The organism is Noviherbaspirillum sp. (genome assembly GCF_035627455.1).
Taxonomy (GTDB): domain Bacteria; phylum Pseudomonadota; class Gammaproteobacteria; order Burkholderiales; family Burkholderiaceae_D; genus Noviherbaspirillum.
In genome coordinates this window covers 1-53,181 of the sequence record NZ_DASPLS010000045.1, presented here as the reverse complement: position 1 = coordinate 53,181, position 53,181 = coordinate 1, and the positions used below count along the sequence as shown (strand labels likewise).

The window sequence follows — 53,181 nt, the reverse complement described above, 5'->3', positions numbered from 1 at the left end:
CGCCCGATCCGATGTACTTGACATTCTCTTTGCGAAAAAATTCTGTGGCGGTACCGTCAATCTGTAACGGGCGCAAAGAAATTGCACCGATTCACCCGGCCCGCTCACCCTTGTGCGTTTTGCGCGGCTTCGCGGATTGCTTGCAAAGTGGCATTGGGTGTGATCAGATCGGCATCGTAGCGCAGCTCGATCAGCGCGGGCAGGCCGGTTTCGGCGATATGCGACTGCGCGCGCTGCATGGCGGCCGGAAAGGCATCGGTCGCTTCCAGGGCCTCGCCGTACGCGCCATATGCGCGGGCCAGTGCGGCGAAGTCGGGATTGCGCAGTTGTGTACCCGACACCCGCGCCGGGTAGGTCCGCTCCTGGTGCATGCGTATCGTGCCGTACGCGCCGTTGTTGAAGACGATAAACAGTACGCCGGCGCCGTATTGCATCGCCGTCGCCAGCTCCTGGCCATTCATCATGAAGTCGCCGTCGCCCGCAAAGTTGAGCACGGTGCGGTGCGGCGCCGTGATTTTTGCGGCGACCGCCGCCGGCACGCCGTAACCCATCGCGCCGGATGTCGGCGCCAGCTGCGTGCGGAATCCGGCGTAATGCCAGAAGCGATGCGCCCAGGTGGCGAAGTTGCCGGCGCCGTTGGTGACGATGGTGTCGGCAGGGAGAGTCCGCTTCAGTTCCTGCACGACCTTCCACAGGTTGAGTTTCGCCGTGCCGTTCCGGAAGACCGGCGGTTCCGCCTGCCAGTCGGCAAGCTCGGCCCGCGCCTGCGCCACGCTGGCTTTCCACGGCGCCGGGTCCACCGGGCGCATGCCGGCCAAGGCCGCAGCGACGGCGGGCATGCCGCTATTGATCAACAGGTCGGCCTGGTAGACGCGGCCGAGTTCCTCCGCCGATGCATGTACATGGATCAGCTTCTGGCGCGGACAGGGCGCTTCCAGCAGCGTATAGCCGCCGGTCGTCATCTCGCCCAGGCGCGGGCCGATCGCCAGCACCAGGTCGGCCTCGCGGATGCGCTGCGCGAGTTTCGGATTGATGCCAATGCCGACGTCGCCGATGTAGTGCGGATGGCGGTTGTCGAACAGGTCCTGGAAGCGGAAGGCGCAGGCGACCGGAAGGCTGCTGGCTTCCGCAAAACGCCGGATGTCGTCGCACGCCGCGGCATCCCAGCCGGCGCCGCCAAGGATCGCCACCGGCCGCCGGCTGGCGGCGAGCATCGCGCGCAGCTGCTCGATCTGCGCCGCCGACGGCGCTGCCTGCACCGGCTGGTAGCGGCGCGCCTCGGCCACGTCCGCCTGCGCGCTCAGCATGTCTTCCGGCAGCGCCAGCACCACCGGACCCGGCCGGCCGCTGGTGGCGACCTGGAACGCGCGAGCGACGTATTCCGGTATGCGGTCGGCACGGTCGATCTGCGCGACCCACTTGGCCATGGTGCCGAACATGCGGCGGTAGTCGATTTCCTGGAAGGCTTCGCGCTCGACGAAGTCGCTGCCCACCTGGCCGATGAACAGGATCATCGGCGTCGAATCCTGGTGTGCGGTGTGCACGCCGATCGACGCATTGGTCGCGCCCGGGCCGCGGGTGACGAAGCAGATGCCCGGCCGGCCGGTGAGCTTGCCGTAGGCTTCCGCCATGAAGGCTGCGCCGCCTTCCTGGCGGTTGACGATGAAACGGATCGGCGCGTCATGCAGCGCATCGAGCACCGCGAGGTAGCTTTCGCCGGGAACGCCGAATGCGATGTCGGCGCCTTGCGTCTTGAGGGAATCAACCAGGATCTGTCCGCCGTTGCGTCGTGTCATGGGATGGAAAACATTGAAAAGACAATAAGACGGATGATACCAGCGCCGGCGTCGGCTACAATGGCGGCTGAAGCAGGCCAGACAGCCGCTGGCCGTCGCAAGACGGCGGGAGGAAGGTCCGGACTCCACAGAGCAGGGTGACGGCTAACGGCCGTACGCTGAAAGCCTGTCCGGCGCAAGCCGGAGGGTATAAGGCGAGGAACAGGGCCACAGAGACGAGTCTTTGGGACCGGGGAGGGCGAAAGCCGCTCCCTGCGTCACAAAGGGTGAAACGCGGTAACCTCCACCCGGAGCAATTCCAAATAGGCACGCATTGAGGCTGCTCGCGGAGCGTGCGGGTAGGAAGCTTGAGCCGTGGAGCAATTCACGGCCTAGAGGAATGGCTGTCATAGCGGGCGGGATCGCTCCCGTCCGCCGTAACAGAATCCGGCCTATCGGCCTGCTTCAATTTCTTCTTCAGCAGCGGGCGGCGTCGCCCGGGGCTGTCTTACAGCGTGATCTGGTCCGCGCCGGCGGTCACGGACGTGACGCCGATCAGCACGATGCCGGATGTGGCGGCAGAGCCGCCGGCGTCGCTGTCGAACAGCACCAGCGTGTCGGTGCCGGCCGTCGTGTTGACCGTAAAGATGCCGGTGCCGCTGGCCCAGGTTCCGCGGATCGTCATGTATTCGCCGTCCACCACCGTGGCTGCCGCCGTGGCCTGGTTCGCCAGCGTCTGCGCGCCGCTGAAACTGAAGACGTCGCCCGTGCTCATGCCAACCGTCGCCAGGCTGATTGTTGCGGTGGCCGCAATGGCAAAGGTGTCGCCATTGTTCAGCGCTCCGCTTGTATCGGCGTCGACATAGCCGACCGCGCTGTCTCCCGCGCTATCGGCGACCTGCGCGGTCACCGTAGCGCCGGACGACAGGCCGCTCGCGCCGCGCACGTTTGCAAAGGTATCGGTGACCGTGGTGTAGGTCAGGCTTCCGGTCGTGTTCGCCGTATCGATCGTCGTCAGTTCCGAAACCGTGGCGGCGCCCGAAACCGTCACGTTGACGCCAGCCTTGACGTAACCGCCGGTATTGGCGGCCAGGTTCGATCCGGTATCGGTGATGCTGCTGCAGGTCACGGTGCCGCTCGTGTTCGTCGTGTCGATCGTCGTCAGGTCCGCAATGGAGGCGGCGCCGGTGACGGTGACGTTCACTCCGGCCTTCACGTAGCCGCCGGTGTTGGTAATCAGGTTGGAGGTGGTGTCGGCCACGCCGGCGGAATAGCTGAGCGTGCCCGAGGTGTTGGCGGCATCGATCGTGGTCAGCTCGGTGATGCTCGCCGCGGTGGTGACCGTGACATTGATGCCCGCTTTGACGTAGCCGCCGGTATTGGTGTACAGGTTCGCTGCGGTATCGCTGACCGCGGTGTAAGTCAGCGTGTTGCTGGTCACCGCGTCGACGGCGGTAAGCTGTGCGATCGTCGCCGCGTCGGTGAACGTGACATCGTGGTTGTTGACGTAGCCGGCGCCGGAGACATCCGCAAAAAGGTTGGCGGACGTGTCCGTCACACCGAACACATAAGTAAGCGTGCCGCCAGTGGCTGCGTCCACCGCGGCGAGCTGCGCAATGGTGGCGGCATCGGTGAACACCACGTTGTGTCCGGTCACGTACTTGCCGGCGCCGCTGTTCTGGATGGCGTCGGCGCGCAGGTTGGCGGCAGTATCGGTGACCGCCGATGCATAGGTCAGGGTGCCGGTGGTGTTGGCAGTGTCGATTGCCGTCAGCTGCGCGATGGTGGGCGCGTCGGTGACCGTCACATTGGTCAGCGCCCTTACATAGCCGCCGGCATTGGTGTACAGGTTCGCTGCGGTATCGGCGACACCGGAGGCGTAGGTCACGGTGCCGCTGCCGTTCGCGGTGTCGATGGCGGCAAGCTCCGCGATCGATGCGGTATTGCTGACAGTGACGTTGATGCCGGCTTTCACGTACCCGCCGGTGTTCGCGGTCAGGTTCGATACCGTATCGGTGACGGAATAGGACAGCGTGCCTGTCGTGTAGCCGTCAATTGTGGTCAGCTGGGCGATCGAGGCGGCGCCGGTGACGGTCACATTGACCGCGCCGCTGATGTAGCCGCCCGCGTTCGTCACCAGGTTTGTCGCCGTGTCCGAGATCGCCGTGTAGGCCAGCGTGCCGTTCGTTGCGGCGTCGACCGCGGCAAGCTGGGCAATGGTCGGCGCATCGGTGAAACTGACGTTGTGCGCGGTGACATAGGTGCCGGCCCCGGCGTTGGTGGACGCATCGGTGTAAAGGTTGGCCGAGGTATCCGATACGCCAAGGGCATAAGTCAGCGTACCGGTCGTCGCCGCATCCACCGCAGCCAGTTGCGCAATGCTCGGCGCATCGGTGAACGTGACATTATGTCCGGTGACGAATCTGCCGGCGCCGCTGTTGAGAAGGGCGTCGGCCCTGAGGTTGGCGGCGGTATCGGTGACCGCCGATGCATAGGTCAGGGTGCCGGTGGTGTTGGCGTTGTCGATCGCGGTCAGTTGCGCAATCGTCGGCGCGTCGGTGACCGTCACGTTGGTCAGCGCCTTGACATAGCCGCCGGAATTCGTTGCAAGATTGGCTGCAGTATCGCTGACGCCGCCGGCATAGGTCACGGTGCCGTTGCCGTTCGCCGCATCGATGGCGGCCAACTGCGAAATTGCTGCGGATCCGGTGACGGTAACGTTGATCCCGCCCTTCACATAGCCGCCGGTGTTCGTGGCCAGGGTGGCAGCGGCGTCGCTGATCGCCGTATAGGTCAGCGTGCCCGTCGTTGCCGCGTCGACTGCGGTCAGTTGCGCAATCGTCGGGGCCGACGTGAATACCACGTTGCGTCCGGTCGAATAGGTGCCGGCGCCGCTGTTGGTCGCCGCATCGGCGGCAAGATTGGCAGCGGTGTCGCTCAACGTGTACAGGACCGCCGGGTCTGCCGCCACGGCGGCAGTCGCCTGTGCCACCGTGTAGGTGGGCAGCGCGGATGTCGTAAAGTTCAGGGTCGTCGCATTGCTGATGCCCGCATACGCATTGCCGGCGACATCAGTGATCACGCCGCTTGCCATCTGGATGTTGTATCCGGTGCTCGCCAGCAGCGGCAGGGTTGGCTTGATGGTGACGGTTTTTCCTGAGACCGTGACTTGCGTGGAATCCGTCACGGCGATCGTGCGGGTGTCGCCCGCACCGTTGGTGATGACGATGTTGCCCGAACCCGCGGCGACGTTCTCGCTGAAGGTCAGCACGATGTTCCCGGCAAGCCCGGCGTTTGCCGAGTTGTCCGCCGGTGTGCTGCTCGCCAGGGTCGGCGCGGCCGAATCGAGCGTGACCGCGAGTGCGGCGCCTGCCGCACCCGCGTTGCCGGCGGCATCGGTGATTCTTGCAGTCAGCGACTTGCTGCCGTCCGTTCCCCAGGTGACGTTGCTGCCGATGGTCAGGGTGGCCGAACCGGCGGCAATGTCGGCAGCGGTCAGCACGCGCGTGACCGGAGTCGAGAATGACGCGCCGCCCAGCAGGAGCTGCACCGTGTCGCCGGCAGCGGCGCCGGTGCCGGCAAGGCTGACCAGCACCGAGATGCCGGCCGCCTTCTGCGCCGCATTAATGCCGTTGGTGGCGATCGATGCGGGAGAGGTAGTGGGTGCTCCCGGCGCGCCGGGAGCGGTGGAATCCATGATGAAGGTCAGGTGCCCGCCCGCGCCGCTGATATGACCGGTCGGCACGTTGGCAAGCTTCACGCTCAGCACCTTGGTGCCGTCCGCGCCCCAGTTTGCCGTCGTCGGCAGCTTGACCGTCACCTTGCCGGCCTTGATGTCGGTCGCGGTCAGGATATAGGTGATCGAGGTGGGGAACAGCGCATCGTTGAGCAGGAACAGTACCGTGTTGCCCGCCACCGCATTCGTGCCGGCGAGGTCGATGACGGCCGACAGGCCCGCGCTCTTGGCGGCGTTGTTGACATAGCCGCCGGTTGCGCCGGTCAGGGAAATGGGATTCAGGGGGCCGTCCAGGCCGCCGGTGTTGATGGCGTTGATCAGCTTGTTGGCGGTCTGGACCGAGGCCGGGTCGTCGGTGACCGTCGCCATCGCGGACTTCAGCGTATTGACGTTGTAGGAAGCCTTCTGGTCGAGCTGCACGTTTACCGCGTATTGCGCCGCCGCGAACCGGTTCGCAATGAATGCCTTGCCAGGCGTCCCATCCGGGACGCCCAGCCCGGCGTTGATCATGTCCATCACCAGCTGCGCGCGCTGCGCGCCAAGCTCGAGCCGGCCCGTCCAGTAGGCCAGGCCATCCTTGTCGGGCAGCTTGTTAAAGATGTTGATATAGATTTGCGTCAGGAACGCGTCATCCGGCAGCACGTCCGGATAGATTGCCTTGACCACGTCCAGGCTGAACACCGTCGACACGATGGATGAAAAGGGCTTTCCTGCCGCGAGCTGGGTCGACCAGTAATCGAGTCCGTTCTTTTCGGGGGCGCGATTGAAACTCGCCAGATAAAGCTTGATCAGGGAAAGTTGGGTGTTGGTCAAGGCCATACAGCTACCTGTCTGCAAAAAAAGGTGTTGCTACCACGGTGCGGGATGCGAGGGATTGCGATTATTGAAATACGGATGCGCAGGCGCTCCGGATACATCGACCCATCCAAAGTTATCGGCACCGGAGCGCCTAAAGTTAAGGTTGCGCCGGCACCACAGTTGTCTCGTTCCGCGCCGTTACAAAAACCGCATCTTGTCGATTTTGCACCCGTGGCGTTTTCGCCGATCCACAGAGAAGCCCGTGGAAACGCCGCGAATTCCCGGTTTCACGCTGGCGAACCGGGCGCGGGCGCCGTGCCCGGTTCCCCGGACCTTTGCAACTTGAGCAAGCTCAACGCGACGCGGGGTGATTGCGGTAAAGTTCGTCCATCACATCAGCAGAGCCTGTTGGCCGTGGGATGGATAACAGGGAATAGTGGAGGATCGCGATGTCGGTTGTCCTCCTAAACAGCGGCCGCTGAGCAGTACCAGACAGGTGCAGCCGCCATTGCCATCCCGCTTCCTAAACTTCCTCCCACGACCAGCAGGCTTTCCTCCGCGAGCCATCCTTATTCCAATAACATGCGCAACTGGCTGGCTGTATTTATCCTTGCGGTTGCGATGACGTCGCGATTGCATGCGGCGCCCGTCTCCCTGCAGAATTTCAATGTCGACATTGCACAGACCTCCGTCTCGGGCCTGTCTTCCGGCGGCTTCATGGCGGTACAGTTCAGCGTCGCTTATTCGAGCATCATCCGCGGCGCGGGCATCGTCGCCGGCGGGCCGTATTACTGCGCCCAGGGCGACACGGAAACCGCGACCCGGCGCTGCAGCTGCTCCGGTTTCAACCTGACGTCGAGCTGCGAAGTCGCGCCCGGCAGCACCAATGTCGACAAGCTGGTCGAGATCACCGGGCGGCGCGCGCAGGGCGGCGCGATCGACGCCACCGCCTACCTCGCGAACCAGCGCATCTGGCTGTTCTCCGGCCAGCAGGACAGCATCGTGCCGCCGCCCGTGATGCAGGATCTGTACAACTACTACCGCAACTATGTCGGCGAAGCGGCGATCCGCTTCAGGAAGGACATCAATGCCGAGCATGCCTTTCCGACGGAATCCTACGGCAATCCCTGCACCGCCTTGGGCAAGCCCTACATCAACAACTGCGGATTCGACGCGGCCGGCGAACTGCTGAAATGGATCTACGGGGACAACCTGCGCACGAGGAACACGAACGGCCTTGGTGGACGCCTTGTCGAATTCGATCAGACCGAGTTTTTCCCGGATCGCAGACCGCGCCGCCACGGCATGGCCGATATCGGTTACGCCTACATCCCGGCCAGTTGCGACAAGAGCATGAACCAGCCGTGCCGGGTGCATGTCGCCTTCCATGGCTGCCGGCAGAACGCCGACAGCATCGACGACGTCTTCATCCGCAATGCGGGTTACAACCCCTGGGCCGACACCAACAACATCATCGTGCTCTACCCGCAGACGGCGTCGACCTTCGGCCGCAATCCGAACGCCTGCTGGAACTGGTTCGACTTCAATCGCGACGATCCCGATTACGCGAACAAGAACGGACGCCAGATGGCGGCAATCAAGGCAATGATCGACCGCGTCGCCGGACTCACCACGCCGCCCGACCCCGCCCCGCGCTGCTTCACCGCTTCCAACGCGGAGCATGTATTCGCCGGCCGTGCGCATGACTGGTTCTTTCTTGCGCTGGCCAACGGGTCGAACAAATTCATGGGACTGAACAACTTCTTCACCCTGACCACGCTGAAGCAGACCGGGCCGAACTACTATGTCGTCGGCAATTGCCTGTGAGCGGGAGGCCGAGGTTCGGCTCGCCGGGCCGGCCGTGATGGTGTTGCCGGCGGAAGGTGGTACGACCGCCTGGGGGAACGCGGCCGGAGTGGAGGGATGCATGCACCCCGTGCCGGTCATGGGCTCGCCGTGCAGCGAGACCGGCCGCCGTCTTCCGGGGGCTTTGGGGAACGGAGGGTATCTCCGCCGGACGGGAGCCCGGCGGAGACCGACCCGGTTTAGAAGGTCGTCGACAGCGTCAGGCGCGCGTTGCGCGGCGCGCCCGGGCTGATGTTGTTGTCGCCGTTGGCGGTCGGATAGTACTTCTTGTCGAACAGGTTTTCGACATTGAGCGCCAGGCGTGTCTTGCCGTCGGCGAAGTCATAGTAGACGGCGCCGTCGGTGCGGGTGAAGGCCGGCAGCTTTACGTTGTTGGTGAAGGAGGTGTAGGACTCTCCCTGGTAGACCACGCCCAGGCCCGCGCCCCAGCCTCCGCCCAGCGTCACCTTGTTCCACAGCGACAGCGAGTGCTCCGGCACGAGGCCGATCCTTGCACCTGCCGGCCCGTTCGAGGTCGCCTTCGTGATGCGCCCGTCCAGGTAAGCGTAACCGGCGAATACCTGCCAGTTGCGCGTCACGTCGCCCTGCAGGCCGAGTTCCAGCCCTTCGGTGCGCTGCTGTCCGGTCTTTACGAAAAAGCCGGCGCGCAGCGGGTCGGCCACGCGCACATCGTCGCGGTCGAGGCGGAACAGGGCTGCCGACAGGGTCAGCGCGCGGCTCAGGTCCCAGCGTGCGCCGATTTCGTAATTGCGTGCCTTTTCCGGCGCAAGGTCCGCGGTGTTCGCCGCCAGGCTCAGTTGTTCGCCGGACGGCAGCACGGCGAAGCTGTAGCTGGCGTAGTACGTGGACCAGTCGTTCGGCGTCCAGATCAGGCCGAGGCGCGGGCTGAAGGCATTGTCGGTGCGCGACAGGTCGACCGGCGCCGTCGTGGTGCGCAAGTCGTCGAAGTTGACCTTGAAATGATCGTAACGCAAGCCGGCCAGAAGCTTCCACTGCTTCGACAGGGCAAGCTGGTCCTGCACGTAGACGCCGGCGATGTCGGCCTTGACGCGGTTGTTCGCGTCGGTGCCGGCGCTCTGGAAACGCGTGGCCGCGGCAAACGGATTGGCCGCGGACACCGTCGTGGTGGTCGCATTGCCGAAGAAGCCGGTCATGCGCACGCCGGTGCTGTCCTGGTGGCCGAGTTCCACGCCGGCCAGCAAGGTGTGCTCGAAGCCGCCGATCACGGTCTTCATCGTCACATCGGTCTGGTTGAAGATGTTGGTGCGCTTGGTGCCGTGGTTGTAGGCAGCCAGCGTCAGGTTGCCGGCCGCATTGACCGGGCTGGATGCAAACACGTTCTGGTAGAACTTGTCGTAACGGGTGGCGCGGAAGTTGTTCTTCATCTGCACGCCGCCGCCCAGGTCGTGCTCCAGCACGGCGGAGAAGCCATCCACCGTGGAGTCCGACAGGCTCTGGTCGGCATTGCCGAAAAAGGTCGAGGGATCCGCATTGAACGGCCTGCCGCTGATCGACGGGAAGCCGCGGTCCGCGGTGCGCTCGTCGCGCAGGTGTTCGTAGCCGAGCGTCAGCACGGTGCCGGCGCCGGGGACCAGGGTCACGGTCGGATTGATCGCCCAGCGCTTCAGTTCGACGCCGTCGCGGAAACTGTCGGCGTTCTCGGCCATCGCATTCAGCCGCCATGCCGCCGCGTCGTTGATCTTGTTGCCGACGTCGACCGCGCCGCGCACCTGGCTGTGGCTGCCGGCGGTCACCTGCGCCGAGCCGACATGCCCGAACACCGGGCGCTTGGTCACCCGGTTGATCACGCCGCCGGCGCCGCCGCGGCCGAACACCATGCCGGCCGGGCCCTTCAGCACTTCCACGCGCTCCAGGTTGTAGAGGTCACGGAAAGTCTGCGCATCATCGCGGATGCCGTCGACAAAGAAGTCGGCAGTTGTCGCATTCCCGCGCAGGACCACCTGGTCGCGGTTGCCTTCGCCCTGGTGGGCCGTGGCGCCGGGGACATAGCGGATCACGTCGGCGATGCTTCCCATCGCCTGGTCGCGCATGACTTCGCCGGGTACCACGGTCAGGGATGCCGGCACTTCCTTCAGCGGCGTGTCGGTGCGGGTAAAGGTGGCGGAGCGCTCCGCACGATAGCCGTTGACCGGCCCGTCCGCACGTTCGGCAGCCGCGCGCACCGTTACGGACGGCAAGGTGGTGTCTTCGGCGGCGCCGGCGATGCCGGGAAGGGCGAATTGCGCGACCGCGGCCAGCGTGAGCGCGACCGAGGGACGAAGACGGAAAACGGAAGCCGTGCGCGCGCGAGCGGCGTGCCGTGCAGGCAGCTTGTTCATACGAACTCTCCAGAGAAGGAAAATGGCTGGCTGGCGGACGAACCGGTGGCTGGCGGGGTGAATGGGAAGCTATGTGTAAATGAGAAGCATTATCATTCACTATGTTATTGCAAGTCAATGACCGCTGTGAAGAGGTGGCGCCACTCCTGCTATTGCCACGCCTCCCTGTTGTCTAGCGGTCACTCTCAACGCTTGATAACCGGCTGGAATTTTCCGTATGGAACTTGCGACCGCTTTCGAAGCCCAAGTTTTTACCGGCAACTAGCTGCGAGTTGCCAGATTCACGACGTTTGGCGGCATTTTTCTCATGAATGCCGGCAACATCGAGGCTTTTCTGCGTTTTCGCAAACACATGTATAAAGCTCAGACGTCACCTTCAGTGTCTTTGATAAGTGCTTCATTTTCTTGAAGATTCGTTCAAGACGTTGCTTGAATGAAACGCGCTAAGTCATTGACTTCATTAGAAAAAATCGCATTTTTGTTTCCGAATATTACTTGACCGCAAATAAACCATCCTCTAAAGTGGGCGGCAGTGTGAAAAAGTGTATTTTTGTGGGGCGTTCGTCCAAAACTTACCCGAAAACACTTTTCACTAACGCAATTCAAAACGACAACCACGAGGGTAATCAGGGTGTTTCAAGGCGCGTCAGCGTTGAGTCTCGATGCGAAAGGACGGATGACCATTCCGGCCCGGCATCGCGACGCCTTGTCGCTTCAGTGCGAAGGGCGGATCACGCTCACGCGCCATCCTCATGGTTGCCTGCTGCTCTTTCCGCGCCCGGTCTGGGAAAACCACCGCGAGCAGATCGCCTCGTGGCCGATGTCGGCGCGCGCCTGGCAGCGCATCTTCCTCGGCAATGCCTCGGATGTCGAAATGGACACCGCCGGCCGCATCCTGATCGCGCCGGAGCTGCGTTCGGCCGTCGCCATGACGCGCGACGTCATGTTGCTCGGCATGGGCAGCCATTTCGAGATCTGGGACGCGGAAAAACTTGCGCAGGACGAGGCGCAGGCCGTGGCGAACGGCATGCCCGACGTATTGAGCAATTTTTCGTTCTGACGGCCGGCGATGAGTAGTGATAACCCGGTGCCGGAACTGCAGCACCGCACGGTACTGCTGGAAGAGGCGGTCGATGCGCTGGCGATTGACGGCGCGCGCGTCGACGGCGTCTATGTCGACGGCACCTTCGGCCGCGGCGGCCACAGTCGCCGGATCCTGGAGAAGCTCGGCGCCCGCGGGCGCCTGATCGCGTTCGACAAGGATCCGCAGGCGATCGCGGCCGCGGAAGCGGTTTCGGACACGCGGTTCGAAATCGTGCATGACAGCTTCGCGACGCTGGCGCAGGCCTTGGCGGCGCGCGGCGTGGCGCAGGTGGATGGAATTTTGCTGGACCTGGGAATCTCGTCGCCGCAGGTGGATGAAGCGGCGCGCGGTTTCAGTTTTCGACTGGACGGTCCGCTGGACATGCGCATGGATACGACGCGCGGGATGTCGGCGGCAGAGTGGCTCGCGACCGAGTCAGAACAGACGATAGGAAAGGTAATACGCGATTATGGGGAAGAACGGTTTGCTTTTCAGATTGCAAAGGCGATTGTTGCTCGCCGGGCAGTCGAGCCAATTTCAGGCACACGACAGCTTGCCGAGATCGTGGCACACGCCGTCAAAACCCGCGAGAAGGGCAAAGACCCGGCCACTCGCACATTTCAGGCTATCCGGATTCACATCAATCAAGAGCTTGAGGAACTTGAAGTAGCACTGGACGCCGCATTCGAAAAACTGGCCCCGCACGGGAGACTGGCTGTGATCAGCTTTCATTCACTGGAAGATCGCATCGTCAAGCGCTTCATGGCTGCCAAAGCCAACGCGCCGCAGCCCGACCGCCGTCTGCCGATCCGCGCGGCCGACCTGCCGCGTCCCGCGCTGAAGCTCATCGCCAAGATCAAACCCTCCGACGCCGAAGTCGCCGCCAACCCCCGCGCGCGTTCGGCGATCCTGCGCGTGGCCGCACGCCTCCCCCAGGGAGGTGCGCAATGAGCGGCAAGATCAGCGCCCTTCTTGCCGCCGCGCTCGTTACATGCGCGCTGCTGGTGGTTAACTCCCAATACCAGGCGCGGCGCCTGTTCATCGAACTCGAGCGCGCGCAGGCCGCGGCCAAGCAGCTTGAAATCGAATGGGCGCAGCTGCAGCTTGACCAGTCGACCCTGGCAAAGCATGCTCGGATCGAGGCAAACGCGCGTCGCGACCTGGGCATGGTGCCGGTCACGCCGGACCGCACGCAGTACCTGAGCCTGGGAGGCCAGTAATGCGCCCGGCCTCACGCACGGCGGCGGGAAAAGGCGTCCAGTTCAGCGCCAGCCCGGTGCTCGCGCTCAAGCTGCCCGTCTGGCGTTCGCGCGCGGTGCTGTTCGCGCTGTTTGCCGGTTTTGCCACGCTTGCCGGCCGCGCGCTCTGGCTGCAAGGCATTTCAACGGAGTTCCTCCAGAAGCAAGGCGCGTCGCGCTACGCGCGCACCGTAGAACTGCCCGCCACTCGCGGCAAGATCACCGATCGAAACGGCCAGGTGCTGGCATCGTCGATGCCGGTCAAGGCGGTGTGGGCGATCCCGGAAGATGTGCTTGAGGCGCCGGCAGAAAAGATCCGGGAGCTCGCGGCGCTGCTCGACATGAGCGAGAAGGAATTACGCAAGAAGCTCGACTCGGACCGCACCTTCGTCTACCTGAAGCGTCAGGTTGAGCAGGACGTGACGGACAAGGTCGCCGCTTTGAACGTGCCCGGCATCGGCATGCGGCGCGAGTACAAGCGCTACTACCCGGACGGCGAAGTGATGGCGCACGTGGTCGGCTTCACCAACGTCGAAGACATCGGCCAGGAAGGCATGGAACTGGCGTTCCAGAAAAACCTCGCCGGCGTCAACGGCAGCCGCCGCGTGATCAAGGACCGCCTCGGGCGCATCGTCGAGGATATCGAGTCGGTGCGCCTGCCGCACGACGGCAAGGACCTGGCGCTGTCGATCGACCGCAAGCTGCAGTACATCGCCTATTCCAATCTGAAAGAAGCCCTCGAGAAGCACAAGGCCAAGGCGGCCGCGATGGTCATCCTCGACGTGAAGACCGGCGAGGTGCTGGCGCTGGTGAACCTGCCGACCTACAATCCGAACGACCGCTCCAAGCTGACCGGCGCGCAGTTGCGCAACCGGGTCATGACGGATACCTTCGAACCGGGGTCGACGCTGAAGCCCTTTCCGATCGCGCTGGCGCTGGAAAACCGTCTGGTCACGCCGAATACCAATATCCAGACGGCGCCGGGACGTCTCACCATCGGCAAGGCAACCATCGGCGACGCGCATCCGCACGGCATGCTGACGGTGCAGGGCGTGCTGCAAAAGTCTTCCAACGTGGGCACCGCCAAGCTGGCGCTGCAACTGCAGCCGCAACAGATGTGGGAAATGTTCACCACCGTCGGCTTCGGGCAGCAGCCGAAGCTGGGGTTCCCGGGCGCCGTCGCCGGCCGCGTCCGTCCCTACAAATCCTGGAAGCCGATCGAACAGGCGACCATGAGCTACGGCCACGGCATCTCGACCTCGCTGATCCAGGTTGCGCAGTCGTACATGATCTTCGCGCGCGACGGCGACATCATCCCGCTGACGCTGCAGAAGGCCGGCGACCAGCCGATCGGCCAGCGCGTGATTTCGGAAAAGACGGCGCGCGACGTGCGCGTGATGCTTGAAATGGCCGCCGGGCCCGAGGGCACCGCGCCGAAAGCCCAGGTCCCCGGCTACCGGGTGGCGGGCAAGACGGGTACCGCGCACAAGCTCGTCGGCGGCCAATACGCGAACAAGTACGTATCCTCCTTCGTCGGTTTTGCGCCGGTCTCGGACCCGCGCATCATCGTCGCCGTCATGGTCGACGAGCCGTCGAACGGATTCCATTACGGCGGCCAGGTCGCCGCGCCGGTGTTCTCCGCGGTGACCGCCAGCGCGCTGCGCGCGCTCAACGTGCCGCCGGATTCGGCGGTGACCGACATCATCATTCCGACCAACCCTGTCGAGGAGAGCATGTGATGCCCGCAACTCCGACAGTAGCTGAAATACTCGCCTGGCTGCAGGCGACGGCGCCCGAGGCGCAGTTGTCGAGCGATTCCAGGAGCGTCTCGTTGGGAGACGTGTTTTTTGCCTATCCGGGCGACGCCGCCGATGGCCGCAACTTCATCGGGGGCGCCATCGAGGCCGGCGCGCGCGCCGTCGTGCATGAGGCGCAAGGCTTTGCCTGGGACGATGCGTGGGCCGTGCCGCACCTGGCGGTGCCGGGCCTGAAGCAAATCGCCGGCCAGATCGGCAGCGCCTACTACGACCAGCCGGACGCGGCGATGTTTACGGTGGCCGTCACCGGCACCAACGGCAAGACCTCCTGCTCGCAATGGCTGGGACGGGCGCTTTCCCGGCTCGGCCAGCCGACTGGGGTGATCGGCACTCTGGGCGTCGCGCTCTATCGCGCCGGCGAGCACGGCGGGTTCAACAGCACCGGCTATACCACCCCGGACGCGATCCAGCTGCAGCGCCGGCTCGCACAGTTGCGCACCGCGGGCGCGCAGGCTCTCGCGATCGAGGCGTCCTCGATCGGGCTCGACCAGGGGCGCCTGAACGGGATGCATTTCAATGTCGCGCTGTTTACCAACTTCACCCGCGACCATCTCGACTATCACGGCAGCATGGAAGCTTACGAGGCGGCCAAGCGCATGCTGTTCGACTGGCCCGGACTGGAGCATGCGGTGATCAACCTGGACGACGAGATGGGGCGCAGGCTGGTCAGCCACCTGCAATCGACCCGGCCGGCACTGCCGATCACCGGCTATACCGTCGCCGGCGCCGCCGCTTCCGGCGTCGATGTGCTCGGCGCAAGCGATATCCGCAGCAGCCACGGCGGCACTACCTTCCGCCTCGACGCGCGCGGCGGCCAGGCCACGGTCAAGACCCGCCTGGTGGGGCAGTTCAACGTCAGCAACGTGCTCGGCGTAATGGGCGTGCTGCTGGCCAGGGGCATCGATTTCAAGGCCGCGCTGGACGCCGTCGAGAGCCTGACGCCCGTGCCCGGGCGCATGCAGCAGCTTGGCGGCCAGGAGGCGCCGCTGGTCGTGATCGATTATGCGCATACCCCGGACGCGCTGGAAAAGACATTGGCAAGCCTGCGCCAGGTCGCGCAGCAGCGCAGCGGGCAGCTGTGGTGCGTATTCGGCTGCGGCGGCGACCGCGACCCGGGCAAGCGCCCGCAGATGGGCCGGGTATCGCAGGCGGCCGACCATATCGTCGTCACCAGCGACAACCCGCGCAGCGAGGAACCGGCCGCGATTCTCGGACAGATCGTCGCCGGCATCGACAGCGCGCGCATGGCCAAGGATGCGCCGCACGTGGTCGAGGACCGCGCGGCGGCGATCCTGTGGGCGGTGCGCCACGCAGCGAAGAACGATGTGGTGCTGCTCGCCGGGAAGGGGCATGAGCCGTATCAGGAGATCAAGGGCAAGAAATTGCCGTTTTTGGATGCAGACCACGCCGCACTCGCGCTTGCTGCAAGGGCAACAATGAAGGGAACGAATTGATGAAATCGTCATTGGCTGCGGTTCAGCCAGGGATTTCGCGTGCCGTGCTGACGGCAGATGCAGCATTCGACGGCGTCTCAACCGACAGCCGTCAGGTATCTATTGGCAATTTGTTCGTCGCATTGCGCGGCGAGCGTTTCGATGCGCACGATTTTTTGAACGAGGTGGCGGCCAAGGGCGTGGCCGCGGTGGTGGTGGAACGCCTTCCCGCCGGGCTCGCGGTGCCGGCGCTGGTGGTGCCCGATACACGCCTGGCGCTGCGCGAGCTCGGCGCGTACTGGCGCCGCCGTTTCGACATCCCGGTGATCGGCGTCACCGGCAGCAACGGCAAGACGACGGTCAAGGAAATGATCGCGTCTATCCTCGGCGCCGCCTTCGGCCCGGACCATATCCTTGCCACCCGTGGCAACCTGAACAACGACATCGGCGTGCCGCTGACGGTATTCCGGCTCGCGAACGCCTGCAAGGCGGCGGTGGTCGAGCTCGGCATGAACCATCCGGGCGAAATCGCCGACATTACGGCGGTCGCGCAGCCGACCGTCGGGCTGGTGAACAATGCACAACGCGAGCACCAGGAATTCATGGAAAGCGTGGAAGCCGTCGCCAGGGAAAACGGCGCGGTGATCCAGGGCCTGCCGGTGGACGGCGTCGCCGTCTTCCCGGCCGATGATACTTACACAAACCTGTGGCGGTCCTATGCCGGCCAGCGCAAGGTGATGACCTTCGGGCTGGCGCCGGACGCCGATGTGACCTGCACATTTCAGGTGAACGATTTCGGCAGCAACCTGTCCATTACTGCCGGTGGGAAACAGTTCCAGGTAGCACTTTCTGCAGCAGGCGTGCACAACGTACGCAATGCGCTGGCAGCCACGGCGTGCACGCTCGCCGTCGGCGTGCCCGAAGAAGCGGTCATCCGCGGCCTCGAGGCATTCGCGCCGGTCAACGGCCGCCTGCAGCGCAAGACGGCAGAAAGTGGCGCCCTGGTGATCGACGATACCTACAACGCGAACCCGGATTCGGTGCGCGCTGCGATCGACGTACTGTCGCATGCGGCCGCGCCGCGCGTGCTGGTGCTGGGCGACATGGGAGAAGTGGGCGAGGAAGGCCCGCAGTTCCACGTCGAGATCGGCAATTATGCGCGCGACAAGGGCATCGAACGCCTGCTCACGCTGGGCCGGCTGGCCCGCCACGCGAGCGAAGCGTTCGGTCAGGGAGCGCAGCATTTCGAGGATATCGCAGCGATCAACCAGGCTGCCGAGGAACTGGTCACCGCCGGCACGACGGCGTTGGTGAAGGGGTCGCGTTTCATGAAGATGGAGCGCGTGGTCCAGCACCTCGTCAATTTACAAGATCAAGGACAGGGATCACACTGACATGCTGCTCTGGCTAGCGCAATACTTCCAACAAGACCTCGGCCCGCTGCGGGTTTTCAACTTCATCACCTTCCGGGCGGTGTTCGCGACGCTGACGGCCCTCTTGATCGGCCTGATCTCCGGGCCGGCCGTGATCCGCATGCTGACCCGCCTGAAGGTCGGCCAGGCGGTCCGTACCGACGGTCCGCAGACGCACCTTGTCAAGAGCGGCACGCCCACCATGGGCGGCGCGCTGATCCTGCTCGCGATCGGCATCTCGACCCTGCTCTGGTCCGACTGGAGCAACCGCTTCGTCTGGGTGGTGCTGGTCGTGACCCTCGGCTACGGCGCGATCGGCTGGGTGGACGACTACCGCAAGGTGGTCTACAAGAACCCGGAAGGCATGTCCTCGCGCGAAAAGTACTTCTGGCAGTCGCTGATCGGCATCGCGGCCGCGGTCTATCTCGCGTTTTCGGTGTCGGCGCCCACCAACACCAAGGTGCTGGAACTGTTCATGGAATGGGTGCAGTCCGGTTTCAACCTCGACCTGCCGCCGAAGGCCGACCTGATCGTCCCCTTCTTCAAGACCATCAGCTATCCGCTCGGCGTCTGGGGCTTCATCGCGCTGACCTATTTCGTCATCGTCGGCACCAGCAACGCGGTCAACCTGACCGATGGCCTGGACGGCCTGGCGATCATGCCGACGGTGATGGTCGGATCGGCTCTGGGACTCTTCGCCTACCTCACAGGCAGCGTGGTGTACTCGAAATACCTCTTTATTCCTCACATACCCGGGGCTGCGGAACTGCTAATCTTTTGTGGGGCGATGGCAGGTGCGGGGCTGGCCTTCCTCTGGTTTAACGCGCATCCGGCCCAGGTGTTCATGGGCGACGTGGGCGCGCTGGCACTGGGCGGCGCCCTCGGCACCATCGCCGTGATCGTGCGCCAGGAGATCGTGCTGTTCATCATGGGCGGCATCTTCGTGGTGGAGACGCTGTCGGTGATGCTGCAGGTCGGCTACTTCAAGTACACGAAGAAGCGCTACGGCGTCGGCCGCCGGATCCTGCTGATGGCGCCGCTGCACCACCACTTTGAACAGAAGGGGTGGAAGGAAACCAAGGTGGTGGTCCGCTTCTGGATCATCACGATGATGCTGGTGTTGTTCGGACTCTCGACATTGAAACTGCGGTAATGGAAGAAGGCGTGGAAAACAAGGTGAACGAGGAACTGGAAAACGACGTGCAGGACGGCGCCGCGGGCGACGCCGGCGCACCTGTCGCCGCCGGTGCCGTCGCGCCTGCCGAACCCGCGCCGCCGCTCATGAATACTTCGCAGTCCGACGAGGCTGCGGATGCTCCGTCCGAAGACGCGGCAGGGACGCCGGATGAAGTGCCGGCTGCGGAACGGCCTGACGAAGCGGCCGAAGCGCCGCCGGAAGCCGCCGGAGAGCCGGAAATCGCACTTGAAAATGCGCCCGGCCCGGACGGCGACGCGTCGGCGGCGGAGCCGGTGGTCAGCATGGAAGAGTGCCTTGCCTACCAGGGCAAGCGCGTGCTGGTGCTCGGCCTCGGAGAGTCCGGCCTGGCGATGGCGCAGTGGCTGGCGCGCTGGGGCGTGGCGCTGCGCGTGGCCGATACCCGCGCCGAACCGGAGCGCCTGCCCGTCCTGCGCGAAGCCGTGCCGGGCGCCGAATTCATTGGCGGCCCGTTCACGGCCGCCCTGCTGGACGACATCGATTTCGTCGCGCTCAGCCCAGGCCTCGCTCCGGGTCGCGAGCTCGCGGAAATCGTTCCGGCAGCCCGCGAACGGAACATTCCGATGTGGGGCGAAATCGAACTGTTCGCGCAGGCGCTCGCCGCGCTGCGCGCCGCCCGCAAATATGCGCCGAAGGTGATCGCGATTACCGGCACCAATGGCAAGACCACGGTGACCAGCCTGACCGGCATGCTGTGCCGACGCGCCGGCCTGAGTACGGTCGTGGCCGGCAACATCAGCCCGGCCGCGCTCGACGTGCTGCGCACGGCGCTCGACGGCGACGACCTGCCGCAAGCCTGGGTGCTGGAACTGTCCAGCTTCCAGCTGCACGCCACCTTCAGCCTGCAAGCCGACGTCGCCACCGTGCTGAATGTCACACAGGACCATCTGGACTGGCACGGCGACATGGATTCCTACGCGGCCGACAAGGCGCGCATCTTCGGCGCGCACACGATCCGCCTGCTCAACCGCGACGATGCGCGCGTGATGCAGATGGCGTCGCCGCTGGCGACCTGCATCAGCTTCGGGACCGACGAGCCGGACCAGCCCAACTGCTTCGGCCTGGTCGACGACAACGGCATGCAGTGGTTGTCCGCTGCAGTCGCTTCGGAAGAGGGCGAAAAGCGCCGCCGCAAGAAGGACAATATCGAGCTGCCGGTCATCCTGAACCGGCTGATGCCGGCCGACGCGCTCAAGATCCGCGGGCAGCACAATGCCGCCAATGCGCTTGCCGCGCTCGCGCTGTGCCGCGCGATCGGATTGCCGCTGGCGCCGCTGCTGTACGGCCTGCGCGAATACCGCGGCGAGCCGCACCGGGTGGAACTGGTCGCCGACGTCGGCGGCGTGGACTACTACGACGACAGCAAGGGCACCAATGTCGGCGCGACGGTGGCGGCGCTGAACGGGCTCGGCATCGAACAGCATGGCGCGGCGCGCCTGGTGCTGATCGCCGGCGGCGACGGCAAGGGCCAGGATTTCGGCCCGCTGGCCGAACCGGTTGCCAAGTACGTCCGGGCGGTTCTGCTGATCGGCAAGGATGCGCCGGCAATTCGCGCCGTACTGGAAGGCGCGGGCGTCGACATCACGGATTGCGCGACGCTGGAAGCCGCGGTGCAGAAGGCCGCCGAACTGGCGCAGACCGGCGACGCCGTGCTGCTGTCGCCGGCCTGCGCCAGCCTCGACATGTTCCGCAATTATGCGCACCGCGCGCAGGTGTTCGTGGACGCGGTACGCGAAGTCGCCCTTGCGCGCGGCGAGGTGATCGCATGAAGTTCGCACTGCCATCCTTCTCGTCTTCCGCCGCGCCGGCGCCGCTGCCCGGCGTCGTGCAGCGTTCGAAGATGATGGAGTACGACCAGCCGCTGGTGTGGGTGGTCGTGCTGCTGATGCTGCTGGGGATGGTGATGGTGTACTCGGCATCGATCGCGCTGCCGGATTCTCCGAAGTACGCGAATTACAAGAATACGCATTTCCTGGTGAGGCAGGCGACCTTCATCGCCGCCGCGCTGGTCGCCGGCCTGCTCGCGTTCCGCGTGCCGGTATCCGCCTGGCAGCGCTGGGCGCCGTATCTGTTCGTCGCCACCATGGTGTTGCTGATCCTGGTGCTGGTGCCGGGTCTCGGCAAGGGCGTCAACGGCGCGCGCCGCTGGCTGTCGTTCAAGGTATTCAACCTGCAGCCGTCCGAACTGATGAAGCTGTTCGTGGTGCTGTATGCCGCCGATTACACCGTGCGCAAGCAGGAATTCATGCACAAGCTGACCAAGGGCTTCATGCCGATGGCGGCGGCGGTCGGCATCGTCGGCCTGCTGCTGCTGCTGGAGCCAGACCTCGGCGCCTTCGGCGTGATCGTCTGCATCGCGATGGGCATCCTGTTCCTCGGCGGCATCAACGGCATCTGGTTCGGCGGCATCGGCGCGGTGCTGGTCGGCATCTTCACCATGGTCATCGTGCTCTCCCCGTGGCGCCGGGAGCGCATCTTCGCCTACCTCAATCCCTGGGTGGAAGAGAACGCGCTCGGCAAGGCCTACCAGCTGTCGCATTCTCTGATTGCGTTCGGACGCGGCGAGCTGTTCGGGGTCGGCCTCGGCGGCAGCGTCGAGAAGCTGCACTACCTGCCGGAAGCGCACACCGATTTCCTGCTCGCGGTGATCGGCGAGGAGCTCGGCTTTGTCGGCGTGTTCGTGGTGGTCGCGCTGTTCTACTGGATCGTCAAGCGCGCGTTCGAGATCGGACGCCAGGCGATCGCGATGGATCTCACCTTCGCCGGCCTGGCCGCGAAGGGCATCGGCATCTGGATCGGGGTGCAGGCGTTCATCAACATGGGCGTGAACCTTGGGCTGCTGCCGACCAAAGGCCTGACCCTGCCGCTGATGAGCTATGGCGGGTCGGGGGTACTGATTAACTGTGTAGGGTTGGCGATCTTGTTGCGGATCGACTATGAGAACCGGGTGCTGATGCGGGGAGGGCGGGTATGAAGCGCCTGCTGATCATGGCGGCCGGTACCGGCGGCCACATCTTCCCCGGCCTGGCGATCGCGCAGACGATGCAGGCGCGCGGCTGGCAGGTGTCCTGGCTCGGGACCATGCATGGCATGGAGCGCGACATCGTGCCGAAGCACAAGATCGAAATGGATACGATCGACTTCGCGGGCCTGCGCGGCAAGGGCATGATGCACACGGTGCGCGGCGTGTTCAAGATGGCCGCCGGCTTTGCGTCCTGCTTCCGCATCATCGGACGGCGCAGGCCGAGCGTGGTGCTCGGCATGGGCGGCTATGTGACTGTGCCGGGCGGGATGATGGCCAGGGCGCGCGGCGTGCCGCTGGTGCTGGTCAATGCCGACGCCGCCCTGCTGTTGTCGAACAAGACGCTGGCGCCGATGGCGCAGCGGGTGCTGTTCGGCTTTCCGGCGGATTTCGGCAGCGCGGCGGACAAGGCGCTGGTGACCGGCAATCCGGTGCGCAAGGAAATCATCGAGGTGGCGCCGCCCGCGCAGCGTTATGCGGCGCGCAGCGGCCCGCTGCGCCTGCTGGTGGTCGGCGGCAGCCTGGGCGCGAAGGTATTGAATGAAGCCCTGCCGGCGGCGCTGGCGCGCATTCCCGCGCAACAGCGCCCGGTGGTGACGCACCAGTCGGGCAGGCAGCATATCGATGCATTGCGCAAGGCATACGGCGACGCGCAGGTGCAGGCGGAAGTGGTGGATTTCATCGACGACATGCCGCGCCGCTACGCGGGAGCCGACCTGGTGATCTGCCGCGCCGGTGCGATCACGGTGTCGGAGCTGACCGCTGCCGGCGTGGCGAGCGTGCTGGTGCCGCTGGTCGCATCGACCACCTCGCACCAGCGCGACAACGCGCAGTGGATGGCGAAGCAGAAGGCGGCGCTGCACCTGCCGCAGGGGGAACTGAATCCGGAGCGCCTGGCGCAGCTGCTGCAGACGCTCACACGGGAGGAATGCAGGACGATGGCTGAGGCCGCGCATGGCATCGGGAGGCGCCAGGCGAACGAAGCGATCGCGAACGTACTGGAAGAACTGGCCGGGAAAACATGAAACATAAAGTCAAGAATATTCATTTCGTGGGCATCGGCGGATCCGGCATGAGCGGCATCGCGGAAGTGCTGCTCAACCTCGGTTACACGATTTCCGGCTCCGACCTGTCGGCCAACCCGGCAACCCAGCGTCTTGCAGAAAGCGGCGCGAAAATCACGCTCGGCCACGCGGCGGAAAACATCCAGGACGCGGACGCGATCGTCACGTCAACCGCGGTCAGGGGCGACAACCCGGAAGTGATCGCCGCCCGCGCCAAGCGCATTCCCATCGTGCCGCGCGCGATCATGCTGGGAGAACTGATGCGCCTGAAGCAGGGCATCGCGATCGCCGGCACGCACGGCAAGACCACGACCACCAGCCTCGTCGCCAGCGTGCTGGCGGAAGGCGGGCTCGATCCGACCTTCGTGATCGGCGGCCGCCTGAACAGCGCCGGCGCCAACGCGAAGCTCGGGGCCGGCGACTTCATCGTCGCCGAGGCGGACGAATCGGACGCCTCCTTCCTGAACCTGTCGCCGTGCATCGAAGTGATTACCAACATCGATGCCGACCACATGGAGACCTACGATCACAGCTTTGCCAAGCTGAAGCAGGCCTTCGTGGAATTCACGCAGCGCCTGCCGTTCTACGGCGTCGTGATGCTGTGCATCGACGATCCGAACGTGCGCGAAATCATGCCGTTCATCTCCAAGCCGGTCCTGACCTACGGTTTCCACGAGAGCGCGCAGGTGCGCGCGGTCGATGCGAAGGCGGTGGACAGCCACATGGAATTCACCGTGCTGCAGGCCGATTATGCTCCGCTGACCGTGCACCTGAACCAGCCCGGCATGCATAACGTGCAGAACGCCTGCGCGGCGATCGCGATCGCGCGCGAACTCGGCGTTCCCGACGAGGCGACGCAGAAGGCGCTGCGCGAGTTCCACGGCGTCGGCCGCCGCTTCACCCGCTACGGCGACATCAAGCTGCCGGCCGGCGGCGCGTTCACCCTGGTGGACGACTACGGCCACCATCCGGTGGAAATGGCGGCCACGGTGGCCGCCGCCCGCGGCGCCTATCCCGGCCGCCGCATCGTGCTGGCCTTCCAGCCACACCGATTCACGCGTACGCGCGACCTGTTCGAGGACTTCGTGAAAGTGATGTCCACGGTCGACGCGCTGGTGCTGGCCGACGTCTATCCGGCCGGCGAACAACCCATCGTCGCCGCCGACGGCCGCGCGCTCGCCCATGCGCTGCGCGTGATCGGCAAGGTGGAGCCGATATTTGTAGAGGACATTGCCGACATGCCGGCGACGATCGTGAACATGGCGAAGGATGGGGATGTGGTCATCACCATGGGCGCCGGGTCGATCAGCGGCGTGCCGGGGAAGTTGAAGGACGCATCATGAGCAACACGGATCTGAAAAAAGAGTTTGGAAAAGTCGGCGTGCTGTACGGTGGCCGTTCCGCCGAACGCGAGGTATCGCTGATGTCCGGCGCCGGCGTGCTGAAGGCATTGCAGGGCAAGGGCGTGGACGCACACGGCTTCGACCCGGCCGAACGCAGCCTGGCTGATCTCGCGGCGGAAAAGTTCGACCGCGTCTTCATCGCGCTGCACGGCCGCTACGGCGAAGACGGCACGCTGCAGGGCGTGCTCGAGCAGCTCGGCATTCCGTACACCGGCTCCGGCGTGATGGCTTCGTCGATCGGCATGGACAAGGTGATGACCAAGCGCATCTGGCTGAACCACGGCTTGCCGACGCCGCGCTTCCTCGTGCTCGATTCGAAGGAGGCGACGCAGGAAGAACTGCGCAAGGTGCCGGACGAACTCGGCCTGCCGCTGATGCTGAAGGCGCCGCATGAAGGTTCGACCATCGGCATCAGCAAGGTGACCGGCTATTCGGAAATGCAGGATGGCTTTGCGCATTGCGCGAAGTACGACGAAGCGGTGCTGGCCGAGGAATTCATCACCGGCCGCGAGCTCACGGTGCCGGTGCTCGGCAAGGGCCGCAATGCGCGCGCGCTGCCGATCGTCGAGATCTGCGCGCCGCAGGGCAATTACGACTACCAGCACAAGTATTTCAGCGACGACACCCAGTACCTGTGCCCGGCGCCGCTCGACGACGAGCTGACGCGCCGCATCCAGTCGCTTGCCGTGCGCGCGTTCAACGCGCTCGGCAGCTCGGGCTGGGCGCGGGTCGACTTCATGCTGCGGGCGGCGGACAACGAGCCGTTCCTGCTGGAGATCAATACATCGCCGGGCATGACCGGCCATTCGCTGGTGCCGATGTCGGCGAAAGCCGCCGGGGTCAGCTATGAAGACTTGTGTGTGGAAATCCTGCGTTCGGCGGATCTCGACCTGAAGCCGACCAAGGACTGGCAGCCGACCTGAGGGGATTGAAGACCGACCATGTGGCACGACGTCAGAATGCTCAACGCGACCACCAGCGCCTTGCTCGGCCTGCTGGTGCTGGGCCTGCTCGCGTCCGGCCTGTGGTGGGTGGCGCAGCGGCCGATGTTCACGTTGAAGACGATACGCATCGAGCCGGTCGGCGAAATGCCGCTTCGCCACGTGAATCCGTCGACGGTGCGCACGACCGCGCTGCCGCGCATCAAGGGCAATTTCTTCACCACCAACCTGGATGCGGTGCGCGTCGCGTTCGAGGCGGTGCCTTGGGTGCGCAGGGCGTCGGTCCGGCGCGAATGGCCGAACAAGCTGATCGTGACGGTGGAAGAGCATGAGCCGCTTGGCACCTGGGGCGACGACGGCCGCCTGCTGTCGGTGAAGGGCGACGTGTTTACAGCCAACCTGGCCGAGGCGGAAGAGGACGGCGAACTGCCGGAATTCGCCGGTCCGGAGGGCAGCGAGAAGGAAGTTGTGGCGCGCTACCGCGAGCTGAACGAATGGTTCAAGCCGATCAGCCTGGCGCCCGACTCGGTGCGCCTGTCGGGGCGCTACGCCTGGAGTGTGCGGCTGAACAACGGCATGCAGGTCGAACTCGGGCGCGAACAGAGCAAGACGACGCTGAAGGACCGCGTCGAACGGCTGGTGAAGATTTACCCGCAGCTGGTCAACCGGCTGCAGGACCGGATCGAGAATGTGGACATGCGGTACCCGAACGGCATGGCGCTGAAGGCGCAGGGCCTGAAGTTCGGCATCGAAGGCAAGAAAAAGTAAGCGGACATCTATGACAAAAGACGCGAAAAACCTGATCGTCGGCCTCGACATCGGCACCTCCAAGGTGGTGGCGGTAGTGGCTGAAGTCATGCCGAACGGGAGGCATGAAGTCATCGGCCTGGGCCAGCACGAATCCAAGGGGCTGAAGAAGGGCGTGGTGGTCAACATCGAGGCGACGGTGGAGTCGATCCAGCGCGCGCTCGAGGAAGCCGAGCTGATGGCCGACTGCAAGATCAAGAACGTCTACACCGGCATCGCGGGCAGTCATATCCGCAGCTTCAACTCGAGCGGCATGGTTGCGATCAAGGACAAGGAAGTGACCGCGACCGACGTGGCGCGCGTGATCGAGACGGCCAAGGCGGTCAACATCCCGACCGACCAGCAGCTGCTGCATACCGTGCCGCAGGAATTCATCGTCGACAGCCAGGAAGACGTGCGCGAGCCGATCGGCATGAGCGGCATCCGGCTCGAGGTGAAGGTGCATATCGTCACCGGCGCGGTATCCGCCGTGCAGAACATCGTCAAGTGCGTGCGCCGCTGCGGCCTGGAAGTGTCCGACCTGATCCTGCAGCCGATGGCGTCGGCCGACGCGGTGCTGACCCCGGACGAGAAGGAACTGGGCGTGGTGCTGGTCGATATCGGCGGCGGCACGACCGACGTCGCGATCTTCACCGAAGGCGCGATCCGGCACACCGCAGTGATCCCGATCGCCGGCGACCAGATCACCAATGACATCGCGATGGCGCTGCGCACGCCGACCGCGGAAGCGGAAGAGATCAAGCTGCGCTACGGCGTCGCCAAGCAGGTGCTGGCCGACCCGGGCGAAACCATCGAGGTGCCGGGGCTGGGCGACCGCGGACCGCGCACCTTGTCGCGCCAGGCGCTGGCGGCGGTGATCGAGCCGCGCGTTGAAGAATTGTTTGCACTGGTGCACCAGGTGGTGCGCGAGTCGGGCTACGAGGAGGTGCTGTCCTCCGGCATCGTGATCACCGGCGGCTCGGCGATGATGCCGGGCATGGTGGAGCTGGCGGAAGACATCTTCCTCAAGCCGACCCGTCTCGGCGTGCCGGAATACAGCGGCCAGCTCGCCGATGTGGTGCGCAGCCCGCGCTATTCGACGGTGCTGGGTTTGTTGCTGGAAGCGAAAAAGCAGTACCTGCGCGGCCACATCGTCACCCGGCAGGATGGATCGGTGAAGGCGGTCTGGCAGCGCATGAAGGAGTGGTTCCTCGGGAATTTCTAGGTTTTTGAGTATCAGGTATCGGCAGCAAGAATTTCAATAATTTTGTGTATTAACAGCAGTTTGCAGTTGCTAGTCGCCACACCGCGTGGTGCCTAACGACTGAAAACTGCATCATCTAAGGGAGTAATCATGGAAATCGATATGATCGATAATGCAAATCTGGGCACCGTGATCAAGGTGGTCGGTGTCGGCGGCGCAGGCGGCAACGCGGTGCAGCACATGATCAACAAGGGGGTGGCAGGCGTGGAGTTCATCGCCGCCAATACGGATGCCCAGGCTCTCGCGCAGTCGAAGGCAAACAACATCATCCAGATCGGCGAGTCCGGCCTGGGCGCCGGCATGAAGCCCGATGTCGGCCGCCAGCTCGCGGAAGAATCGCGCCAGCGCATCGAAGACGCGCTGCGCGGCGCGCACATGGTGTTCATTGCCGCCGGCATGGGCGGCGGCACCGGCACCGGCGCCGCGCCGGTGGTCGCGCAGGTTGCGAAGGAACTGGGCGCGCTGACCGTCGCGGTGGTGTCCAAGCCGTTCTCGTACGAAGGCGCCAAGTGCATGGAACTGGCCGAGCAGGGGCTGGAAGCCTTGTCGCAGCATGTCGACTCGCTGATCGTGATCCTGAACGAAAAGCTGGAAGAGATCTATGAAGACGACAGCATGATGGAATGGCTGCAGCATGCGGACGACGTGCTCAACAACGCGGTCGCCGGCATCGCCGAGATCATCAACGTGCCGGGCCACATCAACGTCGACTTCAACGACGTCAAGACCATCATGGGCGAGCAGGGCAAGGCGATGATGGGCACCGCCACCGCCTCCGGCGTGGATCGTGCGCGCATCGCCGCCGAGCAGGCTGTGGCGTCGCCGCTGCTGGACGGCATCGACCTGTCCGGCGCGCGCGGCGTGCTGGTCAATGTGACCGCCAGCCGCAGCCTGAAGGGCAAGGAAATCAAGGAAGTCATGGCCACCGTGCGCGCCTTCGCCGCGCCGGATGCATCGATCGCGCAGGGCATCGCGTACGACGAATCGATGGGCGACGACATTCGCGTCACCGTGGTCGCCACCGGCCTGGGCCGCGGCCGCAAGAACGTGCAGCTGGTGCAGACCCCGGTGCTGCGCACCGGCACCCACAACGAGCCGATCATGCAGAATACCGGCATGATGAGCCAGGGCGCGGCGCAGCCGGCCCCGGCCTTCAACGGCCTGAAGGCGCCGGCGGTGTGGCGACGCGAGTCGGCATCGGAAACCGTGCGCGCGCTTGAAAAGAACGGCATGGAAACCTACGACATCCCGGCCTTCCTGCGCAAGCAAGCCGACTGAGTCCGGTTGCAGCGGGTGCGCTCCCGCCTGCTGCAAAAATGGCAATAACAAGGCATACTGCGGTTTTGCGCCGCGCCATCGCGACAGCGTGGCGCGGCGTTTTCATTTGTCATGCGAACGGGAGACAGCATCATGACCATCAAGATCGGCGACCGCTTGCCGGAAGGCACGCTTTCGGAATTCATCGAAGTCGAGACCGAAGGCTGCGCCCTCGGGCCGAATACCTTCAAGGTCAGCGACCTGACCAGGGGGAAGAAGATTGCCGTGTTCGGCCTGCCGGGTGCCTTCACCCCGACCTGCTCGGCCAAGCACGTGCCGGGCTATGTCGCGCTTGCCGACCAGTTCAAGGCCAAGGGCGTGGATGAGATCTGGTGCATCTCGGTCAACGACGCGTTCGTGATGGGCGCCTGGGGCCGCGACCAGAAGTCGACTGGCGTGGTGCGCATGATGGCCGACGGCAGCGCCGACTTCACCAGGGCGCTCGGCCTGGAGTTCGACCTGACCGCCAGGGGCATGGGCATCCGCTCGCAGCGCTACTCGATGCTGGTGGACGATGGCGTGATCAGGCAGCTCAATATCGAGCAGCCCGGGAAGTTCGAGGTGTCGAATGCGGAGACGCTGCTGGCCCAGCTTGGCTGAGCATCGGGTGAAGGAAGAAACGGCGCCGCGGGCGCCGTTTTTTTTTGCCCGCGGCCTTGATGCAGGTTAACACCAACCGTACGCTTACCGATAACAATGACAATTGAACAAAAACGACCTGAAGCGAACATAAACGAACATGCCCGATCGTGAAAGTGCTATATTGGTGGCAGCTCCGTATCGACTCATCGCCGATATCGGGTTGCAGAACATTTTCCGGCATGAACCGGGATGGAAGGCGCGATGCAGCAATTCGACTGTGACCTGCTGATCGTTGGCGGCGGCATCAATGGCGCCGGGATTGCGCGCGACGCCGCCGGGCGCGGTTTGTCCGTCGTGCTGTGCGAAAAGGACGACCTCGCGTCGCATACTTCTTCCGCGTCATCCAAGCTGATTCATGGCGGGTTGCGCTATCTGGAATATTACGAATTCGGCCTGGTGCGCAAGGCGCTGATCGAGCGCGAAGTGCTGCTGCGCGCCGCGCCGCATATCATGCGGCCGCTACGGTTCGTGCTGCCGCACGACAAGGGCCAGCGTCCGGCCTGGATGATCCGCACCGGCCTGTTCCTGTACGACTCGCTTGCCCGCCGTGAACTGCTGCCCGGCTCGCACGGCGTGGACCTGCGGGACCATCCCGCCGGCGCGCCGCTCAAGCCGCAATTCACGCGCGGCTTCGCCTATTCCGACGGCTGGGTGGACGACGCGCGCCTGGTCGTGCTCAACGCGGTCGACGCGGCAGAGAACGGCGCGCAGGTGTTGACACGCACACGCTGCGAAAGCGTGCGGCGCAGCGGGGACGTCTGGATCGCGCAGCTGGCAGGGCGCGACGGTCGCTCGACGGTGCGCGCGCGGGCGCTGGTCAATGCCGCCGGGCCGTGGGCGGCGCAATTCCTGCAGGAGGCGGCGGGCAGGCCATCGACGAAGGCCCTGCGCCTGATCAAGGGCAGCCACATCGTCGTGCCGCGCCTGTTCGATCATCCCTATGCCTATATCTTCCAGCATCCGGACGGGCGCATTGTGTTCGCGATTCCCTACGAGCACAGCTTCACGCTGATCGGCACGACCGACATCGAGTACCACGGCGATCCTGGCAGGGTGGTCATCGAACCGGACGAAATTCTTTACCTGTGCCAGCTTGCAAGCCGCTACTTCAGCCGCAAGATCCTGCCGGCGGACGTGGTCTGGGCCTATTCCGGCGTCCGTCCGCTGGTCGAGGATGCATCGGCGAACGCGTCCGCGGTGACGCGCGACTACCGGCTGGACCTGGAGGCCGGCGGGCCGCCGCTGTTGTCCGTCTTCGGCGGCAAGATCACCACCTTTCGCAAGCTCGCCGAAGAGGCGGTCGACATGCTGGCGCCGCTGCTTGGCGCGCGGCGCGGCGCATGGACCGCCGGTGCCTGCCTGCCCGGCGGCGATCTGTTCGGCAGCGGGCCGGCCAACCGCGCGGTGCTGGAGGTCGACCGCTACATTCACGACTTGCAACAGCGCTATGCGTGGCTGCCGCCGGCGCTCGTCGCCCGCTACGCGCGCGCCTACGGCACCCGCACCGACCTGCTGCTGGCCCAACGGTCCCGCCTTGCGGACATGGGAGATGAAATCGCCCCCGGCCTCTACGCTGCGGAAGCGGAGTACCTGATGCGGCATGAATGGGCGGTCGACGCCGCCGACATCCTGTGGCGCAGGACCAAGATCGGCTTGCACTTGCCGCGCGATGCGCAGGAAAAACTCGACGCCTGGATCGCGTTTCGCCGCCAAGGCGGCACACCGCCGCGGCAGCGCGCGCCGGCATTCGGCAACGCCTGATGAAACGCGGCCGGGGCGGAATTTCTTGATGCATAATCGGACTGCCGCATTGAGGCTGCCGCAATGAACATTGTCAAGGCTGTGGAGAGGGAGACTGTTCTGTGACCAAGTACATCCTTGCCCTGGATCAGGGCACGACCAGTTCGCGCGCCATCCTGTTCGATCGGGAAGGCCGCATGCACGGCATCGCGCAGCAGGAATTCCGCCAGATCTTCCCGCGCCCGGGCTGGGTCGAGCATGATGCGGACGAGATCTGGCGCAGCCAGCTGGGCGTCGCGCAGCAGGTGCTCAAGGAGTGCAAGGTCGCACCCGGCGACATCGCCGCCGTGGGCATCACCAACCAGCGCGAAACCACCGTTCTGTGGGACCGGGCCACCGGTGAACCGGTGGCCAATGCGATCGTCTGGCAAGACCACCGGACCGCCGATATGTGCGACGCACTGCGGGGGCAGGGCAAGGCGCCGTTGTTCCAGCAAAAGACCGGGCTCGTGATCGATGCCTATTTTTCCGGCACCAAGATCAAATGGCTGCTCGACAATGTCGAAGGGGTGCGCCGCAGGGCAGAGCGCGGCGAGCTTGCATTCGGCACGATCGATTCCTGGCTCATATTCAAGTTGTGCGGTGAGCATGTGGTCGACGCAAGCAACGCTTCGCGTACCCTGCTGTTCAACATCCATACCGGACAATGGGACGATGAACTGCTCGGATTGCTCGACATTCCGCGCAGCCTGCTGCCGCAAGTCGTTGCCAGCAGCGGCGTGGTGGGCAAAACGACGCCGGGTCTGCTCGGTGCGGCCATACCGATCGCCGGCATCGCCGGCGACCAGCAGGCGGCGACCTTCGGACAGGCATGCCATCGGCCGGGGATGGCCAAGAATACCTACGGCACCGGATGCTTCATGCTGATGCACACCGGCACGCAAGCCATGACTTCCGGCAACAATCTTCTCACCACGGTCGGCTGGACCATGGGCGGACGCACCGAATATATGCTCGAGGGCAGCGTGTTCAATGCCGGCGCGGCAGTGCAGTGGCTGCGCGACGGGTTGGGCATCATCAACAGTTCGGCCGAGGTGGAGGCGCTCGCCGCCAGCGTGCCGGATACCGGCGGCGTCTTCTTCGTGCCGGCCTTCGCCGGACTGGGAACGCCTTACTGGGACGCCTATGCGCGCGGCACCATTGTCGGCATCAGCCGCGGCACTACCAAGGCGCATATCGCGCGCGCGACCCTGGCTGCCATTGCCTACCAGAGCGCAGACGTGCTTGAAGCGATGCAGAAGGATGCCGCGATCCCGCTCGCCGAGTTGCGCGTGGACGGCGGCGCTGCACGCAACGACCTGTTGATGCAGTTCCAGGCGGACGTGCTCGGTGTGCCGGTGGTCAGACCAGTGGTTACCGAAACGACGGCGCTCGGCGCCGCCTATCTTGCCGGCCTCGCGGTCGGATACTGGGAATCGCGCGAGGAAATTGCGGCACAGTGGCAGGTGCAGAAACGCTTCGAGCCGGCGATGCCAGACGAGGAGCGCATGGAGCGCATGACCGCATGGCGCAGGGCCGTGCAGCGGGCGTTGCACTGGGCGGAGCCGCATTGACGGCGACACAAGACCGGTCGTGGTGAGCAGGAGAAGCGTGGTGTAACTCCAACAAAGGTTACAACCGGTGACAACTGACTCGTGGGTTAGTTGCTATAATTCACGGATGCTCAAACAACGTACCGTCAAACAGCTTGTCAAGACCGTGGGCGTCGGACTGCATTCCGGCACCAAGGTCGAGCTCACGCTGCGGCCGGCCGCGCCGGACACCGGCATCATCTTCCGCCGGGTCGACGTCGATCCGCCGGTCGACCTGCCCGCATCGGCCACCGGCGTCGGCGACACCCGGCTCGCATCCGTGCTGCAAAAGGATGGCGTGCGCGTGTCCACCGTCGAGCACCTGATGTCGGCCTGTGCCGGGCTGGGCATCGACAACCTGTATGTCGACCTCACCGCGGAAGAAATCCCGATCATGGACGGCTCCGCCGCGTCTTTCGTCTTCCTGCTGCAGCAGGCCGGCTTGCACGAGCAGAACGCGCCGAAGAAGTTCATCCGCGTGAAAAAAACGGTCGAGGTCCGGGACGGCAAGGGCGCGCAGGAAAAATGGGCGCGCCTGGAGCCGTACAACGGATTCAAGCTCAAGTTCTTCATCGAATTCAACCATCCGGCGGTCGACGCCACCGGGCAGACCGCGGAAGTCGATTTCGAAGCGGATTCCTACGTCAAGGAAATCGCGCGGGCGCGCACCTTCGGCTTCATGCATGAAGTGGAAATGTTGCGCGGCATCGGCTTGATCCGGGGCGGGTCGCTGGAAAACGCGATCGTGATGGATGAATACCGCATCCTGAACCCGGACGGCCTGCGTTACGAAAACGAATTCGTGCGGCACAAGATCCTCGATGCGATCGGCGACCTGTACCTGGTCGGGCATCCGCTGCTTGCCAGCTACGTTGCGCACAAGTCGGGGCACATGATGAACAATCTGTTGCTGCGCGCCTTGCTGGAGCAGCCGGATGCGTACGACATCGTGAGCTTCGATTCGATCGACAAGGCGCCGGGCTTTGCGCGCCAGGTCGGACAGGAATGGGCGTTTAGCTGATTACCTGATCTTCCCATGGCGCTTGAGCATGTTCTCGAGCGCCTCCATCAGCGCCTGGTTGCCGGGCGCCTTCTCCAGCGAATCCTTCAGGCCTTCAAACGCGGTCAATGCCTTTTCCGGCATGACCAGTTCCTTCTGCCTTGTTGTGCTGGCAGCAATGTTTCCAACTTGCACTTTGATTCGTATTGCGTTAACCTGCCATCCCCGCTTCAGCAGGTTGTCTTGAAGCTTTGGCAACTGTTGCTTCAATTTCGCGGCGAGTGCCGCGTTGGGCGCGGCGATGGTTAATTGATCGCCATCGAACCGCAAGACGGAACAAGCGTCAAAAAGCGCGGGAAGAACAGCCGAGCACTCGTCTTGCAGTGCTGCCAGGCGTGTGACGGCCGGCAATAGTGTGGCCATTTTGTCGTGCATGCGCAGAAAGTCCGTAACAGCTGTAACACTGCTCGCGGACTTCGACTTTGCGCGTGTAGACTGAAAACGTTGCTGCGAAGAAATAGATAATGGTGTACGGCGCATGCGCCAACCTTATCACATTCGGGCGGACGAGTCGGAGGAGTTGTAATGCAAATTATCCTGTTGCACCCCCGCTTCAGCACCAGGACCGTGACGCTGACGCGATGGCATCTTGCATTGCTTGTGCTGGCATTCCTCTCCTCTGTTGTCCTCGTTGCCTTCTTCCTGTACTTCCTGACTTTCCGTCACGCCACCGATCTCAACATCCCCTTCGTGCGCGACGCTCTCGCGTCCGCGACGCAGGACGACAGCCAGAAGAAAGACAAATACGTCAAGGAAAACCTGGCTGCGATGGCGATGAAGCTGGGCGAGATGCAGGCACAGCTGATGCGCCTGGATGCGCTGGGCGAGCGGGTGCAGGGCCTGGCCGGCGTGAAGCCGCAGGAGTTCAACTTCAGGGAATTGCCGGGCCGCGGCGGCGCCGAACCGTCGGGCATGAAGGACAAGCCGCTTTCCATGCACGAATTCCAGCAATTGCTCGATGCGATGGCGCGCGACGTCGAACACCGCGCCGACTACATGAACGTGGTCGAGACCACGCTGATGAGCCACAAGATCAAGTCCAAGCTGTTGCCGACGATCCAGCCGGTCAATGTCAGCTATAACGCCTCCGGCTTCGGCTGGCGCTTCGATCCGTTCACCGGCCGCCAGGCATTTCATGAAGGAATCGATTTCGCCGCTGCCGTCGGCACCCCCATTGTCGCGGCGGCGGGTGGCGTGGTGATCGCAGCGGAATACCATCACCAGTTCGGCAACATGATCGAGATCGACCACGGCAACGACATGGTGACCCGCTATGCGCACTGCTCCAGGATCCACGTCAAGGTCGGCGACATTGTCAAACGCGGCCAGCGCGTCGGCGACGTCGGCTCGACCGGCCGTTCGACCGGAGCGCATCTGCATTTCGAGGTGCTGGTGAAAGGCATCCAGCAAGATCCGCACAAATTCCTGTCGGCCGGCGCCGACCAGGCAAAGATGGCGGCACTGGCCGCGAAGTAATCCCGCTGGCATTGCCGGGTAAAGTCGCCGAGCTATTGTTTCCTGCCTTGTCGCCCCCATCTCTCGCACAACCAGGCCGGTTGCTGCGGCGACTTTTGTCACTGCGCAATCATTTTGCGCTTCCGGCCCGGCATGGGGCGGCCGGCTATGCCCTGCATGATAAAATCCGCAATTTAGCCCTATTCCGTCATTGCGAGGATCGCGAGCACGTCTCTTCGCAGCGTCATAAAGAACATTAAAGATGTCCCTACTGACCCAGATTTTCGGCAGCCGCAACCAGCGGCTGATCAAGCAATACCAGAAGACCGTTCGTGAAATCAATGCGCTTGAGCCGGCGATGGAAAAACTGTCCGACGCCGAACTGCAGGCCAAGACGCCCGAGCTGAAGGAGCGTCTTGCAAAGGGCGCGACGCTGGATGACATCCTGCCCGAAGCCTTCGCCGTCTGCCGCGAGGCGAGCAAACGGGTACTGAAGATGCGCCACTTCGACGTGCAGCTTATCGGCGGCATGGTTCTCCACTACGGCAAGATCGCCGAAATGGGCACCGGCGAGGGCAAGACCCTGATGGCGACGCTGGCCGCTTACCTCAACGCGCTTGCTGGCAAGGGCGTGCATGTGGTGACCGTCAACGATTACCTCGCGCAGCGCGACGCGGAATGGATGGGCAAGCTCTACGGCTGGCTCGGCTTGACCACCGGCGTGAACCTGTCGCAGATGCAGCATGATGCGAAGCAGGTCGCGTACGCGGCGGACATCACCTACGGCACCAACAATGAATTCGGCTTCGACTACCTGCGCGACAACATGGTGTACGACACCGGCGACCGGGTGCAGCGCGGGCTCAATTTCGCCATCGTCGACGAAGTCGACTCGATCCTGATCGACGAGGCGCGCACACCGCTGATCATTTCCGGCCAGGCGGAAGACCACACCGAGCTGTACATCAAGATGAATGCGGTGCCGCCGCTGCTGACGCAGCAGATCGGCGAGGAAACGCCGGATGGCAAGGGCAAGATCGAAGTGCCCGGCGACTACACCAAGGACGAGAAATCCCATCAGGTGCTGCTGACCGAATCCGGCCATGAGAAGGCCGAGCAGATCCTCACCCGCATGGGCCTGCTGGCGGAAGGCGCATCGCTGTACGACCCGGCCAACATCCTGCTGATCCACCACCTCTACGCCGCGCTGCGCGCCCACGTGCTGTATCACAAGGACCAGCACTATGTGGTGCAGAACGGCGAGGTCATCATCGTCGACGAATTCACCGGCCGCCTGATGGTCGGCCGCCGCTGGTCCGACGGCCTGCACCAGGCGGTCGAAGCCAAGGAAGGCGTGAAGATCCAGAACGAGAACCAGACGCTGGCATCGATCACCTTCCAGAATTACTTCCGCATGTACGGCAAGCTGGCCGGCATGACCGGCACCGCCGACACGGAAGCGTACGAGTTCCAGGAAATCTACAGCCTCGAAACCGTTGTCATCCCGCCCAACCGTCCGAGCCAGCGCAAGGACCGCCAGGACCAGGTGTACAAGAGCGCGGAAGAGAGGTACAACGCGGTGGTCAACGACATCAAGGACTGCTACGAACGCGGGCAGCCGGTCCTGGTGGGTACCACATCGATCGAGAATTCGGAGCTGATCTCCGCCATCCTGACCAAGCACAAGCTGCCGCACAACGTGCTCAATGCGAAACAGCATGCGCGCGAAGCGGAAATCGTCGCGCAGGCAGGCCGTCCGAAGATGATCACCATCGCCACCAACATGGCAGGACGCGGCACCGATATCGTGCTGGGCGGCAATGTGGAGAAGCAGATCCAGCTGATCGAAGCCGATTCCAGCCTGCCCGACGCCGAGAAGCAGCAAAGGGCGCAGAAGCTGCGCGACGAGTGGCAATCGTTGCACGACCACGTGGTTTCAGTCGGCGGCCTGCACATCATCGGCACCGAGCGGCATGAATCGCGCCGCATCGACAACCAGCTGCGCGGCCGCTCCGGCCGCCAGGGCGACCCCGGTTCCTCGCGCTTCTACCTGTCGCTGGACGATCCGCTGCTGCGCATCTTCGCCGGCGATCGCGTGCGCGCGATCATGGACCGCCTGAAAATGCCGGAGGGCGAGCCGATCGAGGCCGGCATCGTCAGCCGTTCCATCGAATCCGCGCAGCGCAAGGTCGAGGCGCGCAATTTCGACATCCGCAAGCAGCTGCTGGAATATGACGACGTCGCCAATGACCAGCGCAAGGTGATTTACCAGCAGCGCAACGAACTGCTGGAGGCGGCGGACGTATCCGAACTGATCGCATCCCTGCGCGACGGCCTGTTCGCCGACGTGTTCCGCGCCTTCGTGCCGGTCGAGTCGATGGAAGAGCAGTGGGACATCAAGGGCCTGGAAGCGGCGCTTGCCAATGAATGGCAGCTGGAAGTGCCGATCACCAAGATGCTCGAAGCGGAACCGGACCTGACCGACGAAGACCTGCTCGATCGTGTGCTGAAGGCGGCACGCGACGCCTATCAGGCCAAGGTCGACATCATCGGCAAGGAAGGCTTTGCCGGCTTCGAGCGCAGCGTGATGCTGCAGAGTATCGACACCCACTGGCGCGAACACCTGGCCGCACTCGATCACCTGCGCCAGGGCATCCACCTGCGCGGCTACGCGCAGAAGAACCCGAAACAGGAATACAAGCGCGAAGCCTTCGAGCTGTTCGGGCAGATGCTCGACCTGATCAAGAACGAAGTGGTGCGCATCATCATGACGGTGCGTATCCAGTCGCGCGAAGAGATCGATGCGGCGGAAGCCCAGCTGGCGCAGACGCATGTGGAAAACGTGCATTACGAGCATGCCGCCTTCAACCCGAACGCAGCGCCGGAAGAGCTGCTCGCACCGACCGCGAATGCGGAAGACGCGCGCAACCAGACGACGATGGTCAATGCGTTGCCGAAGGTTGGCCGCAACGATCCCTGCCCCTGCGGCAGCGGCAAGAAGTACAAGCAGTGCCACGGCAAGCTCGCCTGATCCGGCCTGTCCTCGACGCACACGCAAGGGCAGGGAAACCTGCCCTTCGTTTTTTCAGCGCATTTCCGGAGCCGACATGAACATCGACCACGCACACGGCAACAAGGCCTTCCGCGCCGCTCCCTTCATCAAGGAAATCGGCCGCGGCAGCAAGGGCGCGCGCAGCATGTCGCGGGAGGACGCCCGCAGCGTCTACGCGGCAATGCTCGACGGCCGCGTGTCCGACCTCGAGCTCGGCGCTCTGGTATTGGCAATGCGCATCAAGGGGGAAACCGTCGACGAGATCGCCGGCTTCATGGACGCCGCCGAGCAATCCTTCAACAAGCTCCCGATGCCGGACAGCGACTACGCGCCGATCGTCATCCCCAGCTATAACGGTTCGCGCCAGATGCCGAACCTGACGCCGCTGCTGGCGCTGTTGCTGGCGCAGCGCGGCGCGCCAGTCCTGATCCATGGCGTCAGCAGCGATCCCGGCCGCGTGACGACAGCGGAAATCCTGAGCGAGCTCGGATTCGCCGTTGCCCTCACCTATGGCGACGTGCAGCGCGGATTTGCACGGCGCGAACCGGTGTTCATCACGATCGAGGCGCTGGCGCCGAAAATCGCGCGCCTGCTCGCGATACGCCGCGTGCTCGGCGTGCGCAATTCGACGCATACGCTGGTGAAGATTCTGCAGCCTTTCGCCGGCGCCGCGTTGCGCCTGACCTCGTACACCCATCCGGAATACCTGGACATGCTCACCGCCTACTTTGGCAGCGCGGCGCCGGCGGAGCGCGGCGACGCCTTCCTGATGCGCGGGACCGAAGGCGAGACGGTCGCCAATGCGAAGCGGGCACAGCAGATCTCCTGGTTCCATGAACACCAGTGCACAGTGCTGGTGCAAAAGCAGGACCCGGTGGACGAATTGCCGCCGTTGCCGCTCCAATCCGATGCAGCCACGACTGCGGCATGGATCAAAGCCGTGCTTGCAGGCGAGCAGCCGGTGCCGGCACCGATCGCGGAACAGGTGGAACACTGCTTGCATGTAGCTAGGCTACTACATGCAAGACAGGTGTCCCATGGAGAAGCAGGGTAAGGTTGTGCTGGTCGGGGCAGGCCCCGGCGATCCGGAACTCCTCACGCTCAAGGCGGTGAAGGCGCTCGCCGCCGCCGATGTGATCCTCGTCGATGATCTCGTCAATCCCGAGATCCTGGATCACGCGCGCGCCGGTGCGCGCATCGTCCGGGTCGGCAAGCGCGGCGGCTGCGAATCGACGCCGCAGGAATTCATCGAAAGGCTGCTGGTCGCGGAAGCGCGCGCCGGCCACGCCGTGGTGCGTCTGAAGGGCGGCGATCCTTTCATCTTCGGGCGCGGCGGGGAAGAGCGCGAATACCTGCAGGCGGCGGGAATTCCGGTCGAGGTAGTCAATGGCATCAGCAGCGGCCTGGCAGCGCCCTCGTCGATCGGCGTGCCGCTCACGCATCGGAACCGGACCCGCGGCGTGGTGTTCGTCACGGGGCACGGCGCGAGCGCCGACGCCGAGCCGGACTGGAAGACACTTGCCGCGCTCGACATGACCCTGGTCATCTACATGGCGGTGGCCCGCTGCGCCGCAATCCAGCAAGCCTTGCTGGCCGGCGGCAAAGCCGCGTCGACCCCGGTGGCGGTCATCCAGTCCGCCACCACGCGCGCGCAAGCGCAGCTGATCACCACGCTCGGCGAACTGGCCGGCGCGCTTGCTGCATCCGGGCTCGGAAGCCCGAGCATCATTGTCGTCGGCGAGGTCGTGCGCGGCGCTTTGCAGCAGCATGATGCATCCGTCAATGACAGGCTCGCCAGCTGCTTCGCTTGACCGTCTATCGGCCTTGTTCAAGGGCATTTATGCTGCGCCTTTTCCGCCTAGCGCTCACCGGGCGTGCTTCGCTTGACCTAGCTCACTGCCCGCGTCCCGGCGATTGATTAAATAGCTGACAATCCCGGCAAAAAAAACTGCCACCAGGAATCATTTGCCGGAACTTTATTCGTTGCCGCCTGACAAAGTATTGCGCTCATACAAGTGATTGCAGCAATAAGAACAGGTAGCCGGTGCCCGCCCACGGAGGTTCCGCAAGCCATTTCACAGCTCTTCCTGACCGCGCGGTTACGCATGCATGCACATTGCGCACCGGGTGTTGTCACATGTGGCACTTAACCGGTTCTTGTCCCGCTCCTTGCGAATCAAAGAACAATTTTTTCGAAGAGGAGAATCATGTCCTGGACCTTCCCCCTGTTTGACCCGGCGCAGCCGCTGCAGTGGAACGCGCTGCTGCTGTTCGGCAGCCTGCTGCTGCTGGGGTTGGTCGGGGGGTATCTGGTTTCGAAAAATCCGTGGATACCGCGCATCACCGGTTATCTGCTGGTCGGCTTCGTGCTCGGCGAAGGCGGCTTGCAGTGGCTGTCGGGCGACATCCTGAAAGTTGCGCACATCTTCGCCGATATCGCGCTTGCGCTGGTCGTCTATCAGCTCGGCCGCTATGTCGACATCGGCTGGCTGCGTCAGGAGCGCTGGCTGTTTGCGACGGTGGTCAGCGGCGCTGCGCTCTGTTTTGCGTTCGTCTGGGGCGCGCTGGAACTGCTCGGCGTGCCGCGTCACCTGGCCATCCTCGCCGGCGTGTTAGCGATCGGTACCGCGCCGGCGGTGGTGATGGTCGTCGTGCGCGACCTCGGTGCGGAAGGGCATGTGACGCGCAGGCTGGCAGCGATGACCGCATTGAACAATCTGGTGGCGCTGGTGTCCGCATATATTGTGCTGCCGGTCGTTGCGACCGATGTCGATGTGCCGATGCAGACCTTGCTGTCGGGAACGCTGTATTCTGTGTTCGGGTCCGCGCTGCTGGCCTACCTTACCTACCGGCTGATGATGCCGCTGGCGCGCCTGCTCGGACGCGAGCGCAGCAGGCAATTCGTGCTGGTCATTGCGATCATCACCCTCACCATCGGCGCGGCGCACGCCCTGCGCCTGCCGGTGCTGCTGACCATGCTGGTCTTCGCGATCCTGTCCAAGAACCTCGACCTGCAGTACGACCTGATGGAGCTGGAATTCGGCGTGGCGAGCGAATTGTTCATCGTGATGCTGTTTGCCGCGATCGGCGCATCGATCAGCAGAGCGGATATCGCCACCATCGGCCTGTCCGTCGTGGTGCTGATCGGCGCCCGGTTTGCTGCGATGGCATGCAGCATTTTTGCGTTTGCACGGCCGGCGCGGCTGAAATGGCGGCAGGCCGGTCTGCTGGCGCTGGGTACGCTGCCGATGGCAGAGGCCAGCTTCGGGCTGGCGCAGATCTCGTCGGTCTATCCGCAGACCGCGGCGGCGGTCGCGCCGCTGCTGGCGGGCACGCTGATCGTGCTGGAGTTGCTGGGGCCGATCGCGACGCAGTTTGCGTTGATCAAATCCGGCGAGAGCGGCCGCGATTAGGTATCGCAGAACAGATTTCCGGAGACAGCCATGCACAACCTTCCCTTTACCACGTCGACACCCTACACGATGGGAATCGAGCTCGAGCTGCAACTGGTGAACCGGCGCAACTACAACCTCGCCACCGACGCCCTCGACCTGCTCGCCTGGATCGAGCCGCGCAACTTGCAGAACCAGATCAAGCTGGAAATCACGCAAGGCATGATCGAACTGAATTCGAGCATCCAGACCCGCGTCGACCACATGCTGGAGGAATTGAAGGACTTGCGCGGCGCCCTCACGCGCGGTGCGCAGCACCTGAATATCGATGTTGCCGGCGGCGGTGCGCATCCTTTCCAGAACTGGAGCGAACAGCGCATCACGCCGAGCGAGCGCTTTCACCATCTGCACGAGAAATACGGTTATCTTGCCAAAACGTTTACCGTGTTCGGCCAGCATATCCATATCGGCGTCGAGAATGGCGACGATGCGTTGTACCTGACGCACGGCTTTTCGCGCTATGTTCCGCATTTCATCGCGCTGTCGGCCGCCTCGCCGTTCTTTCAGGGCGTCGACACCTCGTTCGACTCTTCGCGCAGCAACGTGGTGCGCGCCTTTCCGCTGGCAGGCACCGCGCCGGTGATGACGAAATGGGGCGATTTCGAAAAGTATTACGACGAGCTGATGCGCCTGGGCGTCATCGGCAGCATGAAAGACTTTTACTGGGACATCCGTCCGAAACCCGAATACGGTACCGTCGAAATCCGCGTGTGCGATACGCCGCTGACGCTGGAACATGCCGCCTTGCTCGGCTGCTATGCACAGCTGCTGGCGCGCTGGCTGCTCACCGAGCGGCCGCTCGATATCGACGATGACTTCTACCTGCTGTATCAATTCAACCGTTTCCAGGCCAGCCGCTACGGCCTGGAGGGCGAGATCGCGCAGCACAGCGACGACAAGGTTTCCCCGGCCGGCAAGCAGTCGATCTTCGTCAACATCCTGGACCGCCTGCAGGATCTGAAGCGCTATGCGCAGAACGAGGCGGAGCTGCAGGCATTGAAGCGGCTGCGCCACATGGCTTACGAGCGGCTGAACGACGCGACCTGGCTGCGCGAAACCTACCGCAAGCGCGGCTCCCTGAACGACGTGATGCGGCTGTCGTCCGAGTTGTGGATGAAACACTCGTCGTCACCTTATTTCCATTGATCTCGTTCCGAGCATTTACAATCATGGCTTGTCCTCAAAGTAACAAGCCATGTTCAAAGAATTCGACGTCGCGGTGATCGGCGCCGGCGCCGCCGGCATGATGTGCGCCGCGATCGCCGGCCAGAACGGCAGGAAGGTCGTGCTGATCGACCATGCCGAAAAGCTGGCCGAAAAGATCCGCATTTCCGGCGGCGGCCGCTGCAATTTCACCAACCTGCATGCAGGCCCGCAAAACTACCTGTCGAACAACCCGCATTTCTGCAAGAGCGCGCTGTCGCGCTACACACCGCAGGATTTCCTCGCGCTGGTCAAGCGCCACCGCATCGCGTACCACGAAAAGCACAAGGGCCAGCTGTTCTGCGACAGCTCGGCGGAGCAGATCATCGACATGCTCAAGGCCGAGTGCGAGCGCGGCCATGTCGCCTGGCGCATGCCGTGCAAGGTGGAAGCGGTCGGCCGGGAGGGCGAGCGCTTCATCATCGGCACCGACAGCGGGTCGGTCCTGGCCAAACATGTGGTGGTCGCCACCGGCGGCCTGTCGATCCCGAAAATCGGCGCCACCGATTTTGCGTTTCGCATTGCCAGGCAGTTCGGGCTGAAACTGGTCGAGCCGCGCCCCGGCCTGGTGCCGCTTACATTCGACGCTGGCGCCTGGCAACCCTTCATTCCGCTTGCAGGGATCTCGCTCGAGGTGGACATCGAAACCGGCGAGAAAAAGTCGCGCACGCGCTTCCGGGAAGACCTGCTGTTTACGCACCGCGGCTTGTCAGGCCCTGCGGTGCTGCAGATATCCAGTTTCTGGCGGCCGGGAACGGCGCTGTCGCTGAACCTGGTGCCGGAAGTCGATGTCGCGCACACGCTCATCGAAGGCAAGACGACGTTGAAGAAAAACCTTGGCAACATCCTGGCGCAATGGCTGCCCGCGCGGCTGGCCGATGGCTGGCTGGTCGCCAGCGGCTTCGCGCCGGACGCGCGCATTGCCGACCTGCCGGACAAGCAGTTGCGCAAACTCGGCGAATCGCTCAACCGGTGGGTGATCCTGCCGGACGGCTCGGAAGGCTACCGCAAGGCAGAGGTCACCTGCGGCGGCATCGATACGCGCGAGCTGTCGCAGCAGAGCATGATGAGCGCGAAGATGCCCGGTCTGCATTTCATCGGCGAGGCGGTGGATGTGACGGGCTGGCTCGGCGGGTATAACTTCCAGTGGGCGTGGGCATCCGGCTTCGCCGCCGGCTTGTCCGTTTGACAATCGTGCGCCGATCCGACACTTGTCGGAGAACATGCTTTTCAAGGTTTGGCGAAACTGTTATACTCGCGGTCTTTCCTTCAAATTCCTTGGTTTGAATTTACATGACCACCATTCGCATTAAAGAAAACGAGCCTTTCGAAGTCGCCATGCGTCGCTTCAAGCGCACCATCGAAAAGACCGGTCTGCTGACCGAGCTGCGTGCGCGCGAGTTCTACGAGAAGCCGACCGCCGAGCGCAAGCGTAAGCTCGCCGCTGCCGTGAAGCGCCACTACAAGCGCATCCGCAGCCAGCAATTGCCGAAGAAGATGTACTGATTTCGCCGCCGCACCCCGTGGTGCGGTGCATTCCAAACCCGCTCCGGTGTATCCCCGCAGCGGGTTTTGGTGTTTAGGGCGTCTGAAATGCGCGGCAGCCTGCCTGGAGCGTCTGGGCGCAGCTGGTGCGTCCGTCTGAAACTGGAGAAAAAATGGGCCTGAAAGAGCAGATCACCGAAGACATGAAAGCCGCGATGCGTGCCAAGGACAGCGCCAGGCTGGGCACCATCCGCCTGTTGACCGCCGCGATGAAGCAGAAGGAAGTCGACGAGCGCATCGAGCTGACCGACGCCCATGTTCTTGCGATCATCGAAAAGATGATCAAGCAGCGCAAGGATTCCATCACCCAGTTCGAAGCCGGTGGCCGCCAGGACCTGGCCGACAATGAAAAGGCCGAACTCGAGGTGCTCTCCGCTTACATGCCGGCCGCATTGTCCGATGCGGAAATCCAGGCGCAGGTGGCGGCTGCGGTAGCCGAAACCGGTGCCGCCGGCCCGCAGGACATGGGGAAAGTGATGGGCGTGCTCAAGCCGAAACTCGCCGGGCGTGCCGACATGACCGTGGTATCGGGGCTGGTGAAGGCGGCATTGTCCAAGGCCTGATCGGCCCTGGCGAAGGCGGTTTTAATCCGCCGCCTTGCCCCCATCTAAAAACGGATGCCTTCGTGTTTTCCGGGCTGCTCTCCCGGCGCCCCTGGCATCCGCTTGATTTCCGGGAATCTTCTCGCCCTCGCACCGTGCCGCCGTGATACCGCAATCTTTCATTCAGGATTTGCTCAACCGGGTCGACATCGTCGATGTGGTCGGCCGCTATGTGCAGCTGAAGAAGGGCGGTGCCAACTTCATGGGGCTGTGCCCCTTCCACAACGAAAAATCCCCCAGCTTTACCGTCAGTCCGACCAAGCAGTTCTACCATTGCTTCGGATGCGGCGCGCACGGCACCGCGATCGGTTTCCTGATTGAATATTCCGGCCTCGGTTTCGTCGAGGCGGTCAAGGATCTGGCGCAGAACGTCGGCATGACGGTGCCGGACGACGACCGGTTGCCGCCGGCGCGCCGCGCCGAGGTGCAGGCCAAGAGCATGGCATTGTCCGAGGTGATGAGCCAGGCCTGCGACTACTACCGCCACCAGTTGCGCGGCGCGCAGCATGCCATCGGCTACCTCAAGAACCGCGGCTTGACCGGCGAAATCGCCGCGAAATTCGGCCTCGGCTATGCGCCCGGCGGATGGGACAACCTGCGCGCGGTATTTCCCGATTACGGTCTTTCCGCACTGGTTGAAGCCGGCCTGGTGATCGACAAGAGCGAGGAAGAGGGCGGCGGGCGCAAACGCTACGACCGTTTCCGCGACCGCATCATGTTCCCGATTCGCAACACTAAAGGCCAGGTAATCGGTTTTGGCGGACGCGTTCTGGACGGCGGAGAGCCAAAGTACTTGAACTCTCCGGAAACACCCCTATTTCAGAAGGGACACGAGCTGTACGGCCTGTTCGAGGCGCGGCAGGCGATCCGGGACGCGGGTTATGTGCTGGTGACCGAAGGGTACATGGATGTCGTCGCGCTGGCGCAGCTGGGATTTCCGCAGGCGGTCGCGACGCTCGGTACTGCCTGCACCCCGACGCATGTGCAGAAACTGCTGCGGCAGACCGATCATGTAATTTTCAGCTTCGACGGCGACGCGGCCGGGCGGCGCGCGGCGCGGCGGGCGCTGGACGCCTGTCTGCCTCACGCGACGGACAACAAGACGCTGAAGTTCCTGTTCCTGCCGCCGGAACATGACCCTGACAGCTATGTGCGCGAATTTGGCGCGGAAGCATTTGAACAGCAGGTGCGCGATGCGATGCCGCTATCGCAGTTCCTGCTGAAGGAAGTGACGCAGGAAAACGACCTGACGACGTCGGAAGGCCGCGCCAAGGCGCAGTTCGAGGCCAAGCCGCTGCTGCAGGCGATGCCGCCGTCGGCGTTGCGCCTGCAGATCGTGCGCGTGCTGGCGCAGCAGACGCAGACGACGCCGGCGGAAATCGAGGCATTGTTCGAGCTGGCGCAGCCGGTCGCGCGAACCAAGGTTGCGCCGCCCAAGGCCAAGCGCACCGCGCCGATGGGGCTGGAGCGGCAAATGATCCGGCTGCTGGTCGCGCATCCTTCGCTGGCTGGGGGGCTGGAGCAGGATACGCTGGATGCGGTTGCCCGGCTCGCGCCGGACAATGCGGACATGCTGCGGCAGTTGATCGATGCCTGCCTGGCGCTCGGGCCGCAAGCAAATTTTGCGGCGCTGGCGGAGCAGTTGCGGGCGCTGAATTCGGACTTCGATCCGCTGATTGCCGAAATTGCCGCGGAAACGGAATCGGATCTGGAGACTGCCCGGCTCGAACTTGCCGGAGCGGTGCGGCAGACTAAAATGCAAGTATTGAAAGTGGAACTGGACCGTCTGGCGACGACCGGTCTGGCGACCGAAGAAGCTCGCGCGCGCTACCGCGAGCTGATGCAACAACAAGAGCAACTCAAGCGCGGACTGGCCGGCGGCGGCGGGTAGCCCCTACGCGCGGCAAAACAGCCGGGAATACAGCGAAGCGCGGAGACGAAAAGAATTTCATGGCATACGGTCGGCAGCTGCGTGCAGGCGCATGCAACGTCCTGGCCGGAGCGAGGTCGAAGGCATTACGGCGGCCTCTTCGGGTGCCTTTGAAATGGAGAAATATTGCTCTCTGTGGTATAATTTAAAGCTTTTGATTCAAAGTCTTAGGTAATTTGGTTGTGCGTGTTGAAATTCAGCCGGACAACGAAAAAACCACGGACATGTCGCGCGGGCGAATGCCGAAGCCAGTACGCAAGATCGGCTCCAACACGCGCAATCTACTCGGCGCACGAGAGCAAACCAGTTGGTATCGATTCCATGGCAAACGCAATGAAAAAACCCGCGAAAACGACCGCAACCGCAAAAAAAGCGAAATCGGCTGCAACTAAACCCGCCTCGAGCAAGTCGATGGCAAAGCCTGCCGTGAAGAAGACCGCTGCCGCCGCGCCCGCAAGCAAGGCGAAAACTCCGATCAAAGCTGCGACGAAAACGGTTGCCAAGAGTACGCCTAAAACCGCTGAGAAGGCAACCCCGTTGACGTCGAAATCTTCATCCCGAGCTGCTGCAAAGCCGGCTCCCGAGAAACTGAAAGCACCCGTGACGAACAAGAAATCCGAATTGAAGACCGCAAGCAAGGCCGTCAAGGTCGCGGCGAAAGCCGAGCCGAAGTCCGATAGCAAAGTGATGACAGTCAGCCAGACTACCGATGCGGAAGCACTGGCGGCGATCGATACGTCCAGCTACGTTTTGCCCGCCGTCAAAGTGCCAGGCCGCCGCGGCCGCAAGCCGAAGGAATTCCAGCCGGAGAACGATGAAGTCGCCGCGCTGAATGCCGTCGAACGTGCGGAACTGAAGGCAGCGGACAAGGCAAAGGCAAAAGACCGCAAGGCCAAGGAAAAGGCGCTGCTGAAGGACGCGTTCTCTTCCGACACCGAGGCGAGCGAGGAAGAACTCGAGCAGCGCCGTCAGAAGCTCAAGACGCTGATCAAGCTCGGCAAGGACCGCGGCTTCCTGACGTACTCGGAAATCAACGACCACCTGCCCGAAAATATTGTCGATCCGGAAGCGATCGACGGCATCATCGGCACGTTCAACGACATGGGCATCGCGGTCTACGAGCAGGCGCCCGACGCCGAGACGCTGCTGCTGTCCGACAGCGTGGCCACCGTTGCCACCGACGACGACGCCGAAGCCGCTGCGGAAGCCGCGCTGTCGACGGTCGACTCCGACTTCGGCCGCACCACCGACCCGGTGCGCATGTACATGCGCGAAATGGGTTCGGTCGAGCTGCTCACGCGCGAAGGCGAGATCGAGATCGCCAAGCGCATCGAGGAAGGCCTGAAGGACATGATCCAGGCGATCTCCGCCTGCCCGACCACGATCGCCGAAATCCTCGCCGCGGCCGACCGCATCGAGAAGGATGAAGTGAAGGTTGACGAAATCGTCGACGGCCTGGTCGACCCGAACGCGGCCGACGTCGTCGCCGCACCGGTTGCCGCCGCTTCCGACGATGATGAAGACGAGGACGCCGAGGAGGAAGAGGAAGAAGAGGAAGAGGAAAACAGCGGCGGCGGTGCTGCCGCCGGTTACTCCGCGGAGCAGCTGGAACAGCTGAAGCGTGATTCGCTGGCCAAGTTCAACGAGATCGCCGCCCAGTTCGACAAGATGCGCAAGGCGTACGAGAAGGAAGGCTACAACTCCAAGCCCTACGTGAAGGCGCAGGAAACCATCTCCAACGAACTGCTGGGCATCCGCTTCACCGCCAAGTTCGTCGAGAAGCTGTGCGACACGCTGCGCGGCCAGGTCGATGAAGTCCGCCACATCGAAAAGCAGATTCTCGAAGTCGCGGTCAACAAGTGCGGCATGCCGCGCACCCACTTCATCAAGGTCTTCCCCGGCAACGAAACCGATCTTGACTGGGTCGACCAGGAAGTCGCCGCGAACCATTCGTACAGCGCGGTACTCGGCCGTAACGTGCCGGCGATCAAGGAACTGCAGCAGAAGCTGATCGACCTGCAGGCACGTGTCGTGCTGCCGCTGCCGGACCTGCGCAACATCAACAAGCAGATGGCGGCCGGCGAAATGAAGGCACGCAAGGCCAAGCGCGAAATGACCGAGGCCAACCTGCGCCTGGTGATCTCGATCGCGAAGAAGTACACCAATCGCGGCCTGCAATTCCTCGACCTGATCCAGGAAGGCAACATTGGCCTGATGAAGGCGGTGGACAAGTTCGAATACCGCCGCGGTTACAAGTTTTCGACCTATGCGACGTGGTGGATCCGCCAGGCCATCACCCGTTCAATCGCGGACCAGGCGCGCACGATCCGTATCCCGGTGCACATGATCGAGACGATCAACAAGATGAACCGGATCTCGCGCCAGATCCTGCAGGAGACCGGCGCGGAGCCGGATCCGGCGACGCTGGCGATCAAGATGGATATGCCGGAAGACAAGATCCGCAAGATCATGAAGATCGCGAAGGAACCGATCTCGATGGAAACGCCGATCGGCGACGACGACGATTCCCATCTTGGCGACTTCATCGAGGACAACAACACCCTGGCCCCGGCCGATGCGGCGCTGCATGCATCGATGCGCGGCGTGGTGAAGGACGTGCTCGATTCGCTGACGCCGCGCGAGGCGAAGGTGCTGCGCATGCGCTTCGGTATCGAAATGTCGACCGACCACACGCTGGAAGAGGTCGGCAAGCAGTTCGACGTCACCCGCGAGCGTATCCGCCAGATCGAAGCGAAGGCATTGCGCAAGCTGCGCCATCCGTCGCGCTCCGACAAGCTGAAGAGCTTCCTCGAAGGCAGTTAATCGTTTAACATGTAACATGTAGAAACGTTCTTGGGCGGCTAACACCGCCCAAGTCGTTTCCCGGGGCCTCTAGCTCATGCTTGGTTAGAGCAGCGGACCCATAATCCGTTGGTGCCGTGTTCGACTCACGGGAGGCCCACCAAAACTAGCAGGAAATACAAAGGGTTAGCGAAAGCTAGCCCTTTGTCACATCTGAGGCTGCAGTTTATGGCTCCGCTATCGCTCCCCGACTGTGGGGCGGCTGGAGCTCAAGGGGGATGCGAGTGCTAGACGTGATGCCCATGATTCCGGACGAGATGGTCTTGACTCGTCTCAGTGAACTCGATCCTCTGTTGTCTCTTACGCCGAGACAGGTAGCCATGATCATGGCTAAAACGGAGAAGCAACTCGAGGAGGTGCGCAAAGCTGGGAACGGGCCGCCATTCGACACGCAGAACGGTAGGGTGATTTATTACGTTGGGCAGGTGAGGGATTACCAGCGCGACAGATGACGAGCCACACCTATCGTTTGACGCTGGAGGCCAATCGGACATGCGAGAATCGAATTGCGGGCTTTGACGTGGCGGAAGCGAGGAAGGCGTCCATGCTTGTGATGTACCCCCATTCGTAGTGCCAGGGGCCTTCTAGCAAAGTCCAATTAAAAACATCAAATTCTTTCTTGGTCGCCGACCTTTGACAGCCGGTTTGTCCGGCAGCTTGCAGCAAATTCCGCCGGTGTCTGGTAGTTCAATGCGCTATGCGGCCGATGCTCATTGTAATCGCGCCGCCATGCCGCGATTCGTATGCGCGCTTCCGCCAGGCTGGTGAACCAGTGGTCGTTCAGGCATTCGTCTCTGAAGCGACCATTAAAACTCTCGATGTAGGCGTTCTGCGTTGGCTTGCCCGCCTCAATCAGCTTGAGTTGTACGCCGTTCTGATACGCCCATTGATCCAATGCCTTGCCGGTAAACTCTGGCCCCTGATCCGTTCGGATGGCTGATGGCAAGCCACGGAACTGCGCTGCTCGCTCCAGCACGCGAACGACGTAGTGACCGGAAATGCCATGCTCAGCGACCAAATCGACCGACTCCTTGGTGAAGTCGTCCACGATGGTCAACACCTTGATCCTTCGGCCATTGGCCAGCGCATCGCTGACGAAATCCATAGACCATACTTCATTGGGCCGGCTTGGCAGTGCCAGTTGCTCTCGTTCTACTGCCACACCATGCCGCTTGCGCCGGCGCTTTACCGCCAAGCCAGCGCCCTGATAAAGACGAAATATCCGTTTGTGATTTGCCTCGATGCCTTCACGTCTTAACAGCGCATGCAAGCGACGATAGCCAAAGCGGCGGCGTTCGCCAGCCAGTTCAACCATGCGAGCCTGCAATTGCTCGTTCCCGGGTTGGGCCTTGCCCTGGTAGTGCAAGACAGTGCGTGACAGCCCCACAAGCAGACAGGCGCGGCGCTCGGAAATCGTTATCTTCTCCAGCATCGCTGCGACCATCTCACGCTTGGCCTGTGGGTTCAGTGCTTTCGGCCTAACGCCACTTTCAGAGCCTCTGCATCCAGCATTGATTCGGCCAACAGCTTCTTGAGCTGGGCATTCTCCGCTTCCAGGTCCCGCAGCCGCTTCGCATCCGGCACCGTCATGCCGCCGAATTTGGCGCGCCAGGTGTAAAACGATGCATCGCTAAAGCCATGCTGTCGACACAGCTCTTTGACCGATATGCCGGCATCGGCCTGCTTCAGAAACCCAATAATCTGCTCGTCGGTAAACCGCTTCTTCACGTTCGTTCTCCCTTTCGAAAACGAACTTTACTAGATCACCATGGCACTGTTTATTGGGGGCACATCATATTTGCCACGTCGCTATTAATTTTGAAAAGGCTTACGGCCTCGACGAGCTCCTCGGCGCGAGCTTTAAGTTCCGCGCTCGCGGCAGTCGCTTCGTCCACCATGGCTGCATTTTGTTGCGTCATTTCGTCCATTTTTCGTAATGCTGTACTCAACGCATCGAAATCGTCACTTTGATCTCTGCTTGCCTCGGTTATTTCGCTCATGAGGTGCGCCACGCGCTTTACCGAGATGACGATTTCGTCCATGGTTTGACCTGCTGTGGCCACAAGAGTGCTCCCCATGTCGACGCTCTGCACCGACTCACCGATCAATGCCGTGATTTCCTTTGATGCTTCGGCCGAGCGCTGCGCCAGGCTTCTGACTTCAGCGGCAACGACGGCAAAGCCGCGCCCTTGGTTGCCGGCGCGAGCCGCCTCGACTGCAGCGTTTAACGCCAGGATGTTCGTCTGGAATGCGATCCCATCTACCACACCGATGATCTCTGCAATACGACGAGACGACTTTTTGATCAACTCCATGGTCTCCACGACCTGCGATACGACTGAACCACCTCGAATGGCATTTTCCGTAGCAGTTTTCGCCTGCTCATTTGCGAGCGTCGCATTATCGGTTGTATGTTTCACTGCGAAATTGAGTTGGCTAATTGATTCCGCCGTTTTGGCGAGGGAGCTGGCCTGCTGTTCGGTCCGCACCGAAAGGTTTAATGTGCCGTCAGCGATCTCAGACGACGCGAGCTGGATATTCGCAGTGTCTTGTCGTACTTGCTCGACAATCCGCTTCAGGCTGTCGTTCATGTCTCGTAACGACTGCATCAACATGCCTGTTTCGTCTTGAGAGGATGCAACTATATTTGTGGTTAGATCACCTGCGGCGATCTGTTTTGCTACAGAAACCGCTTCCTTCAGAGGGCGCGTTATTTTGCGCGTGGTAATGGTACTGATAACAATACCGCCAATCAAACCTGCTGCGGCAATAAACAGCATAAGTATGAGGGCGCGTTGGATTGCTTCGGTTGAGCGCCTTCCTTCAGACAGGGAGTGCTCTTCTGTTTGACGAACAATGGTGTCAAGGATCTGCGTATAAGCGACGCTTGCCACCTGTAGCTCACCTGGAAGGTTGGGTTCCTTGTATGCCGCATCGCCTGCCGATACTGCTAAGAATTGGGACAGGGCTTGGGCAAAGTTTGAATAGGCAGCCTTTAGGTCTTGGATGTTCTTCCTTTCGTCCTCCGTCAGGAAGTCCGCGCTTTCAAGCTTTGCGGTATTTTCCTCGACGAAATGGGATGATTGCTCAATCAGCGAGCGTTCAGTTTGTATTCCCTCAACATCGCCGGCAACTGACATGGATGGAATCTTGCGAGTGGACGTCATCAACTCGTTGAAGTCCATCCTGATGGTGTTGGCAAGCAGAAGTTGCGGAAAGCGATGGCTGACCAGCATCTCAATGCTGCCCGCGGTAAGGTAAAGATAGAAGACGCCAATAGCAGTCACCGCCATCGTCACTGCGATGATCGAGCCGAATCCGGCGGCTAGCCGGCGTCCGATCGTTAAACTTAAGACTTTCAAGTGTCCCTCCCACCCCATACATTTGAGGCCATAGATTGCCTCGGACAAATCCCAGTACTGCATCACAGGATCAATTCAACGATTTTTTTACTTTTTGTTTTCTACGCTCCGCTCAGCAAGCGCACCGTACAGAT

The 53,181-nt window shown here is 63.1% G+C and carries 38 protein-coding genes, 1 tRNA gene and 1 other RNA gene; 33 read left to right on the top strand and 7 right to left on the bottom strand.

Annotation, left to right across the window (positions count from 1 at the left end):
* Positions 1-104 precede the first annotated feature (104 nt).
* Positions 105-1,796, bottom strand: a complete 1,692-nt coding sequence (locus VEC01_RS08840; RefSeq protein ID WP_324900443.1) for a thiamine pyrophosphate-binding protein — start codon at positions 1,794-1,796, stop codon at positions 105-107.
* Between the two features lie 69 nt (positions 1,797-1,865).
* Between VEC01_RS08840 and rnpB the strand changes: the two genes are divergently transcribed.
* Positions 1,866-2,246: RNase P RNA component class A (gene rnpB / locus VEC01_RS08835), an RNA gene on the top strand.
* A 37-nt stretch (positions 2,247-2,283) separates the two neighbouring features.
* Here the strand turns inward: rnpB and VEC01_RS08830 are convergent.
* Positions 2,284-6,330 (bottom strand): Ig-like domain-containing protein, encoded by a 4,047-nt coding sequence (locus VEC01_RS08830; protein ID WP_324900442.1) that lies wholly within the window; start codon positions 6,328-6,330, stop codon positions 2,284-2,286.
* Positions 6,331-6,930: 600 nt separating this feature from the next.
* Between VEC01_RS08830 and VEC01_RS08825 the strand changes: the two genes are divergently transcribed.
* The gene (locus tag VEC01_RS08825; RefSeq protein ID WP_324900441.1) at positions 6,931-8,136 is read left to right on the top strand and encodes a PHB depolymerase family esterase; all 1,206 of its coding nucleotides are present in this window, start codon (positions 6,931-6,933) and stop codon (positions 8,134-8,136) included.
* A 218-nt stretch (positions 8,137-8,354) separates the two neighbouring features.
* Here the strand turns inward: VEC01_RS08825 and VEC01_RS08820 are convergent, their stop codons facing one another.
* Positions 8,355-10,514 carry a TonB-dependent siderophore receptor gene (locus VEC01_RS08820; protein WP_324900440.1) on the bottom strand — a complete coding sequence of 720 codons (2,160 nt, stop codon included), beginning with the start codon at positions 10,512-10,514 and terminating at the stop codon, positions 8,355-8,357.
* A 631-nt stretch (positions 10,515-11,145) separates the two neighbouring features.
* On the opposite strand from VEC01_RS08820, the gene mraZ reads away from it, so the two are divergent.
* From mraZ to lpxC, 19 genes are all read left to right on the top strand, one after another.
* Positions 11,146-11,574, top strand: a complete 429-nt coding sequence (gene mraZ / locus VEC01_RS08815; RefSeq protein ID WP_324900439.1) for a division/cell wall cluster transcriptional repressor MraZ — start codon at positions 11,146-11,148, stop codon at positions 11,572-11,574.
* Positions 11,575-11,583: 9 nt separating this feature from the next.
* Positions 11,584-12,549: a 16S rRNA (cytosine(1402)-N(4))-methyltransferase RsmH gene (gene rsmH, locus VEC01_RS08810; RefSeq protein WP_324900438.1), complete on the top strand. Its 966-nt coding sequence runs from the start codon at positions 11,584-11,586 to the stop codon at positions 12,547-12,549.
* Entirely contained in the window at positions 12,546-12,818 is a 273-nt protein-coding gene (gene ftsL / locus VEC01_RS08805; protein ID WP_324900437.1) for a cell division protein FtsL, read from the top strand. Before rsmH ends, ftsL begins: the two co-directional genes overlap by 4 nt.
* The gene (locus VEC01_RS08800; RefSeq protein WP_324900436.1) at positions 12,818-14,575 is read left to right on the top strand and encodes a penicillin-binding protein 2; all 1,758 of its coding nucleotides are present in this window, start codon (positions 12,818-12,820) and stop codon (positions 14,573-14,575) included. The genes ftsL and VEC01_RS08800 overlap by 1 nt, the downstream gene beginning before the upstream one ends.
* Positions 14,575-16,107, top strand: coding sequence for a UDP-N-acetylmuramoyl-L-alanyl-D-glutamate--2,6-diaminopimelate ligase (locus VEC01_RS08795; RefSeq protein WP_324900435.1), 1,533 nt, complete (start codon positions 14,575-14,577; stop codon positions 16,105-16,107). Before VEC01_RS08800 ends, VEC01_RS08795 begins: the two co-directional genes overlap by 1 nt.
* Positions 16,107-17,480 carry a UDP-N-acetylmuramoyl-tripeptide--D-alanyl-D-alanine ligase gene (locus VEC01_RS08790; RefSeq protein ID WP_324900434.1) on the top strand — a complete coding sequence of 458 codons (1,374 nt, stop codon included), beginning with the start codon at positions 16,107-16,109 and terminating at the stop codon, positions 17,478-17,480. Before VEC01_RS08795 ends, VEC01_RS08790 begins: the two co-directional genes overlap by 1 nt.
* Position 17,481: 1 nt before the next feature.
* A complete protein-coding gene (gene mraY / locus VEC01_RS08785) occupies positions 17,482-18,651 on the top strand; it encodes a phospho-N-acetylmuramoyl-pentapeptide-transferase (RefSeq protein WP_324900433.1) in 1,170 nt (389 codons plus the stop codon).
* Between the two features lie 326 nt (positions 18,652-18,977).
* A complete protein-coding gene (murD, locus tag VEC01_RS08780) occupies positions 18,978-20,483 on the top strand; it encodes a UDP-N-acetylmuramoyl-L-alanine--D-glutamate ligase (protein WP_324900445.1) in 1,506 nt (501 codons plus the stop codon).
* Entirely contained in the window at positions 20,480-21,688 is a 1,209-nt protein-coding gene (ftsW, locus tag VEC01_RS08775; protein WP_324900432.1) for a putative lipid II flippase FtsW, read from the top strand. The genes murD and ftsW overlap by 4 nt, the downstream gene beginning before the upstream one ends.
* Entirely contained in the window at positions 21,685-22,761 is a 1,077-nt protein-coding gene (gene murG, locus VEC01_RS08770) for an undecaprenyldiphospho-muramoylpentapeptide beta-N-acetylglucosaminyltransferase (protein WP_324900431.1), read from the top strand. Before ftsW ends, murG begins: the two co-directional genes overlap by 4 nt.
* Positions 22,758-24,143, top strand: coding sequence for a UDP-N-acetylmuramate--L-alanine ligase (gene murC / locus VEC01_RS08765; protein WP_324900430.1), 1,386 nt, complete (start codon positions 22,758-22,760; stop codon positions 24,141-24,143). The genes murG and murC overlap by 4 nt, the downstream gene beginning before the upstream one ends.
* The gene (locus tag VEC01_RS08760) at positions 24,140-25,126 is read left to right on the top strand and encodes a D-alanine--D-alanine ligase (RefSeq protein ID WP_324900429.1); all 987 of its coding nucleotides are present in this window, start codon (positions 24,140-24,142) and stop codon (positions 25,124-25,126) included. Before murC ends, VEC01_RS08760 begins: the two co-directional genes overlap by 4 nt.
* A gap of 18 nt (positions 25,127-25,144) precedes the next feature.
* Entirely contained in the window at positions 25,145-25,912 is a 768-nt protein-coding gene (locus VEC01_RS08755; protein WP_324900428.1) for a cell division protein FtsQ/DivIB, read from the top strand.
* 10 nt (positions 25,913-25,922) lie between these two features.
* Entirely contained in the window at positions 25,923-27,155 is a 1,233-nt protein-coding gene (ftsA, locus tag VEC01_RS08750; RefSeq protein ID WP_324900427.1) for a cell division protein FtsA, read from the top strand.
* A 129-nt stretch (positions 27,156-27,284) separates the two neighbouring features.
* Positions 27,285-28,472: a cell division protein FtsZ gene (gene ftsZ, locus VEC01_RS08745; protein WP_324900426.1), complete on the top strand. Its 1,188-nt coding sequence runs from the start codon at positions 27,285-27,287 to the stop codon at positions 28,470-28,472.
* A gap of 132 nt (positions 28,473-28,604) precedes the next feature.
* Positions 28,605-29,111, top strand: a complete 507-nt coding sequence (locus VEC01_RS08740) for a peroxiredoxin (protein WP_324900425.1) — start codon at positions 28,605-28,607, stop codon at positions 29,109-29,111.
* Between the two features lie 243 nt (positions 29,112-29,354).
* Positions 29,355-30,914 (top strand): glycerol-3-phosphate dehydrogenase, encoded by a 1,560-nt coding sequence (gene glpD / locus VEC01_RS08735; protein WP_324900424.1) that lies wholly within the window; start codon positions 29,355-29,357, stop codon positions 30,912-30,914.
* Positions 30,915-31,015: 101 nt separating this feature from the next.
* Entirely contained in the window at positions 31,016-32,506 is a 1,491-nt protein-coding gene (glpK, locus tag VEC01_RS08730) for a glycerol kinase GlpK (protein ID WP_324900423.1), read from the top strand.
* Between the two features lie 106 nt (positions 32,507-32,612).
* Entirely contained in the window at positions 32,613-33,545 is a 933-nt protein-coding gene (lpxC, locus tag VEC01_RS08725) for a UDP-3-O-acyl-N-acetylglucosamine deacetylase (protein WP_324900422.1), read from the top strand.
* On the opposite strand, the gene VEC01_RS08720 is transcribed toward lpxC, so the two are convergent.
* Entirely contained in the window at positions 33,546-33,959 is a 414-nt protein-coding gene (locus VEC01_RS08720) for a DciA family protein (protein WP_324900421.1), read from the bottom strand.
* Positions 33,960-34,109: 150 nt separating this feature from the next.
* Between VEC01_RS08720 and VEC01_RS08715 the strand changes: the two genes are divergently transcribed.
* The 10 genes from VEC01_RS08715 (at position 34,110) to dnaG (ending at position 46,784) form a co-directional block, all read left to right on the top strand.
* Complete coding sequence (locus VEC01_RS08715; RefSeq protein ID WP_324900420.1) at positions 34,110-35,060, top strand: M23 family metallopeptidase; 951 nt, start codon at positions 34,110-34,112, stop codon at positions 35,058-35,060.
* 241 nt (positions 35,061-35,301) lie between these two features.
* Positions 35,302-38,070: a preprotein translocase subunit SecA gene (secA, locus tag VEC01_RS08710; protein ID WP_324900419.1), complete on the top strand. Its 2,769-nt coding sequence runs from the start codon at positions 35,302-35,304 to the stop codon at positions 38,068-38,070.
* A gap of 76 nt (positions 38,071-38,146) precedes the next feature.
* Complete coding sequence (ybiB, locus tag VEC01_RS08705; protein ID WP_324900418.1) at positions 38,147-39,145, top strand: DNA-binding protein YbiB; 999 nt, start codon at positions 38,147-38,149, stop codon at positions 39,143-39,145.
* Entirely contained in the window at positions 39,129-39,902 is a 774-nt protein-coding gene (gene cobA / locus VEC01_RS08700) for a uroporphyrinogen-III C-methyltransferase (RefSeq protein ID WP_324900417.1), read from the top strand. Before ybiB ends, cobA begins: the two co-directional genes overlap by 17 nt.
* A gap of 396 nt (positions 39,903-40,298) precedes the next feature.
* The gene (locus VEC01_RS08695; RefSeq protein ID WP_324900416.1) at positions 40,299-41,504 is read left to right on the top strand and encodes a cation:proton antiporter; all 1,206 of its coding nucleotides are present in this window, start codon (positions 40,299-40,301) and stop codon (positions 41,502-41,504) included.
* Between the two features lie 30 nt (positions 41,505-41,534).
* Entirely contained in the window at positions 41,535-42,689 is a 1,155-nt protein-coding gene (locus tag VEC01_RS08690) for a YbdK family carboxylate-amine ligase (protein WP_324900415.1), read from the top strand.
* Positions 42,690-42,738: 49 nt separating this feature from the next.
* Positions 42,739-43,935 (top strand): NAD(P)/FAD-dependent oxidoreductase, encoded by a 1,197-nt coding sequence (locus tag VEC01_RS08685; RefSeq protein WP_324900414.1) that lies wholly within the window; start codon positions 42,739-42,741, stop codon positions 43,933-43,935.
* Positions 43,936-44,039: 104 nt separating this feature from the next.
* Entirely contained in the window at positions 44,040-44,252 is a 213-nt protein-coding gene (rpsU, locus tag VEC01_RS08680) for a 30S ribosomal protein S21 (RefSeq protein WP_088706764.1), read from the top strand.
* Between the two features lie 152 nt (positions 44,253-44,404).
* The gene (locus VEC01_RS08675) at positions 44,405-44,854 is read left to right on the top strand and encodes a GatB/YqeY domain-containing protein (RefSeq protein WP_324900413.1); all 450 of its coding nucleotides are present in this window, start codon (positions 44,405-44,407) and stop codon (positions 44,852-44,854) included.
* A gap of 142 nt (positions 44,855-44,996) precedes the next feature.
* Entirely contained in the window at positions 44,997-46,784 is a 1,788-nt protein-coding gene (gene dnaG, locus VEC01_RS08670; protein WP_324900412.1) for a DNA primase, read from the top strand.
* 320 nt (positions 46,785-47,104) lie between these two features.
* Here the strand turns inward: dnaG and VEC01_RS08665 are convergent, their stop codons facing one another.
* Entirely contained in the window at positions 47,105-47,434 is a 330-nt protein-coding gene (locus VEC01_RS08665; RefSeq protein ID WP_324900411.1) for a hypothetical protein, read from the bottom strand.
* Here VEC01_RS08665 and rpoD point away from each other — a divergent pair.
* A complete protein-coding gene (rpoD, locus tag VEC01_RS08660; protein ID WP_414691432.1) occupies positions 47,424-49,646 on the top strand; it encodes an RNA polymerase sigma factor RpoD in 2,223 nt (740 codons plus the stop codon). The genes VEC01_RS08665 and rpoD overlap by 11 nt on opposite strands.
* 63 nt (positions 49,647-49,709) lie before the next feature.
* Positions 49,710-49,788, top strand: a tRNA-Ile gene (locus tag VEC01_RS08655).
* 504 nt (positions 49,789-50,292) lie between these two features.
* Here the strand turns inward: VEC01_RS08655 and VEC01_RS08650 are convergent.
* Positions 50,293-51,413, bottom strand: a protein-coding gene (locus tag VEC01_RS08650; RefSeq protein WP_414691431.1) for an IS3 family transposase whose coding sequence is annotated in 2 segments (ribosomal slippage) — positions 50,293-51,170 and positions 51,170-51,413 — 1,122 coding nt in all. Because the reading frame shifts where the segments join, the coding sequence is not laid out codon by codon here.
* Between the two features lie 50 nt (positions 51,414-51,463).
* Positions 51,464-53,110, bottom strand: a complete 1,647-nt coding sequence (locus VEC01_RS08645) for a methyl-accepting chemotaxis protein (protein WP_324900409.1) — start codon at positions 53,108-53,110, stop codon at positions 51,464-51,466.
* Positions 53,111-53,181: the final 71 nt, after the last annotated feature.

Coding starts and splice junctions, on each gene's coding strand:
- lpxC (WP_324900422.1), top strand. CDS start 32,613: ATGCTCAAACAACGTACCGTCAAACAGCTTGTCAAGACCGTGGGCGTC.
- VEC01_RS08675 (WP_324900413.1), top strand. CDS start 44,405: ATGGGCCTGAAAGAGCAGATCACCGAAGACATGAAAGCCGCGATGCGT.
- ftsA (WP_324900427.1), top strand. CDS start 25,923: ATGACAAAAGACGCGAAAAACCTGATCGTCGGCCTCGACATCGGCACC.
- murG (WP_324900431.1), top strand. CDS start 21,685: ATGAAGCGCCTGCTGATCATGGCGGCCGGTACCGGCGGCCACATCTTC.
- VEC01_RS08755 (WP_324900428.1), top strand. CDS start 25,145: ATGTGGCACGACGTCAGAATGCTCAACGCGACCACCAGCGCCTTGCTC.
- secA (WP_324900419.1), top strand. CDS start 35,302: ATGTCCCTACTGACCCAGATTTTCGGCAGCCGCAACCAGCGGCTGATC.
- glpD (WP_324900424.1), top strand. CDS start 29,355: ATGCAGCAATTCGACTGTGACCTGCTGATCGTTGGCGGCGGCATCAAT.
- ftsL (WP_324900437.1), top strand. CDS start 12,546: ATGAGCGGCAAGATCAGCGCCCTTCTTGCCGCCGCGCTCGTTACATGC.
- murC (WP_324900430.1), top strand. CDS start 22,758: ATGAAACATAAAGTCAAGAATATTCATTTCGTGGGCATCGGCGGATCC.
- VEC01_RS08820 (WP_324900440.1), bottom strand. CDS start 10,514: ATGAACAAGCTGCCTGCACGGCACGCCGCTCGCGCGCGCACGGCTTCC.
- VEC01_RS08685 (WP_324900414.1), top strand. CDS start 42,739: ATGTTCAAAGAATTCGACGTCGCGGTGATCGGCGCCGGCGCCGCCGGC.
- VEC01_RS08760 (WP_324900429.1), top strand. CDS start 24,140: ATGAGCAACACGGATCTGAAAAAAGAGTTTGGAAAAGTCGGCGTGCTG.
- rsmH (WP_324900438.1), top strand. CDS start 11,584: ATGAGTAGTGATAACCCGGTGCCGGAACTGCAGCACCGCACGGTACTG.
- VEC01_RS08825 (WP_324900441.1), top strand. CDS start 6,931: ATGACGTCGCGATTGCATGCGGCGCCCGTCTCCCTGCAGAATTTCAAT.
- VEC01_RS08790 (WP_324900434.1), top strand. CDS start 16,107: ATGAAATCGTCATTGGCTGCGGTTCAGCCAGGGATTTCGCGTGCCGTG.
- VEC01_RS08720 (WP_324900421.1), bottom strand. CDS start 33,959: ATGCACGACAAAATGGCCACACTATTGCCGGCCGTCACACGCCTGGCA.
- ftsZ (WP_324900426.1), top strand. CDS start 27,285: ATGGAAATCGATATGATCGATAATGCAAATCTGGGCACCGTGATCAAG.
- VEC01_RS08645 (WP_324900409.1), bottom strand. CDS start 53,110: ATGCAGTACTGGGATTTGTCCGAGGCAATCTATGGCCTCAAATGTATG.
- VEC01_RS08840 (WP_324900443.1), bottom strand. CDS start 1,796: ATGACACGACGCAACGGCGGACAGATCCTGGTTGATTCCCTCAAGACG.
- VEC01_RS08695 (WP_324900416.1), top strand. CDS start 40,299: ATGTCCTGGACCTTCCCCCTGTTTGACCCGGCGCAGCCGCTGCAGTGG.
- VEC01_RS08795 (WP_324900435.1), top strand. CDS start 14,575: ATGCCCGCAACTCCGACAGTAGCTGAAATACTCGCCTGGCTGCAGGCG.
- ftsW (WP_324900432.1), top strand. CDS start 20,480: ATGAAGTTCGCACTGCCATCCTTCTCGTCTTCCGCCGCGCCGGCGCCG.
- murD (WP_324900445.1), top strand. CDS start 18,978: ATGGAAGAGTGCCTTGCCTACCAGGGCAAGCGCGTGCTGGTGCTCGGC.
- VEC01_RS08800 (WP_324900436.1), top strand. CDS start 12,818: ATGCGCCCGGCCTCACGCACGGCGGCGGGAAAAGGCGTCCAGTTCAGC.
- rpsU (WP_088706764.1), top strand. CDS start 44,040: ATGACCACCATTCGCATTAAAGAAAACGAGCCTTTCGAAGTCGCCATG.
- VEC01_RS08740 (WP_324900425.1), top strand. CDS start 28,605: ATGACCATCAAGATCGGCGACCGCTTGCCGGAAGGCACGCTTTCGGAA.
- VEC01_RS08690 (WP_324900415.1), top strand. CDS start 41,535: ATGCACAACCTTCCCTTTACCACGTCGACACCCTACACGATGGGAATC.
- mraY (WP_324900433.1), top strand. CDS start 17,482: ATGCTGCTCTGGCTAGCGCAATACTTCCAACAAGACCTCGGCCCGCTG.
- ybiB (WP_324900418.1), top strand. CDS start 38,147: ATGAACATCGACCACGCACACGGCAACAAGGCCTTCCGCGCCGCTCCC.
- VEC01_RS08715 (WP_324900420.1), top strand. CDS start 34,110: ATGCAAATTATCCTGTTGCACCCCCGCTTCAGCACCAGGACCGTGACG.
- VEC01_RS08830 (WP_324900442.1), bottom strand. CDS start 6,330: ATGGCCTTGACCAACACCCAACTTTCCCTGATCAAGCTTTATCTGGCG.
- cobA (WP_324900417.1), top strand. CDS start 39,129: ATGGAGAAGCAGGGTAAGGTTGTGCTGGTCGGGGCAGGCCCCGGCGAT.